General features: G+C 72.3%; 55 protein-coding genes, 1 tRNA gene and 2 pseudogenes (1 of these 58 running past the window's edge). 24 read left to right on the forward strand and 34 right to left on the reverse strand.

Going from position 1 to position 54,812, the window contains the following annotated elements; translation table 11 throughout:
• Positions 1-121 precede the first annotated feature (121 nt).
• Positions 122-775 (reverse strand): ANTAR domain-containing response regulator, encoded by a 654-nt coding sequence (locus ABT095_RS28355; protein ID WP_350532377.1) that lies wholly within the window; start codon positions 773-775, stop codon positions 122-124.
• Positions 776-873: 98 nt separating this feature from the next.
• Here ABT095_RS28355 and ABT095_RS28360 point away from each other — a divergent pair.
• From ABT095_RS28360 to ABT095_RS28375, 4 genes are all read left to right on the forward strand, one after another.
• Positions 874-946 (forward strand) — tRNA-Leu (locus ABT095_RS28360).
• Positions 947-1,057: 111 nt separating this feature from the next.
• Entirely contained in the window at positions 1,058-1,840 is a 783-nt protein-coding gene (locus ABT095_RS28365; protein ID WP_350532378.1) for a helix-turn-helix domain-containing protein, read from the forward strand.
• Between the two features lie 394 nt (positions 1,841-2,234).
• Positions 2,235-2,453 (forward strand): hypothetical protein, encoded by a 219-nt coding sequence (locus ABT095_RS28370; protein WP_350532379.1) that lies wholly within the window; start codon positions 2,235-2,237, stop codon positions 2,451-2,453.
• Positions 2,450-2,848, forward strand: coding sequence for a hypothetical protein (locus ABT095_RS28375; protein ID WP_350532380.1), 399 nt, complete (start codon positions 2,450-2,452; stop codon positions 2,846-2,848). The genes ABT095_RS28370 and ABT095_RS28375 overlap by 4 nt, the downstream gene beginning before the upstream one ends.
• A gap of 49 nt (positions 2,849-2,897) precedes the next feature.
• On the opposite strand, the gene ABT095_RS28380 is transcribed toward ABT095_RS28375, so the two are convergent.
• Positions 2,898-3,491 (reverse strand): hypothetical protein, encoded by a 594-nt coding sequence (locus tag ABT095_RS28380; RefSeq protein ID WP_350532381.1) that lies wholly within the window; start codon positions 3,489-3,491, stop codon positions 2,898-2,900.
• A 134-nt stretch (positions 3,492-3,625) separates the two neighbouring features.
• On the opposite strand from ABT095_RS28380, the gene ABT095_RS28385 reads away from it, so the two are divergent.
• A complete protein-coding gene (locus tag ABT095_RS28385; protein ID WP_350532382.1) occupies positions 3,626-4,531 on the forward strand; it encodes a GDSL-type esterase/lipase family protein in 906 nt (301 codons plus the stop codon).
• Positions 4,532-4,572: 41 nt separating this feature from the next.
• On the opposite strand, the gene pyk is transcribed toward ABT095_RS28385, so the two are convergent.
• Positions 4,573-6,003: a pyruvate kinase gene (gene pyk / locus ABT095_RS28390; RefSeq protein WP_350532383.1), complete on the reverse strand. Its 1,431-nt coding sequence runs from the start codon at positions 6,001-6,003 to the stop codon at positions 4,573-4,575.
• Between the two features lie 285 nt (positions 6,004-6,288).
• Between pyk and ABT095_RS28395 the strand changes: the two genes are divergently transcribed.
• Genes ABT095_RS28395 through ABT095_RS28405 form a run of 3 tightly spaced genes read left to right on the forward strand, consistent with a single transcriptional unit; the run spans position 6,289 to position 9,435 of the window.
• Positions 6,289-7,371 (forward strand): hypothetical protein, encoded by a 1,083-nt coding sequence (locus ABT095_RS28395; RefSeq protein WP_350532384.1) that lies wholly within the window; start codon positions 6,289-6,291, stop codon positions 7,369-7,371.
• Positions 7,368-8,993 carry a substrate-binding domain-containing protein gene (locus tag ABT095_RS28400; protein ID WP_502885033.1) on the forward strand — a complete coding sequence of 542 codons (1,626 nt, stop codon included), beginning with the start codon at positions 7,368-7,370 and terminating at the stop codon, positions 8,991-8,993. Before ABT095_RS28395 ends, ABT095_RS28400 begins: the two co-directional genes overlap by 4 nt.
• Entirely contained in the window at positions 8,980-9,435 is a 456-nt protein-coding gene (locus tag ABT095_RS28405) for a hypothetical protein (RefSeq protein ID WP_350532386.1), read from the forward strand. Before ABT095_RS28400 ends, ABT095_RS28405 begins: the two co-directional genes overlap by 14 nt.
• Here ABT095_RS28405 and ABT095_RS28410 read toward each other — a convergent pair.
• Positions 9,398-12,265 carry a helix-turn-helix transcriptional regulator gene (locus tag ABT095_RS28410; protein WP_350532387.1) on the reverse strand — a complete coding sequence of 956 codons (2,868 nt, stop codon included), beginning with the start codon at positions 12,263-12,265 and terminating at the stop codon, positions 9,398-9,400. The two genes, ABT095_RS28405 and ABT095_RS28410, sit on opposite strands and share 38 nt — an antisense overlap.
• A 348-nt stretch (positions 12,266-12,613) precedes the next feature.
• On the opposite strand from ABT095_RS28410, the gene ABT095_RS28415 reads away from it, so the two are divergent.
• From ABT095_RS28415 to ABT095_RS28435, 5 genes are all read left to right on the forward strand, one after another.
• On the forward strand, positions 12,614-13,297 hold the full coding sequence (locus tag ABT095_RS28415) for a helix-turn-helix transcriptional regulator (RefSeq protein WP_502885034.1): 684 nt from the start codon (positions 12,614-12,616) through the stop codon (positions 13,295-13,297).
• 240 nt (positions 13,298-13,537) lie between these two features.
• Positions 13,538-15,373: a bifunctional metallophosphatase/5'-nucleotidase gene (locus ABT095_RS28420; RefSeq protein ID WP_350532388.1), complete on the forward strand. Its 1,836-nt coding sequence runs from the start codon at positions 13,538-13,540 to the stop codon at positions 15,371-15,373.
• A gap of 92 nt (positions 15,374-15,465) precedes the next feature.
• The gene (locus ABT095_RS28425) at positions 15,466-16,365 is read left to right on the forward strand and encodes a hypothetical protein (protein WP_350532389.1); all 900 of its coding nucleotides are present in this window, start codon (positions 15,466-15,468) and stop codon (positions 16,363-16,365) included.
• A 35-nt stretch (positions 16,366-16,400) separates the two neighbouring features.
• Complete coding sequence (locus tag ABT095_RS28430; protein ID WP_350532390.1) at positions 16,401-17,303, forward strand: hypothetical protein; 903 nt, start codon at positions 16,401-16,403, stop codon at positions 17,301-17,303.
• A gap of 37 nt (positions 17,304-17,340) precedes the next feature.
• Positions 17,341-17,628: a DUF1905 domain-containing protein gene (locus tag ABT095_RS28435; RefSeq protein WP_350532391.1), complete on the forward strand. Its 288-nt coding sequence runs from the start codon at positions 17,341-17,343 to the stop codon at positions 17,626-17,628.
• Between the two features lie 2 nt (positions 17,629-17,630).
• On the opposite strand, the gene ABT095_RS28440 is transcribed toward ABT095_RS28435, so the two are convergent.
• Positions 17,631-18,746 (reverse strand): DUF6183 family protein, encoded by a 1,116-nt coding sequence (locus ABT095_RS28440; RefSeq protein WP_350532392.1) that lies wholly within the window; start codon positions 18,744-18,746, stop codon positions 17,631-17,633.
• A pseudogene (locus ABT095_RS28445) lies at positions 18,743-19,402 on the reverse strand (GlxA family transcriptional regulator); the annotation flags it as partial. The gene ABT095_RS28440 and the pseudogene ABT095_RS28445, both read right to left, overlap by 4 nt.
• Here ABT095_RS28445 and ABT095_RS28450 point away from each other — a divergent pair.
• Positions 19,386-19,472, forward strand: a pseudogene (locus tag ABT095_RS28450) (cupin domain-containing protein); the annotation flags it as partial. The pseudogenes ABT095_RS28445 and ABT095_RS28450 overlap by 17 nt on opposite strands.
• A gap of 63 nt (positions 19,473-19,535) precedes the next feature.
• The gene (locus ABT095_RS28455; RefSeq protein WP_350532393.1) at positions 19,536-20,060 is read left to right on the forward strand and encodes a GNAT family N-acetyltransferase; all 525 of its coding nucleotides are present in this window, start codon (positions 19,536-19,538) and stop codon (positions 20,058-20,060) included.
• Here ABT095_RS28455 and ABT095_RS28460 read toward each other — a convergent pair.
• Complete coding sequence (locus ABT095_RS28460) at positions 20,026-21,252, reverse strand: MFS transporter (protein ID WP_350532394.1); 1,227 nt, start codon at positions 21,250-21,252, stop codon at positions 20,026-20,028. The two genes, ABT095_RS28455 and ABT095_RS28460, sit on opposite strands and share 35 nt — an antisense overlap.
• A gap of 91 nt (positions 21,253-21,343) precedes the next feature.
• Between ABT095_RS28460 and ABT095_RS28465 the strand changes: the two genes are divergently transcribed.
• Positions 21,344-22,348 (forward strand): ArsR/SmtB family transcription factor, encoded by a 1,005-nt coding sequence (locus ABT095_RS28465; protein ID WP_350532395.1) that lies wholly within the window; start codon positions 21,344-21,346, stop codon positions 22,346-22,348.
• Here ABT095_RS28465 and ABT095_RS28470 read toward each other — a convergent pair.
• Positions 22,320-23,294 carry a LuxR C-terminal-related transcriptional regulator gene (locus tag ABT095_RS28470; RefSeq protein ID WP_350532396.1) on the reverse strand — a complete coding sequence of 325 codons (975 nt, stop codon included), beginning with the start codon at positions 23,292-23,294 and terminating at the stop codon, positions 22,320-22,322. The genes ABT095_RS28465 and ABT095_RS28470 overlap by 29 nt on opposite strands.
• A gap of 236 nt (positions 23,295-23,530) precedes the next feature.
• Between ABT095_RS28470 and ABT095_RS28475 the strand changes: the two genes are divergently transcribed.
• The 4 genes from ABT095_RS28475 (at position 23,531) to ABT095_RS28490 (ending at position 27,071) form a co-directional block, all read left to right on the forward strand.
• The gene (locus tag ABT095_RS28475) at positions 23,531-23,671 is read left to right on the forward strand and encodes a hypothetical protein (protein WP_350532397.1); all 141 of its coding nucleotides are present in this window, start codon (positions 23,531-23,533) and stop codon (positions 23,669-23,671) included.
• Positions 23,672-23,678: 7 nt separating this feature from the next.
• Positions 23,679-23,987: a hypothetical protein gene (locus ABT095_RS28480; protein WP_350532398.1), complete on the forward strand. Its 309-nt coding sequence runs from the start codon at positions 23,679-23,681 to the stop codon at positions 23,985-23,987.
• Between the two features lie 118 nt (positions 23,988-24,105).
• Positions 24,106-25,749 (forward strand): DUF8189 domain-containing protein, encoded by a 1,644-nt coding sequence (locus tag ABT095_RS28485; RefSeq protein WP_350532399.1) that lies wholly within the window; start codon positions 24,106-24,108, stop codon positions 25,747-25,749.
• A 107-nt stretch (positions 25,750-25,856) separates the two neighbouring features.
• The gene (locus tag ABT095_RS28490) at positions 25,857-27,071 is read left to right on the forward strand and encodes an alpha/beta hydrolase family protein (RefSeq protein ID WP_350532400.1); all 1,215 of its coding nucleotides are present in this window, start codon (positions 25,857-25,859) and stop codon (positions 27,069-27,071) included.
• Here the strand turns inward: ABT095_RS28490 and ABT095_RS28495 are convergent.
• Positions 27,068-28,525 (reverse strand): aldehyde dehydrogenase family protein, encoded by a 1,458-nt coding sequence (locus tag ABT095_RS28495; RefSeq protein ID WP_350532401.1) that lies wholly within the window; start codon positions 28,523-28,525, stop codon positions 27,068-27,070. The two genes, ABT095_RS28490 and ABT095_RS28495, sit on opposite strands and share 4 nt — an antisense overlap.
• A gap of 58 nt (positions 28,526-28,583) precedes the next feature.
• Entirely contained in the window at positions 28,584-29,462 is an 879-nt protein-coding gene (locus tag ABT095_RS28500) for a helix-turn-helix domain-containing protein (protein WP_350532402.1), read from the reverse strand.
• 149 nt (positions 29,463-29,611) lie between these two features.
• On the opposite strand from ABT095_RS28500, the gene ABT095_RS28505 reads away from it, so the two are divergent.
• Entirely contained in the window at positions 29,612-30,970 is a 1,359-nt protein-coding gene (locus ABT095_RS28505; protein WP_350532403.1) for an RNA-guided endonuclease InsQ/TnpB family protein, read from the forward strand.
• Between the two features lie 206 nt (positions 30,971-31,176).
• Here ABT095_RS28505 and ABT095_RS28510 read toward each other — a convergent pair whose 3' ends face one another.
• The 16 genes from ABT095_RS28510 to hisI form a co-directional block, all read right to left on the reverse strand.
• A complete protein-coding gene (locus ABT095_RS28510; RefSeq protein ID WP_350532404.1) occupies positions 31,177-32,637 on the reverse strand; it encodes a glutamate synthase subunit beta in 1,461 nt (486 codons plus the stop codon).
• The gene (gene gltB / locus ABT095_RS28515; protein ID WP_350532445.1) at positions 32,630-37,213 is read right to left on the reverse strand and encodes a glutamate synthase large subunit; all 4,584 of its coding nucleotides are present in this window, start codon (positions 37,211-37,213) and stop codon (positions 32,630-32,632) included. Before gltB ends, ABT095_RS28510 begins: the two co-directional genes overlap by 8 nt.
• A gap of 439 nt (positions 37,214-37,652) precedes the next feature.
• Entirely contained in the window at positions 37,653-38,396 is a 744-nt protein-coding gene (locus ABT095_RS28520; RefSeq protein WP_350532405.1) for a VIT1/CCC1 transporter family protein, read from the reverse strand.
• Positions 38,397-38,602: 206 nt separating this feature from the next.
• A complete protein-coding gene (lgt, locus tag ABT095_RS28525) occupies positions 38,603-39,541 on the reverse strand; it encodes a prolipoprotein diacylglyceryl transferase (protein ID WP_350532406.1) in 939 nt (312 codons plus the stop codon).
• Positions 39,542-39,604: 63 nt separating this feature from the next.
• Complete coding sequence (locus ABT095_RS28530; protein WP_350532407.1) at positions 39,605-40,462, reverse strand: DsbA family protein; 858 nt, start codon at positions 40,460-40,462, stop codon at positions 39,605-39,607.
• A gap of 48 nt (positions 40,463-40,510) precedes the next feature.
• Entirely contained in the window at positions 40,511-41,005 is a 495-nt protein-coding gene (locus ABT095_RS28535) for a MauE/DoxX family redox-associated membrane protein (protein WP_350532408.1), read from the reverse strand.
• A 136-nt stretch (positions 41,006-41,141) separates the two neighbouring features.
• Positions 41,142-41,399, reverse strand: coding sequence for a hypothetical protein (locus tag ABT095_RS28540; RefSeq protein WP_350532409.1), 258 nt, complete (start codon positions 41,397-41,399; stop codon positions 41,142-41,144).
• 275 nt (positions 41,400-41,674) lie between these two features.
• Positions 41,675-42,484 (reverse strand): tryptophan synthase subunit alpha, encoded by an 810-nt coding sequence (gene trpA, locus ABT095_RS28545; RefSeq protein WP_350532410.1) that lies wholly within the window; start codon positions 42,482-42,484, stop codon positions 41,675-41,677.
• Positions 42,485-42,486: 2 nt separating this feature from the next.
• Positions 42,487-43,731: a tryptophan synthase subunit beta gene (gene trpB, locus ABT095_RS28550; protein WP_350532411.1), complete on the reverse strand. Its 1,245-nt coding sequence runs from the start codon at positions 43,729-43,731 to the stop codon at positions 42,487-42,489.
• Positions 43,732-43,781: 50 nt separating this feature from the next.
• On the reverse strand, positions 43,782-43,931 hold the full coding sequence (gene trpM / locus ABT095_RS38900; protein ID WP_502885037.1) for a tryptophan biosynthesis modulator TrpM: 150 nt from the start codon (positions 43,929-43,931) through the stop codon (positions 43,782-43,784).
• 8 nt (positions 43,932-43,939) lie between these two features.
• Positions 43,940-44,752 carry an indole-3-glycerol phosphate synthase TrpC gene (gene trpC, locus ABT095_RS28555; RefSeq protein WP_350532412.1) on the reverse strand — a complete coding sequence of 271 codons (813 nt, stop codon included), beginning with the start codon at positions 44,750-44,752 and terminating at the stop codon, positions 43,940-43,942.
• Between the two features lie 184 nt (positions 44,753-44,936).
• On the reverse strand, positions 44,937-45,377 hold the full coding sequence (locus ABT095_RS28560; RefSeq protein ID WP_350532413.1) for a DUF2752 domain-containing protein: 441 nt from the start codon (positions 45,375-45,377) through the stop codon (positions 44,937-44,939).
• A 244-nt stretch (positions 45,378-45,621) separates the two neighbouring features.
• Positions 45,622-45,873 carry an HGxxPAAW family protein gene (locus ABT095_RS28565; protein WP_350532414.1) on the reverse strand — a complete coding sequence of 84 codons (252 nt, stop codon included), beginning with the start codon at positions 45,871-45,873 and terminating at the stop codon, positions 45,622-45,624.
• Between the two features lie 115 nt (positions 45,874-45,988).
• On the reverse strand, positions 45,989-46,582 hold the full coding sequence (locus ABT095_RS28570) for a TIGR02234 family membrane protein (RefSeq protein ID WP_350532415.1): 594 nt from the start codon (positions 46,580-46,582) through the stop codon (positions 45,989-45,991).
• 30 nt (positions 46,583-46,612) lie between these two features.
• Positions 46,613-48,121 (reverse strand): anthranilate synthase component I, encoded by a 1,509-nt coding sequence (locus ABT095_RS28575; protein ID WP_350532446.1) that lies wholly within the window; start codon positions 48,119-48,121, stop codon positions 46,613-46,615.
• A gap of 45 nt (positions 48,122-48,166) precedes the next feature.
• Positions 48,167-48,544, reverse strand: a complete 378-nt coding sequence (hisI, locus tag ABT095_RS28580; RefSeq protein WP_350532416.1) for a phosphoribosyl-AMP cyclohydrolase — start codon at positions 48,542-48,544, stop codon at positions 48,167-48,169.
• Positions 48,545-48,562: 18 nt separating this feature from the next.
• On the opposite strand from hisI, the gene ABT095_RS28585 reads away from it, so the two are divergent.
• Positions 48,563-49,408 carry a hypothetical protein gene (locus ABT095_RS28585; protein WP_350532417.1) on the forward strand — a complete coding sequence of 282 codons (846 nt, stop codon included), beginning with the start codon at positions 48,563-48,565 and terminating at the stop codon, positions 49,406-49,408.
• A 12-nt stretch (positions 49,409-49,420) separates the two neighbouring features.
• Here the strand turns inward: ABT095_RS28585 and ABT095_RS28590 are convergent, their stop codons facing one another.
• Positions 49,421-49,861 (reverse strand): hypothetical protein, encoded by a 441-nt coding sequence (locus tag ABT095_RS28590; protein ID WP_350532418.1) that lies wholly within the window; start codon positions 49,859-49,861, stop codon positions 49,421-49,423.
• Positions 49,862-50,006: 145 nt separating this feature from the next.
• Here ABT095_RS28590 and ABT095_RS28595 point away from each other — a divergent pair, with 145 nt between their 5' ends.
• Both ABT095_RS28595 and ABT095_RS28600 read left to right on the forward strand, forming a co-directional pair.
• A complete protein-coding gene (locus ABT095_RS28595) occupies positions 50,007-50,543 on the forward strand; it encodes a hypothetical protein (protein WP_350532419.1) in 537 nt (178 codons plus the stop codon).
• A 29-nt stretch (positions 50,544-50,572) separates the two neighbouring features.
• On the forward strand, positions 50,573-51,205 hold the full coding sequence (locus tag ABT095_RS28600) for a TIGR03085 family metal-binding protein (RefSeq protein WP_350532420.1): 633 nt from the start codon (positions 50,573-50,575) through the stop codon (positions 51,203-51,205).
• Between the two features lie 124 nt (positions 51,206-51,329).
• Here the strand turns inward: ABT095_RS28600 and hisF are convergent, their stop codons facing one another.
• The 7 genes in view from hisF to ABT095_RS28635 are tightly spaced (at most 19 nt apart) and all read right to left on the reverse strand, a layout consistent with a single transcriptional unit that may run on beyond the window.
• Positions 51,330-52,100, reverse strand: coding sequence for an imidazole glycerol phosphate synthase subunit HisF (gene hisF, locus ABT095_RS28605; RefSeq protein ID WP_350532421.1), 771 nt, complete (start codon positions 52,098-52,100; stop codon positions 51,330-51,332).
• Positions 52,097-52,528, reverse strand: coding sequence for a RidA family protein (locus tag ABT095_RS28610; RefSeq protein ID WP_350532422.1), 432 nt, complete (start codon positions 52,526-52,528; stop codon positions 52,097-52,099). The genes hisF and ABT095_RS28610 overlap by 4 nt, the downstream gene beginning before the upstream one ends.
• On the reverse strand, positions 52,525-53,247 hold the full coding sequence (priA, locus tag ABT095_RS28615) for a bifunctional 1-(5-phosphoribosyl)-5-((5-phosphoribosylamino)methylideneamino)imidazole-4-carboxamide isomerase/phosphoribosylanthranilate isomerase PriA (protein ID WP_350532423.1): 723 nt from the start codon (positions 53,245-53,247) through the stop codon (positions 52,525-52,527). The genes ABT095_RS28610 and priA overlap by 4 nt, the downstream gene beginning before the upstream one ends.
• Positions 53,248-53,266: 19 nt before the next feature.
• Positions 53,267-53,902 (reverse strand): imidazole glycerol phosphate synthase subunit HisH, encoded by a 636-nt coding sequence (gene hisH, locus ABT095_RS28620; protein WP_350532424.1) that lies wholly within the window; start codon positions 53,900-53,902, stop codon positions 53,267-53,269.
• A gap of 14 nt (positions 53,903-53,916) precedes the next feature.
• The gene (locus tag ABT095_RS28625) at positions 53,917-54,069 is read right to left on the reverse strand and encodes a CG2302 family histidine operon protein (RefSeq protein ID WP_350532425.1); all 153 of its coding nucleotides are present in this window, start codon (positions 54,067-54,069) and stop codon (positions 53,917-53,919) included.
• Positions 54,066-54,659, reverse strand: a complete 594-nt coding sequence (gene hisB / locus ABT095_RS28630) for an imidazoleglycerol-phosphate dehydratase HisB (protein WP_189915019.1) — start codon at positions 54,657-54,659, stop codon at positions 54,066-54,068. The genes ABT095_RS28625 and hisB overlap by 4 nt, the downstream gene beginning before the upstream one ends.
• Positions 54,660-54,664: 5 nt before the next feature.
• A protein-coding gene (locus ABT095_RS28635) for a histidinol-phosphate transaminase (RefSeq protein ID WP_350532426.1) crosses the window boundary here: on the reverse strand, positions 54,665-54,812 show its final stretch. 953 nt of this gene lie beyond the right edge of the window; only the last 148 of its 1,101 coding nucleotides appear in the window; its start codon lies beyond the right edge, outside the window; the stop codon is at positions 54,665-54,667.

Here is a 54,812-nt window from a genome sequence, read left to right on the forward strand (position 1 = left end):
AACGCTCGGCTGGGAAACCCCAGCCGAGCGTCTGGCTAAACTCCTCGCGGCCTAGACAACCGACCACGTGTTGCAACGACCCCTAGAAACCGCCGTTGCGACCGGGCCCTTCCTGCTGCTCCTAGGCCTCGGTGGACTCGGCCTTCTTGCGGTCCTGCGCCTCGCCCTCCTCGATGACGGCCTCCGCCACGGCGGCCATCGTCATCCGGCGGTCCATCGAGGTCTTCTGGATCCAGCGGAAGGCAGCCGGCTCGTTCAGACCGAACTTGGTCTGCAGCACGCTCTTCGCCCGGTCCACCAGCTTGCGGGTCTCCAGCCGCTGGGAGAGATCCGCGATCTCACCCTCCAGCGCACGCATCTCCGCGTACCGCGAGACCGCCATCTCGATCGCAGGCACCAGATCGCTCTTGCTGAACGGCTTCACGATGTACGCCATCGCGCCGGCGTCCCGCGCCCGCTCCACCAGCTCGCGCTGCGAGAAGGCCGTCAGCATCAGCACCGGCGCCAGGTGCGCCGCGTGGATCTGCTCCGCCGCCGACAGCCCGTCAAGCACCGGCATCTTCACATCGAAGATCGCCAGATCCGGCTTCAGCTCCTCGACCAGCTTGACGGCCGTGGCGCCGTCCCCGGCCTCCCCGACAACGGTGTACCCCTCTTCCTCGAGCATCTCCTTCAGGTCGAGACGGATCAGCGTCTCGTCCTCGGCGATGACAATTCGGGTGATCTGGGGCGAGTCGGTCTCAAGCGGCTGGGGCTGCTCGTCGGCGGTGCTCACGGGGCTCCTCAATCCGGCGGGTAGTGCATGCACGAGCCTACCTAGACACGGTATGTTTGATACACGACGACTCGGGGGCAACCTTCGATTCGACGGATGCCCCGGTAGCCCAGCGGTAGAGGCCATGGTCTCAAACACCATCCAGCGTGGGTTCGAATCCCACCCGGGGTACAGCGCCTTCAATTTGAAGGTCATGCAAGTTGGCGGAGATCTTCATCACTACGGGTGAAGATCTCCGCTTTCTTGGCATCTGAGACGGATCTGCTCCGCAAGATCGCACGCATGCACGACATTGCAGTACGACAGCGAGCCGTCGCGCTCTGCCGACAGGGCCGGTCCAACGCGGAAATCAGCCGCCAGCTGAGCGTCCCCCGAGGCACGGTGGGCTGGTGGAAGCACCGGGACCTCGCGAAGCACGGCACGCTGCCGGGCCGGAAGCGGTCTACCTGCCTCCGCTGCTACGGCGACCCGATCAACCAGCCCGCGTACACCTATCTCCTTGGCCTCTACCTCGGTGACGGCCACATCCTTCACTCCAAGCAGTCCCGTGTGCCGCACATGACCATCACCTGCGACGACCACTGGCCTGGCGTCATGGACGAGGTCGAGCAGGCCATCCGCCAGGTACTGCCGACCAACTCTCCCTGCCGGGTCCGCCGGGCCGGCTGCCACGACGTCAAGGTGTACTCGATGCACCTCGCCTGTCACTTTCCCCAGCACGGTCCCGGCGTGAAGCACAGGCGCCTCATAGCCCTCGAACCCTGGCAGCAGGACTTGGTCGACGCCCACCCCTGGCAGCTCATCCGGGGCCTCATCCACTCCGACGGATGCCGCATCACCAACTGGACGGTCCGTACCGTGGACGGCCGGCCAAAACGCTACGAGTACCCGCGATACATCTTCAGCAACACCTCCACCGACATCATCCGCATCTTCACCAACACCCTCGACTCCGTCGGTATCCAGTGGACGTCCGCCGCCCGAAGCTTCAGCCGTACCAACATCTCCATCGCCCGCAAGGCCTCCGTCGCATTGTTGGACGAACACGTCGGCCCCAAGTACTGAGGCTCCGCCGACATGGCCACCAGGCGCCGAGCCCTCACCCTCCTCGGGTCCGGCCTGACCCTCAGTCAAGTGAGCCGCGCCACCGGCGTCTCCCGGTCCGCCCTGCGGGAGTGGACGGTCCGGATCACGCCGAGCCCGCGAATGACGGCCGAGTGCCCGGTCGCGGGCGGCGACCTCGACCCCGCCCGGCCGCGCGCCGACTACGCGTACCTGCTCGGCCTCTACCTCGGCGACGGCTGCGTCAGCGAAGGCCGCCGCCAGGTGCACGCCCTCCGCATCGCCTGCGGTGACGCGTGGCCCGGCCTCATCGAGGAGTGCGTCAGCGCCGTCCGGGCGGTGATGCCGCTCGCACCGGGGCGACACCCTGCTGGCCGCGATCAACCTCAGCAGCGAGGTGGCCCTGGTCGCCGAGGACGGCAGCAGGACCACGGTGCTGGCCGCGGCGGACGGGCTCTCCAACCCGACGGCCATCGCCGTCCGCGGCGAGCGGGTCTACGTCACCGACTCCGCGTTCGTCACCGGTGTGGACCCGAACCTGCTGACGGCCCGCTTCGACCGCCGTTCCCAGGGCGGCAGCAACCTCGGGGCACCGGGCTCGTTGGACGGGGCATGACCATGCTTCCGTTGGCCCGTGCCGTCCTGTCGGCGGCGCTCGCCACGCTCCTGAGTGCCGGCACGCCTGCCGTGGCGAGCCCGGTCGCCCTCACCAATGGCGACCACGGGCGGGCCGTCGTGGTGCACCCTGGCGACCGGATCACGGTCCGGCTGGTCTCCGTACGGGAGGGCGGCGTGCGGTACGACTGGGACACTCCCACCGCCGCCGCCCCGGAGGTGCTGCACCGCTCGGAGGGCGCCACGGACCCGCGCGGCAGCAGCCGGGCCGTGTTCACGGCGGCTCAGGACGGGTCGAGTGCGGTCACCGCGCACCGGCGGTGCACGGTGGTCGAGCCCGGCGCCCTCTGCTCGCACGCCGTCGTCCTGTGGCAGGTCACCATCACCGCGGAGTAGACCGGAGCAGACCGGAGCGGAGCAGCGAAGCGCAGGAGCAGACCGGGGTTCAGGCGCCGAAGTCGGCCTCGACGTGGAGGCGGACGCCGGGGGCGTGGGCGGCGAGGGCCTTGCGCAGGCTGGGCTGGTCGAGGTGCCAGAGGTTGACGGGGCGGCTGGCGGCGATCAGGGCGGCGGACTTTCCGGTGACGCCGGTGCCGGCGCGGGCGGAGAGGCCGGGGCGGGGGGTGGCGGTCTCGGTCCGGTGGATGCCGATGTACGGGGTCCTGATGGTGCGTCCGTTGACCCGCATGCGCTGGACCCAGAGCTCCACCGCGGTGATCTCCGACCAGGGCACCGTGAGGGTGGTGGCGGCGTAGCGCAGCGGGTTGCCGCCGAGGACGATGCCGGTGGCGTCGACGCGCAGGGCGCGCCTGCGGGTGAGCGGCCCGGTCAGGGTGAGGAGCAGTCCGGTGACGCCCAGCAGTACGGAGAGGACGTCGATCAGCCAGATCGGGACGGGCAGGCCGTCGACCCGGGCCCAGGTGTGGCCGCTCAGGATGAGCGGGCCGGTGCAGAACACCAGGCTCCCGGAGGCCAGGACGGCCGCTTTCAGGGTCCAGCCGTAGCGGACTTCGTACGAGGCATCAGCAGAATCGAACACGCGGGGAGTCTGGCAGGCTTGCAGCCGCTTGACCAGGGATGACCAGCGGTCGGCCGGCCGCCCGGGGCGGATAGGGTGGCTTGATCGTTTCCGAGTGATCCGAATGATCCGAGTGAAAGGCTCCGAGGCCCCCGGTGACCGAGTCCCGCCCGCACACCCTGTTCTCCTTCGGCACGCTGCTGGACCCGGCGGTCCAGACCGCACTCTTCGGCCGCACCGTCCCCACGGCCGCCGCGTCCCTGCCCGGCCACTCGACCAGGCCGCTACGGATCAGCGATGCGCGGGTGATCGCCACCAGCGGCCAGGACGTGCATCCGACCCTGGCGCGCAGGTACGGCGCCACGGTGGAGGGTGGCGTGCTGCGGCTGAGCGACCGGGAGTTGGCGGCGGCCGACGCGTACGAGGTGGCGGACTACGCCCGGCGGCGGGTGCTGCTGTCCTCGGGTGAGGCGGCCTGGGCGTACCTGGACGCGGAGCCGTTGCGCGCGGCGGCGCGGATCGTGATCGTCGGGGACAGCATCGCGTACGGGCGGTGCGACCCGCAGGGTGGCTGGGCGGGGCAGTTGGCCGCCTCGCACATCGCCGTGAACGAGGCCGAGCACCGGGTGTTCAACCTGGCCGTCCCCGGGAGCACGCTGGCGGAGGTCAGCGTGCAGACGCCGGGGCTGCTGGGGCCCCGGCTGCCTGACACGCTGATCGTGGCGGCGGGGATCAACGACTCGGCCGGTACCGACGGGCTGTCCGGCCTGACCGGCCACCTGGACACGCTGGCCGAGACGGCTCTGCGGCACGGCGCCCGCCTGGTGGTGCTCGGCCCGCTGTGGCTGGACGAGAGCCGCACCGCCGACCTCCACGGCCTGTGCTTCACCGAGGCCCGGGCGCTCGCGCTGCGCACCGCGCTGACCACCTGGTGCGCGCAGCGGCAGGTCGACTTCCTCGACCTGTGGGAGCCGCTGCGCGAGCGGCCCGAGTGGCTGGTGGACGGTCTGCACCCGGGCCCGGAGGGGCACAAGGAGCTCTTCCGGTACCTGACCGCCTGAACGGTGCGGCCCCTCCCGGGCGGGGAGGGGCCGCACCCGGCTCAGTTGTCGAGTTCGCCGATGTGGTGGACGCGGACGAAGTTGGTGGAGCCCGCGAGCCCCGGCGGGGAGCCGGCGGTGATGACGACGATGTCGCCCTTCTGGCAGCGGCCCAGCGAGAGGAGCTGGGAGTCGACCTGGGCGACCATCTCGTCGGTGGTCGGGGCGAAGGGGCCGAGGAAGGTCTCGACGCCCCAGGTGACGGCGAGTTGGCTGCGCACGGCCGGCTCGTAGGTGAAGGCCAGCACCGGGATCGGTGAGCGGTAGCGGGTCAGGCGGCGGGCGGTGTCGCCGCTCTGGGTGAAGGCGATGAGGTACTTGGCGCCGAGGAAGTCGCCGATCTCGGCGGCGGCCCGGGCGACGGCGCCGCCCTGGGTGCGGGGCTTGTTGCGTTCGGTGAGCGGGGGCAGGCCGGCGGCGAGGATGTCGTCCTCGGCGGCTTCGATGATGCGGCCCATGGTCTTGACCGTCTCGACGGGGTACTTGCCGACGGAGGTCTCGCCGGAGAGCATCACCGCGTCCGTGCCGTCGAGGACGGCGTTGGCGACGTCGGAGGCCTCGGCGCGGGTGGGCCGGGAGGCGTTGATCATCGAATCGAGCATCTGGGTGGCGACGATGACGGGCTTGGCGTTGCGCTTGGCGAGCTTGATGGCCCGCTTCTGCACCAACGGCACCTGCTCGAGCGGCATTTCGACGCCGAGGTCGCCGCGGGCGACCATGATGCCGTCGAAGGCGTCGACGATGGCCTCGAGGTTGTCGACGGCCTGGGGCTTCTCGACCTTGGCGATGACGGGGAGGTACCGGTTCTCCTCCGCCATGATCCGGTGGACGTCCTCGATGTCGCGTCCGGTGCGGACGAAGGAGAGGGCGATGAGGTCGGCGCCGGTCCGCAGGGCCCAGCGCAGGTCGGCGACGTCCTTGTCGCTGAGCGCGGGCACGGAGACGGCGACTCCGGGCAGGTTGAGGCCCTTGTGGTCGGAGACCAGGCCGCCTTCGATGACGATGCAGTGGACCCGGGGGCCGTCGACGTGGGTGACTTCGAGGCAGACCCGGCCGTCGTCCACCAGGATGCGCTCGCCGCGCGAGACGTCGGCGGCGAGGCCCTTGTAGGTGGTGCCGCACACTTCGCGGTCGCCGATCACGCCGTCCTCGACGGAGATGGTGAACTCGTCGCCGCGTTCGAGCAGGACGGGTCCGTCGGCGAAGGTGTCGAGCCGGATCTTTGGGCCCTGCAGGTCGACGAGGACGCCGACGCTGCGGCCCACTTCGTCGGAGGCCTTGCGGACCCGGCGGTAGCGTTCCTCGTGCTCCGACTGCGAGCCGTGGCTGAGGTTGAATCGGGCGATGTCCATGCCGGCCTCGACCAGGGCCTTGATCTGGTCGTAGGAGTCGGCGGCGGGCCCGAGGGTACAGACGATTTTTGCTCGGCGCATAGGCACGAGCGTAAGGATTACCCGTGCGTAACAACGACGTTCCGCCGGTCGGTCCGGTGGCAGTTGGTGAACGATTCGGTGAACAGTCTGACGCCGAGTGATCTCGCCTGCCGGGCAGCCCAGTTGACCGACCCGATCACCCGCCCGGTCAGCCTTCCGATGCAATTCCGTGAAGGGGTGTTCACCTCCGGTTCACCGCAGCTTGGGGAGCTGCTCCCGCCGGAGCGCGAGTCTGGATCATCAGCGCGGGAACGGTGAACGACCGACACGGGGGCGGAGTTGGCAATGAGACGGGTCGCGGGGCTGGTCGCCGCGGTGGTGCTGCTGGTGGCGGTGACGGTGGTCGCACTGCACGACTGGTCGGGCGGGAAGGCGACCGCTTCGGTACGCATCATGATCGGTTCGGAGAAGTTCGACTTCTTCAACGACCAGGACGTGAAGGGCGAACTGGCCGCCCAGGGCCTGAAGACCGACCTCACAACCACCGGTTCGTGGTCGATGGCCAGTGCGGACCTGTCCGGTTTCGACCTGGCGTTCCCCGCCAGCCAGCCGCCGGCCGAGGACATCCGGCGGGGGCACCACATCACCACCGACACCGTACGGCCGTTCTACTCGCCGCTGGTGGTGATCGCGCACCTCGCCACGGCCAACGTGCTGTACGCCAACCACATTGCGGCAAAGGCCGATTCGGGCGTCTGGAAACTGCGGATGCACGAGTACCTGGAGGCCGTCCGGCAGGGCACCACCTGGCAGCAGCTGGACACCGACCACAGCCACGCCGAGCTGACCGGCGCGCTGTACATCAGCACCACCGACCCGGCGACCTCATCCTCCGGCGCGCTCCACCTGGCCCAGCTCTCCTATCTGGCCAACGGCGGCGCGGTGGTCAAGGACGGTCAGGGGGTGGCCCGGGTGAGCGGGCTGGTGAAGCAGCTCACCGGCGTCCAGGGGGACCAGAAGACCAGCAGCGACGGCCCGTTCAAGGACTTCCTCTCCGGGGTCGGCAACCCGCTGGTACTGGTGTACGAGTCCCAGGTCGCCGCGCTGCTCGCCCAGCACAAGCCGGTGGACGACCTGGTGGTGCTCTATCCCGACACCACCGTCTCCAGCGACCACACCGCCGTCGGCCTCACCCCGAACGGCGACAAGCTGGCGCAGCTGCTCCGGGACGACCCGAAGCTCCGCGCCCTGGAGGCCCGGTACGGCTTCCGCCCGCAGGCGGACGCCGCCGCCTTCGCGGCCGCCGTCGGGGAGCGCGACAAGAACCCGGTCCTGGCACCGGACCTCGCCGCCGCCGGGGTGGCCCAGGCCCAGGTGCCGACCCTCGACGTCCTGACCGAGCTCGTCCAGACCGCGAAGGGCCGGTGAGCCCGGTGCGGGCACAGTTCCTCCGACGCAGCGCCGCCCTGCTGGCCGGCCTGGCCCTGACCCTGACGGCCTGCTCGAGCGACCCTTCGCCCGGCCCGGTCTCCCCGACGGCCAAGCCCGGCGTGCTGCGGGTGCTGGCCAGCAGCGAGCTGCAGGACATGACCGGCATCCTGGAGCAGGCCCGCAAGGCCACCGGCATCACCGTCCAGGTCAGCTACACCGGCTCGCTGGACGGTGCGGACGCGGTCTCCTCGGGCCAGGCCGACGGCAAGTACGACGCGGTCTGGTTCTCCTCCGACCACTACCTCGGGCTGGACCCGGCCGGGCGGGCCAAGCTGGTGTCCGAGACGCCGGTGATGGTCTCGCCGGTGGCGGTCGGGGTCCGGGCGGGCCTGCTGTCCGAACTCGGCTGGGGCGACGGCAGCAAGGTGACCTGGAGCCAGATCGGCCAGGCCGCGGCGAGCGGCAGGCTCTCGTACGGGATGGCCGACCCGTCACGGTCCAACTCGGGTTTCGCCACCCTGGTGGCGGTGGCCTCCGCCTTCTCGGGCGCCTCGGCGGCGCTCACCGACGCGGACGTGGCCAAGGCCACCCCGCAGCTCAAGCAGTTCTTCACCGGGCAGAAGCTGACCGCGGGCTCCTCGGGCTGGCTGGCGCAGGCGTACCAGAAGCCGGGGCAGGGCGAGAAGATCGGCGCACTGGTCAACTACGAGTCGGTGCTGCTGTCACTGGACCGCACCCTCACCGGCCCCGACCACCTGACGGTGATCCGGCCGGTGGACGGGGTGGTCTCCGCGGACTACCCGATGGCGCTGCTGAGTTCGGCCGGGCAGCCGGCCCGGGAGTCCTTCCGGAAGCTGACCGGCTACCTGCTCGGCGCCGACGCCCAGAAGGCCGTCACCGAGCAGACCCTGCGCCGGCCGGTCACCCCCGGGGTGGCGCCCGCCCCCGGGCTGCCCACGGACCGGCGGCGGGAGCTGCCGTTCCCGGGCACCAGGGCGGTGGCGGACGGGCTGCTCTCCTCCTACCAGAACGAACTGCGCCGACCGTCGCGGACGGTGTACGTGCTCGACACCTCGGGGTCGATGGCGGGCACCCGGCTGAAGCAGCTCAAGGCGGCGATGAGCCGGCTGACGGGCAGTGACGACTCCCGAGGGCAGCGGCGGTTCCGCAACCGCGAGGAGGTCACGCTGATCCCGTTCGCCTCGCAGGTGAAGGCGGAGAAGACCCATACCGTGCCGGAGAAGTCGCCGCAGGCCGAGCTGGCCGCGATCGACGCGGACGTGCAGGCGCTGTCGGCGGACGGCGGCACCGCCCTCTACACCAGCCTGGAGGACGCCTACCAGGTGATCGCCAGGCAGCAGGCGGCCGAGCACGACGACCGGTTCACCTCGATCGTGGTGATGACGGACGGGGAGAGCAACGAAGGGGCGACGGACGGGCAGTTCCGCACCTTCCTGCAGGGGCTGCCCGCCGGGCAGTCGGTGCCGGTGTTCCCGATCCTGTTCGGTGACGCGGCGAAGGGCCAGCTGCAGGGGATCGCGGACCTCACCGGAGGCAAGCTCTTCGACGGGACGGGCTCCCTGGAGGGCGCGTTCGAGGAGATCCGTGGCTACCAGTAGAGCGCTGCGCTACCTGGAGTCGACGAAGAACCTGGTGGGGTGCGGCCTCGGCGCCGGCGGCCTGGTGCTGCACCTCGCCGGGCTCGGCGGCCCGTGGTGGCCCGCCCTGGTGGCGGGCCTGTACGCGGCCGGCGCCCTGCTGGCGCCCGGCCGCACCCCGCCGGACGACCCCTGGCGGCGCGAGCTGGACGCCTTCGCGGCCCGCGCGGCCGAGGCGGGAGTACCGGCCTCGGTGGGCCTGCGGGCCTTCCTCGACACGATCGCCCCCGGCCCCGCCGGTGAGCACCTGCTGCACCGTCAGCTGCCACTCGCCCTGGCCGGCTTCGTCCGGGCCCGCACCTGGGAGTCCCTGGACCCCCAGGGAACCGACCCGGCGGAGGAGTTCAAGGAGCAGCTGGAGCGGCTCAGCCCAGTGCGGCGCCCAGTTCTCCCCTCCCCCTGACGCCGAGCTTGCGGAAGCTGTTGGTCAGGTGGGTCTCGACCGTGCGGACGGCGAGGTGCAGGAGGGTGGCGATGTCGGCGTTGGAGTGGCCTTCGGCGGCCAGGCGGCAGATCCGGCGTTCGCTGTCGGTGAGGGCGCTCTCGCCGGTGTGGCAGTCCTTGGTGAGGCGGGCGCCGGATTCGCGCAGCAGGGCGACGGCGAGGTCGCGCAGGCGTAGCGCGCCGATGAGCTCGGCGCGTTCGGCGGCCTCCCGCAGGCTCTGGCGGGCGGCGGCGCGGCGGCCGCCGTCGCCGAGCATCCGGCCGTGGGTGAGCAGGGCGGGTACGAGTTCGACCTCGGCCTCGGGGGTGCGCAGCAGCTCGACGGCTTCGGCGGCCAGGGCAAGGCCGCGGCGGCCGCCGGTGGCGGCGCCGAGTGCCCGGGTGGCGCGGCCGATGGTGCGGGGGGTGCCCCAGGCGCGGGCGAGTTCGAGTTCGGTGGTGGCGAGGGCGGCGGCGGGGCCGGGGTTGCCGAGCAGCAGGTGGCAGTCGGCGGCGGCGGAGCGCCAGGGGGTGACGATGGGGCTCTCGACGTGGCGTTCGCTCTGGCGGCGGCCGCATTCGAGCAGGTCCTCGAGGGCGGCGGCGGGCTCGCCGGAGGCGAGGTGGAGCAGGCCGCGGGCGTAGAGGTACTCGTTCCACTCCCAGGAGTCGGAGGTACGGGTGACCTGCTGGGCGAGCTGGTGGGCGGCGGCGAGGCGGCCGGTCTCGGTGAGGGCGATGACGCCCTGGGCGAGCAGGTGGGAGTTGCCGATCACGGGCAGGACGGGCCCGCCGATCTCGTCCTCGGCCAGTTCGGTGCCGTCGAGGCCGAGTTCGGCGAGCAGCCGGCGGTACTGGCCGCGCATGACCAGGCTCTCGGCGCGGACGCTGAGCAGGCTCTGGCGGGCGGGGTGCAGCAGCGGGCCCTGGTGCTCGGCGAGGCCCTGGGCGACGAGCTGGTCGGCCTCGGTGAAGCGTTCGGCCCACTGGGCGAGGGTGGCGGTGGAGGCGAGGACGTAGGCGCGGGAGAAGGGTTCGTGGCCCGCGGCGGTCAGTTCCTTGACCCGGCCCGCGACTTCGGTGGCGCTCAGGCGGCCGTTGGTGGCCTCGTACTCGGTGAGCAGGGACCAGGCGGCGGGGGCGAGGCGGTGCGGGCTGCGGGCGGAGATGCGGCGCAGGCCCTGCACGACGTGCAGCCAGCTGTCGCCGTCGTGGGAGGCGATCAGGGCGGCGGCGGCCTGGACGGCGGCGGCGAGTTCGGGGCGGTCGCCGAAGCGTTCGGCGAGCTGTTCGAGGATGTCGAGGGCGGAGGGGGTGTCGCCCTGGCCGGCCAGGGCGGCGCCGAGCGCGTTGGCGACTTCGAAGACCCGCTCGTCGGACTGGTGCAGCCGGACGGCCTCGGTGAGGTGGCGCACCCCGGCGGCGTGCTCGGCGGGGCCGAGGGAGATCTCGAGGCAGCCGAGTTCGGTGAGGGCGCTGCTGCGGGCGGTGTCGGCGAGGCGTTCGGCGAGCACGCGGCGCAGATAGCCGACGGCGGCCTCGGGGTGTTCGGCGCGCTGGGCGGTGCGGGCGGCCCGCAGCAGGGTGTCGGCGGCCCAGGGGGCGGTGGGGCCGGGGGTGCGCAGGAGGTGCTCGGCGATGAGTTCGTCCGGCTCGCCGCGGCCGTGCAGGGCGGTGGCGGCGGCGTGGTGCACCCGGGCGGGGTGGGCGGGGCCCCAGCCGTCGAGGACGGCTTCGCGCAGCAGCGGGTGGGCGAAGCGCGGCCAGCGGCCGTGTTCGGCGGTGAGCAGCAGGCCTTGGCGGTGCAGCCCGGCGAGCAGGTCGGCGAGCCGGGCGGGGTTGGCCTCGCCGTAGGCGTCGATGGCCCGGGCGCACTCGGGGTCCAGGTCGGCGCGGGCGGCGCCGGCGGCGAGTTCGGCGAGGGCGGCGGGCGGGTCGGGCAGCCGGTCGGGGTGGCCGAGGCGGTGGCCCTGGAGGGTGGCGAGGGCGCGGACTGCGGCGGCGTGGCCGCGGCCGGCGCTGTGCAGCCAGCGTTCGACGGCTTCGACGTAGGCGCCGACGGGGAGCACGGCGCAGTGGGCGGGCAGGCCGGTGGCGGGGCCCGGGGCCTCGGCGAGGTCGGTGAGCAGGGCCTGGAGCAGCAGTGGGTTGCCGCCGGTGGCGCGGGCGCAGTCCTCGGCGAGGCCGGGCGGCGTGCCGGGGCCGAGGCGGCGGTGGACGACTTCGCGCACGGCGGACGCACTGAGTGCTCCGATCCGGCAGTGCTGGGCGAGGTGAGTCGGTAGGGTGTGCCCGAAGCGTGGTGCGCGGGTGGGGAGTTCGCGCTGGCGGCGTTCGGTGACGGCGAGCAGGACGGGCAGCCGGTCGGTGCGGCGGGCCAGTCGCAGCAGCCAGCGCCGCGAGGGGGCGTCGGCGAGCTGGATGTCGTCGACGGCGAGCAGCAGGGGGTGGTGGGCGGTGTGCAGGTGCAGCAGCTCCCACAGGTCCGCCTCGGTGGTGTGCGCGTGGGCCTCGGTGGCGAACAGCTGCCGGGCGACGGCGTACTCCTCCTCGGTCTCGTCCTCGGAGCAGCGGGCCCAGCGGGTGTGGGTGCCGTGCGGTTCCTCGGCGCGGACCAGGGCGGTGAGCAGGGCGCTGCGGCCGGTGCCGGCCGGGCCGGTGAGCAGCAGGACGCCGCCGTGGCCGCGGCGGGCGCGTTCGGCCATCTCGGCGGCCAGGGTGAGGGGCTCGCGTCGCTCGGCCAGGTGCGCGGGGCCGGCGGCCGGGTGGCCGTCGACGGCGCGGGCCGACGGGCCGGTGGCGATGGTCACAGCACTCCCCTCCGCGACGGCGCCGGGGGGATTCCGGCGGCCGGTTCGCTTGACCTCTTAACTCACCTGACGCATGCCGACGCGTCCTGGGTCGCATGCCGGTCGCAGGAGATGGTGTGACCTTGGTCGCACTCCCCCCGATCGCACTCCGGGGGTGGACCTCTGATCTCGTGGTCCGCCCACGATTGTCGTGGTGCTCGGTCCACGGAGAGTATGACGGCCGCAGCTCCGTCAGCCACTCGGGGCTACCGCCATCACCTGTCGTGTCCGATATGACCCGCCGTGCCCGAATCCTCCGGGCGGGGCCGGGCGGCACGCGAACTCGTGAGCACCTGGAGGAGGGGACCCTTGACCATTCTGGACACGCGTCAGCCGATTGCACCGACCATCACGCCCGGCCTGCGACCAGGGGTGCGGGTGCCGGTCGTGGTGCACGCGCCGGATCCGATCTCGCGGGCCGGGGCCGAGACCCAGCTGCGGCGCTGCGCCGGGGTCGAGGTGGTGGCCGAGGCGGCCGCCCGGCCGGGCGCGGTGGCGCTGCTGCTGGCCGACGTGGTGGACCCCACGGTGACCGGGGTGCTGCGGCGGCTGGTGCGCGGCGGCGAGACCAAGGTCGTGCTGGTGGTCGACCACATGCGCGAGGGTGAGCTGCTCGACGCCATCGAGTGCGGAGTGGGCGCCATCCTGTGGCGCAAGGAGGCGACGGCCGAGCGGCTGGGCCGGGCGGTACTGGCCGCCGCGCGCGGCGAGGGCGACCTGCCGGCGGACCTGCTGGGCCGGCTGATCGAGCAGATGGGGCGGCTGCAGCGCAGCGTCCAGGGCCTGCCGGGCTACGCCCCGCCGGGGATCTCCGAGCGTGAGGCGGACGTGCTGCGCCTGGTGGCCGAGGGCTTCGACACGGCGGAGATCGCGGCCAAGCTCTCCTACTCGGAGCGGACGGTCAAGAACGTGCTGCACGGCCTGACGACACGTCTGAACCTGCGCAACCGCGCCCACGCGGTGGCCCACGCCCTGCGGGAGGGCTACATCTAAACCGGTCCTGGGCGACGTCCGGGCCGCCACCCGGCGACGTCCGCCCCCGTCCGGCCCGGCCTGGTCCGGCCCGGCCGCTCGTGATCTTGGACGCATCTCGCGCGCATCGCCGCAGCTCACCTGCTCTTCACCTGTTGGAAACCGACAGGGGGCTACCGGCGGCGGGCGCGGCAGGGCAGACTTCTACGCGCGTCGCGCATGCTGACGGTCTGTCTTCTCCGCCCCACTTTGGAGTCGTCCATGTCCTTGAACCGCCGTGACTTCGTCACCCGCTCGGCCGCGACCGCGGCCGGTGCCGCCATCGCCGGCGGTCTTCCGCTGGCCGCGGCCACCGACGCCGCTGCCGCCGAGCAGGTCGACTCCGCGGCCCGGGGGCCCAAGCCCCCGTGGAAGGCGAAGTTCACCGTGATGGGCACCACCGACCTGCACGGTCACGGCCTGAACTGGGACTACTTCACCGACGCGGTCTACACCGACAAGGCGCACAACGCCGTCGGCCTCTCCAAGATCTCGACCCTGGTCAACCAGATCCGCGAGCAGCTCGGCCACAAGAACACCCTGCTGATCGACGCGGGTGACATCATCCAGGGCACCCAGCTCTCGTACTACTTCGCCCGGGTCGAGCCGATCACGGCCAAGCACAACCCGCCCAAGCACCCGATGGCCGTGGCGATGAACGCCATCGGCTACGACGCGGCGGCCCTGGGCAACCACGAGTTCAACTACGGCATCCCCACCGTCAAGGCCTTCGAGCACCAGCTGAACTTCCCGCTGCTGGGCGCCAACGCGCTGCACGCCAAGGACGAGAAGCCGGCCTTCAAGCCGTACGTCATCAAGGACATGCACCTCGGCGGCGGCGGCCGCCCGCTGAAGGTCGGCATCCTGGGCCTGACCAACCCCGGCATCGCGATCTGGGACAAGGCCAACGTCTCCGGCCAGATGATCTTCCCGGGCATCGTCGAGATGGCCGCGAAGTACGTGCCCAAGATGAAGGCCGCCGGCGCCGACGTGATCATCGTCTCCGCCCACTCCGGCATCGACGAGCCGACCAGCTACGGCGACCAGCTGCCCTACCCCGAGGACGCCTCCGGCGAGATGGCCGCGGAGGTGCCCGGCATCGACGCGGTGCTGGTGGGCCACACCCACAAGGAGGTGGCGCAGCGCATCATCGTCAACAAGGCGACCGGCAAGAACGTGGTGCTCTCCGAGCCGCTCTGCTGGGGCCAGCGCCTGAGCTGCTTCGACTTCGAGGTCGAGCACGACAAGGCCACCGGCTGGAAGGTCACCGGCGTCACCTCCCGGGTGCTCAACTCGAACACCGTGGACGAGGACCCGAAGATCACCAAGCTGCTCGCCGACCAGCACGCGAAGGTCGTCACCTACGTCAACCAGGTCATCGGCACCTGCAAGACGGACCTGTCGATCGCCGAGGCGCCCTTCAAGGACGTGCCGATCATCGACCTGATCGGCCGTGTCCAGGCCGACGCCGTCAAGGCCGCGCTCGCCTCCACCCAGTACAGCAAGCTGCCGGTGCTGGCCCAGGCCGCGCCGTTCAACCGCACCGCCGACATCCCGGCCGGTGCGGTCAAGCTGCGCGACGCCGCCGGCCTGTACATCTACGAGAACACCCTGGAGGCCCGCCTGATGACGGGTGCCCAGATCAAGGACTACCTCGAGTTCTCGGCCAAGTACTACGCCCAGGTCGCCCCCGGCGCCCCGATCGACAAGGCCACCCTGACCAACCAGGCCAACACGCCGGACTACAACTACGACTCCGTCTACGGCGTCTCGTACGACATCGACATCTCGCAGCCGGTCGGCTCGCGCATCGTCAACTTCAAGTACGCCGGCCAGCCGGTCGACCCGGCCGCCCAGTTCGTGCTGGCCGTCAACAACTACCGTGCCAACGGCGGCGGCAACTTCCCGCACGTCGCCCAGGCCACCAAGGTCTGGTCCAACTCGGACGAGATCCGCAACACGATGATCGCCTGGGTCAAGGCCAAGGGCGTCATCGACCCGGCCGACTTCGCCTCGGTCGACTGGCGTCTGGTCCGCGCGGGCGTCCCGGTCTTCTAACCCGCCCGCGGCACCCCTGGCAGTCGGAACCGATCGGCGGCACTGTACGTCACAGTGCCGCCGATTCGGCTTTCTCGCACGGGGGTTGGACCATGAGACACCGCTTGCCGCTGACCGGCGCGTTGCTCGCGCTCGCCCTGACCGCCTGCAGCCCGGGCGGCGCACCACTGATCGGGAAGACTCCGCCGCCCGACCCCGCCCGGGCCCGGGCCGCCGAGGTGGCCCGGGCCTGGGCGGGCTCGGCCGCGCAGGAGGCCTGGCTGCACGGCTACTACCCGCTCGACCGGCAGGAGTGGCAGCAGCCCGACGGCCTGCACCCCGGGCTCGGCGCCCTCGCGCTGCCCGTCGGCCGGTTCGAGGTGCGGGCGGCCCTGCCGCCGTACGGTCCGGCACCCACGGCCACCGTGGTGTGGGCCGACGGTTCGGCCCTCGCCCTTCCGGTGGTCGAATCCGGCGAGCTCTTCCGCTCACTCGAGGGCGTGACCTGCCGGAGCGACTGCCGCCCGCTCGTGGTCACCGCCGTCCGCCCCGGCACCCGGCAGGTCGCCACCAGCCGGGGCCAGGCCACCGTTCCCGTCTGGGAGTTCACCGTCACGGGGTACACCGGCGAGTTCGCCTACCCGGCCGTGGCGGCCCAGGAGGCCGCCCGCCCGCCCGCGTCGGAGCCCCCGCCCCTGCCCGGAGTCACCCGCGCGGACTGGACCGGCACCTCGCCGGACGGGCTCACCGTGCACGGGCGCGTCCAACTCGGCTGCGGCACGCTGGAGTCGGCGCAGACCTACGAGACCGACTCCGCCGTGGTGCTCGTCCCGCACCTGCACTCCGACCTGAAGCCCGGCCAGGTGTGCCACCCCGCCGCCTACCTGTCCCCGGTCGACTTCCGCCTCTCCCGGCCGCTCGGCCCCCGCACCGTCCTCGACCTGCTCACCGGCCGCCCCGAGGCGCCGCTCGGCCCGGCCGGCTGGCCGGGAGCTCCCCAGCCACCCGCCTGACCAGCACATCCCTTCCACCCGTACGGGGGTTGACCATGACGAGACGTCGCTCGCCACTCCTTGCCACACTCTGCCTGCTCGCACTCGCCCTGACCGCCTGCGCGTCCGCGCCGGCGATGCAGCCGCCTCACGAAGAACTGCCGCGGCCCACCGTCGCCGCGACCGCCCGCGCCGCCACCGTGGCCCGGCTCTGGGACGGTTCGGCCGAGCAACGGGCCTGGCTGCACGGGTACTACCCGCTCGATCCCCAGCGGGAGTGGCTGCCGCCGGACGCCTTCCACAGCGGGGCGGACAAGCACGCCTTCCAGGGCGGCCGGCTGGAGCTGCGCACCGCCCTGCCCACCACCGGCCCGGCACCGACCACCCTGAGCTGGGCCGACGGCTCCACCGTCACGCTGCCCACGCTCGGCGCCGCCGAGGTGTACCGCTCGATGACCACGGACAAGCCGGGGTGCCCAGACGGTTGCAGCCCGCTCCTGGTCACCGCAGTCCGCCCGGGCACCCGTGAGGTGGCCACCAGCCGGGGGCAGGTCACCGTCCCGGTCTGGGAGTTCACCCTCGCCGGGTACCAGCAGCCGGTCGCCTATCCCGCCGTCGCCCCGCAGCAGGACCGGAGCACGGCACCGCCGCCGCAGATCGCGGACGGCACCGCAGCGGGCTGGACCAGCGCCTCCCCCGACGGCCTCACCCTCCACGGCACCGTCCCCCTCGGCGGCTGCCAGGTGATGGACTCGACCGAGGCCTACGAGAGCGACACCGCCGTGGTCCTCATCGCCCGAACCCACTCCGCCGTCGGCCCCGGCCAGGGGTGCGCGGCCTCCGTCGCGGCCCGCCCGGCCGGCTTCCACCTGCACCGGCCACTCGGCACCCGTACCGTCCTCGACCTCGGCACCGGTCTGCCGCAACTACCCCCCACACCACGGCGCCACCTAAGCTGACCCGGAACCAGCCGCTCCGGGAGAACGGACCGTCACCGTGGACCTCGCCTTCACCGGTCACGTCATCGAGTGGCGGGGCCCCGCCCCGTACTACTTCGTGCCCCTCCCGCCCGAGCAGTGCGGCGACATCGCCGCCGTCGCGACGGCGGCCAGCTACGGCTGGGGCGTGATCCCCGTCGAGGCCCGCCTCGGCGGGGCCGCCTTCACCACCTCGCTCTTCCCCAAGGACGGCGGCTACCTGCTGCCCCTCAAGAACGCCGTACGCCGACCGCAGGGCATCACGGCGGGCGACCAGGTGGCGGTGGAGCTGACCGTCCGGATCTGAGCTCAGTCGGTGTCGGTGGCCGCCAGCACCGCCAGGCGGCGGCCGTCCGGCGAGAGTGCCAGTACGCCGAGGTCCCAGGCGATCCGGTTGAACCAGCCGGGGCCGGTGGAGAACCCGAACCACCGGTGCGCCTCGACCAGCTCCGCCACGACGGCCGCCGACGCCCCCTCCCCCGCACCCACCATCCCGGCGAGCGAACGCCAGGCCGCGAGGCGGCCGTAGGCGCCGTACTCGCTGGAGCTGTACGCCCCGCCGTGGGAGGCGGCGTTGAACAGCGCCTCCCAGACCGCCGCGGGCGAGCTCTCGGTGACCGCGGCCCGGCCGTGCCCCTCGGTACAGTCGAGTCCGACCGCCGGCAGCGCGGCGGGCAGGGCCGCCAGGGCCAACGGCTCGGCGAACTCGAAGGCCCGGGCCTCGACGTCCCCGTTCGAATCCTCCGTCCAGTTCCGCACGGCGGCGCCGATCGCGGCGCCCGAGGCTGCCGTGGTGCTCTCCGTCCAGGCCGGGACGGACGCGACGGCGCTGCCCGGCAGCGACGCCCGGGAGGCATCGCCTGGCAGGCTGTGGCCGCTCCAACCCAGGACGTGCCTCGGCAGCGGCGGGTCGAGCTCGAACCGGAAGCGGGTGAGCGGCAGCCAGGCCAGCGGGTGGCGGGCCCGGTACGGCGCGCTCACCCACTCGGCCGCCGACGGCAGCGCGGCGAGGTCCACGCCCCGGACCACCAACTCCTGTACCAGGCAGGCAGGCAGCTCCTCCGAACCGCCCGCGCCGCTCCGGAAGAGCGTCGCCAGGTCGGCCGGCCGCCGGCTCGAGGCCAGCAAGGAGGCGGCCAGGCGCGGGAGTTCACCGCCGTCGTCGGCCGCCACCAGCCGGGCCGCCCGGTCGGCGTACCCGGCCCCCGGCGTGCGGGCGAGCATGCGCAGCAGCTGGTGCTGCACACTGGGGTACTGCCAACCCCCCTTCGCCCGGCCCCCGTAGGCCTGGCCGAGCGCGACGCCCAGCTCGGTCACCCGGTCGGCCTCCCCGGCCGCCATCCACCGCTCGGCCAGCTCCCGGACCGCGGTCACGCTCTTCAGCTCCGGCAGGCCGCGCACGATCCCTGCGATCTCCTCTGTCACGCTCCGCACCCTACGCGCGGCGGCCGTCCCGGAGCCGCCGGTTTCAAGGCCGCCGGGCCGAAGCGGGCGCGGTACGCCGAGGGGGTGAGCCCGGTCTCCCGCCGCATCAGGGTGCGCAGGTGGGCGGCCGTGCCCAGGCCGCTGCGGGCGGCGACCAGTTCGAGCCGGGCTTCGCCGAGCTCGATGAGGCGGCAGGCGAGGGCGACCCGCTCGCGGGTGAGCCAGGCCAGCGGGGTGGTGCCCAGCTGGGCCTGGAAGCGCCGGTGCAGGGTGGCGGGGCTGACGGCGGCGCGCGCGGCCAGGCCGGTGACGGTGAGCGGCTGGTCCAGCCGTTCCTGGGCCCAGGCCAGCAGCGGGGCGAGTGATTCGTCCGGGAGGTCGGGCACCGGGCGCCGGATGAACTGGCGCTGACCGCCGTCGCGGTGGGCCGCGAAGACCAGCCGCCGGCTGACCGCGTTCGCGATCTCGGCGCCGTGGTCCCGGCGGACGATGTGCAGCCCGAGATCGAGGGCGGCCGCGCTGCCGGAGGCGGTCAGAATGTCCCCGTCGTCGACGAACAGCACGTCCTCCTCCAGCCGGACGGCCGGGAACCGCTCCCGGAAGGCCGCCGCCCACTGCCAGTGCGCGGTGGCGCGCCGCCCGTCGAGCACCCCGACCGTCGGCGACCGGCACGACCCCGTCCCCGGCCACGTCGACGCCACGACCGGACACCCGCTGGATTCCTGACGCACCCGGCCCCCGCCTCCTGACAGGATCGGCGGCGACAGCGTCGTCGACGGGGAGGTCCCCATGGTGTTCGAGACCGAGCGGCTGATCGTACGGCAGTGGGCGCAGAGCGATCTGGACCGCCTGCTCGACCTCTACTCCCGTTGGGAGGTGGTCCGCTGGCTCGGCGCCGTGCCGCAGCAACTGGCCACGGCGGCGGACGCCGAGGCGCGGCTGGAGCGGATCCGGCAGCGCTCGGCCGATCCCCGGTACGGGGTGTGGGCACTGGAGGTCAAGGAGACCGGGGTGGTGGCCGGCTCGGTCCTGCTGGTGCCCTTCCCGGACCAGGAGGGCCCGGAGCAGGAGATCGAGGTCGGCTGGCACCTGCACCCCGACTCCTGGGGCCGCGGCTACGCCACCGAGGCCGCCCGCGGCGCCGTGGCCAAGGGCTTCGCGGACGGCCTGGCGGTCATCCACGCCGTCACCCGGCCGGACAACCACCCCTCCCAGGCCGTCTGCGCCCGCCTGGGCATGCGGCCCCTCGGCCTCACCACCCGCTGGTACGGGAGCGAGCTCACCGGGTTCCTGCTGCCGCGCCCGACGGATTGAGCCCCAGCACGAGCGGCACCGCGAGGAGGCTGAGCGCCAGCAGGAAGAGCCACGGCCAGGCGGCCCCGAGCCCGAGCAGGAAGGTCAGCAGCCCGGGCCCGACCGTCTGGCCGAAGGTCCAGGAGAGCTGGTACACCGCCAGGTAGCGGCCGCGCCGGGCCGGGTCGGCGAGGGCGACGCTCAGCTCCTCCCGGTGCGGGGTGGCCACCGTCTCGGCGGCGTTGTAGAGCAGCATCGCCGCGTACAGGCCCGCCATGACGGCCCGGCCGGGGGCGGCGGCGAGCAGTGCGAACAGCCCGAAGGCCAGCGCGTTGAGCAGCGAACCGGCGGCCACCACCCGGGTCGGGCGGTAGCGGCTCACCCAGCGGGTCACGGCGGTCTGGGTGAGCACCACCTGCGCGGTGTTGAGCACCAGCAGCGAGCCGGCCACCCAGGCCTGCCGGTGCAGCCCCTCGACCAGGTAGGCGGCGAGCAGCAGGCTGAGCACCAGCGAGGCGAAGACGAAGCACAGGTTGACGGCGATCAGCCGCAGGTAGCGGCGGTCCCGCAGCACCGCGCCGTAGCCGCCGCCCCTGGCGGTGGCCGCGGCCACCGGCTTCGCCGCCGCCGGGCGCCAGCACAGCAGCAGCGCGGCGGCCACGGCGTAGCTGAGCGCGTTCCCGGCCACCGTGACCCGCAGGCCCGTCGCCCCGCCCCAGCCGAGCAGCAGCGCGCCGAGCGCCCCGCCCAGCGCCAGTCCGGCGTTGCGCAGCGTGCCCGCCAGCGCGAACAGCCTCGGCCGCTCGGGGGCTTCGGCGGCGAGCACCACCAGGCCGGTGCTGGCGGTCCAGTAGGAGGCGGCACCCACCTGCGCGAGGAAGACCACGGCGGCCACCTGCCAGAACCGCCCGGCGGCCAGGAAGGCCAGGTAGGCACCGGCCGAGAGCAGGTTGGCGCAGACGGCCACCCGGCGGGCGTCGTAGCGGTCGATCAGCGGGCCGACGCACAGCGCGGTGGGCGCGGCGCACAGCCGCCCGAGGCTGATCGCGGCGCCCACCTCGGCGATGGTCAGCGAAGTGGTGCGGACGAAGTAGACGACGGTGAAGGCGAGGAAGAGCCCGCTGCCGAGGCTGTCGATCACGTACGAGCCGAGCAGCCGGCCGCGCGGAGCGGGCCGGACCGGGGTCGTCGGGGCGGGAGCTGTGGTGGTCATGCGCCGATCCTCGGCCGGGCCCCGCCGCGGGGCTCAGGATTTCGTCCTGATGGAATGATCACCCCGCAAGCCGCCGACCTGGGACAGGCCCGTGTTCACCCTGGAGTTCTCCGCACACGACCTCGCCGTGACGCGCTTCGCCTGCTCCCCGCTCTCCGAGGTCACCCACAGCGTGCAGGTGCTCAAGGAGCCCGGCTCCCACGCCGTCCACCTGCCGTGGGTGCGACAGGCCGAACAGGCCCTCGACGCCGTCGGCTTCGCGCTGCTCGACGCACTCGTCCCGGTGCCGACCGTCTACACCGCCGACTTCCTCACCCCGGTGCCGGAGTCCTTCTCCCCCACCCTCGACCAGGAGCTGGACCGCCTCGCCGCCACCGAACCGGACCGCATCGCCCTTGAGTTGGACCGCTACGGCACCGAACTCCCGTCTCTTCTAAGAGATTTCAAGAAGGACCCGGCCGCCGGCCTGGCCCGGCTCACCGCCGAGATCCGCGCCTACTGGACGGCGGCGATCGCCCCGCACTGGCCGCGCATGCAGCAGCTGCTCGAGGGCGAAGTGCTGCGCCGCGCACGGCAGATGTCGGCCGGCGGGCCGGCCGCGCTCTTCGCCGACCTGCACCCCCGGGTGAGCTGGGAGCGCGGCACCCTGCACATCGCCCACCGCTGGTACCACGGCGAGCAGCGCCTGGACGGCGAACGCGGTCTCGTGCTCGTCCCGGCCGTGTTCGCCTGGCCCGGCCTCTACACCCAGACCAGGCCGCCGCACCAGCCGAGCCTGACCTACCCGCCGCGCGGTGTGGCCACCCTCTGGGAGCGTCCCGCCCCGGCCCCCGGCGGCCTGTCCGCCCTGCTCGGCCCCTCCCGTGCCTTGCTGCTCGCCGAGCTCGGCGCCCCCGCCACCACCACCGAACTGGCCCACCGCACCGGCCTGTCCGCCCCGAACGTCTCCCACCACCTCGCCACCCTCACCGGCGCCGGCCTGCTCACCCGCCACCGCACCGGCCGCACCGTCCGCTACACCCGCACCCCGGCCGCCGACACCCTCCTGGCGGCGGCCCTGGGCCAGGTCAGAGCCACCCGCGGTGAGCAGCCTTGATGCCGGCCTCGAAGCGGCTGCCGGCGCCCAGGCGCTCCATGATCGAGGCCATCAGCCGGTTGACGGTCCGGGAGGAGACGCCCAGGCGCTGGCCGGCGGTGTCGTCGGTGAGTCCGGAGCCCAGCAGGCGCAGCAGTTCGCGTTCGGTGCCGCTCAGCCCGGTCGCGGCGTCCTCGGCGCGGGCCGCGCCGAGCGGGACAGCGGTCTCCCAGGCCTGGTCGAACAGCTCGCACAGGGCTCCCACCAGGCCCGGCTCGGTGACGTGCAGAGCGCCTCTGCGGGTGTCGGCGGGGTCGATCGGGACGAGGGCCTGGGCTCGGTCGACGATGACCAGGCGCTGGGGGATGACCGGGGCGGTGCGGATCTCGCCGCCGTGGTCGAGCATCCAGTCGGCGTGGGCGGCGGTGTGCGGGGCGTTGCGGACGGCGTCCTGGTAGAGGCCCTTGATCGCGATGCCGCGGGCCAGCGCCCCGGCGTTGGCGGCCCGGGCGGCCGCCAATTCCTCCGGGCGGTGGCCGGTGCCGGGGTGGACGCCGAGGCACTCGGCCTGCGCCCGGCGGCCGAGCTCCTCCAGCCGGTCCTGGACGGCGTCCATGCCCAGCAGGCGTTCGCCGTGCGCGGCACGGCTCTCGGCACGGTCGGCGACCAGCCTGGTCACGGCGGCGCGGGAGGCGGCGAGCTGGGCCTGGCGGGCGGCCAGTTCGGCCTCCTGGCGGGCCAGCATGTCCGCGAGGCCGACTTCGGGACTGACCGCGCGCATCCGGCCCGGGTGTTCGCCGGAGGCGCGCACCAGCAGCAGGCCGGCGAGTTCGTCCAGGCAGGCGTGCACCTGGCCGGCGGTCAGGTCCGCGGCGGCGGCCAGTGCGGCGACCCCGTCGCCCGGCCGGTCGAGCATGGCCCGGTAGACGGCCGCGGCGGCGCCGGACAGCCCCAAGGATTCGAGCATGGTGGTGTGCCCCCCGTGAACACGCGTCGCGCTTCGGAACCGGGCTCATGATGGCAGTCTCCCCCGCTGTCTGCATGCGCTGTTTGGTTAGGCACCACGGCAGTTGACGGGCCGGGCGCGAGCCCCTGTCGGGATCCCGCCTGGCGCCTTGGCGACAGCCCGAAGCCCTGGCGGCCCGGCCGCCCGGCGGCGAAGCTTGAGCCATCGCCGCTCCTCCTCCCGCAAGGACAACGACCATGACCCGCCTGCCACTTGCCGTCGCCACCGCGGTCGCCGCCCTCGCCGTGGTCCTGCCGCCCACGGCGGTCACCACGACTCCCGCCGCCCCGGCCGGCTCCTCGGCAGCGGTGAACCCCACCGAGTTCCAGTGGGGCTGACCCGGCAGTGGACATCGTCTACCTCAGCCTGGAGCACCGCCCCGGCGCCACCCGGGCCGTCGGCACCGAGGCCGCCCAGGTCCTCGACACCCTGTGGGCCCACGCCACCGCCGAGGACGGCCTGGAGCACGCCAGCGCCCGCACCGAGCCCGGCCGCCTCGACCTGCTCCTCTTCCTCCTCCCGTCCGAGGCCCCTGACACCCCGGACGCCACCCACCGCGCCGCCGCCCTGCTCACCCGCTGCCACCGCAACTCCCGCGCTCTGAAGCTGCGTTACCTCCCGCCGGCCCCCGCGCTGAGCACCCCCGGCCGCTGACACCCCGCGCCCGGCCCCGCCGACCGCTGTTCCTGCAGGACAGCCGTCCGCCCCCGTCATCCGCACGCGCCGGCGTCCGCCGTGCGCCGGAACACCTTCCACTGACAGGAGTACCGCCATGCCTCGCAAGCCCATCGCCCGGACCCTCGCCATGACCGCCGCCCTCGCTGTCGCCGGCTCCGGCCTCATCTCCGTCGCCGCCGCCCCGGCGAACGCGGCCGCCAGCCGCAGCCAGATCGTCTCCGCCGCCGTCGGCCAGCTCGGCCACGGCTGCTCGTCCGCCTACGACGGCATGGACTGCAGCCTCAACTGGTGCGCCGCCTTCGCCACCTGGGCCTGGGGCCAGGGCGGCGTCGACGTCTCCAGACTCGGCTGGACGGTCACCACCTTCGTCAACTACGGCGACAACAACGGCACCTGGCACGATCCGGGCACCTACACCCCGCAGCCGGGTGACGCCATGATCTTCGGCGGCAGCGGATTCCCGACCAAGGCCAGCGGCGGCGCCCACGTCGGCATCGTGGAGAAGGTCAACAGCAACGGCACCATCACCGAGATCGGCGGCAACCAGGGCAACTCGGTCACCGAAGTCACCGGCACCGCCGACTCCATCGAGCACAACCTCGAAGGCTCCTCCTACAACTTCCTCGGCTACGTCAGCCCCGCCGGCCTGGCGACGACCACGCCGCCGCCCGCCTCCACCTCGGCCGTCGCGGCCGGCACCAAGGGCTCGGTGGTGTACCCGAACGGTCTCGCCGCCACCTTCAAGATCCAGGGCGGCAGCCTCTACGACGCCTGGCAGACCCTTCCGACCCGGACCTTCACGTCGGCGAACCTCGGCGACGGCGGAGCCGGCGGTCTGGTCGGCACCCCGAACGTCATTCTCGACACCAGCGGCCGCACGAGCGTCTTCGCCCGCACCAGCGGCGGCGCGATCGCCACCGTCTGGCAGCCCGCCGCAGGCGCCGCCATGGACCAGTGGGCCACCAACCTCGCCGCCGGCTCGCCGACCTTCGCGAGCGATCCCACCACCGTGCGCTACAACAACGGCGCATTCGGCGTGTTCGCGATCGACACCAGCGGGAGCCTGTGGACCAGCTGGCAGCCCGGCGCCGGCTCCGGCTGGGTCGGCTGGGTCAACCTCGGCAACGGCGGCACCGGCGGCCTCACCGGCAACCCCACCGCCATCATGAACACCAACGGCCTGCCCAGTGTCTTCGCCCGCACCACCAGCGGCGCGATCGCCACCGTCTGGCAGCCCGCCGCAGGCGCCGCCATGGACCAGTGGGCCACCAACCTCGCCGCCGGCTCCCCGACCTTCGCGAGCGATCCCACCACCGTGCGCTACAACAACGGCGCATTCGGCGTGTTCGCGATCGACACCAGCGGGAGCCTGTGGACCAGCTGGCAGCCCGGCGCCGGCTCCGGCTGGGTCGGCTGGGTCAACCTCGGCAACGGCGGCACCGGCGGCCTCACCGGCAACCCCACCGCCGTCACGAACGCCAACGGCCTGCCCAGTGTCTTCGCCCGCACCACCAGCGGCGCGATCGCAACCGTCTGGCAGCCCGCCGCAGGCGCCGCCATGGACCAGTGGGCCACCAACCTCGCCGCCGGGGCCCCGGCCTTCACCCGCGACCCCAGCGCGGTGCTCTACCCCAACGGAGCGTTCGCGGCCTTCGCCGTCGACGGCACCGGTGCCGAGTGGGCCAGCTGGCAGAACAGCGCGGGTGCGGGATTCACCAACTGGGCCCAGGTCCAGTAGCCGACCGCCGCCCGGCCCGGCCCTGAGCTGATCAGGGACCAGCTCAGGGCCGGGTCAGGGGCGTTCCCGGATGCCCCGGCCCGGCCGCCGCGCCCAGGATGGACGCCATGCGAACCGAAGCCACCACCCGCCGCCTGGCGGCCGTCGCCGCCTTGACCGTGGTCGCGGCGGCCACCGCCGCCCCCGCCGCGCTGGCAGCCGACCACGGCCGCGAGCGCGGCGGCATCGTCTCCGTCCAGCAGATCGACCGCCTCAGCCGGGACGAGGCGCAGCAGCAGATCACCGGGCGCGGCTACGACGGGCCGGCGGCCCGGTACGGCGTGGCGGACTACCGGGTGCTCTACCGCACCGTCGACCCGCTGGGCCGGCCCATCACCGCGAGCGGACTGGTCAGCCTGCCGGAGACGGCGCAGCGCGAACTGAACACCGTGGTCTACGAGCACGGCACCACCGCCGCCAAGGCGGACGCCCCCTCGGCCGACGGCACCGACCGCGCCGACGCGGTGCTGTTCGCCGCCGCCGGGTACGCCACCGTCGCCCCCGACTACCTGGGCCTGGGCAGCGGGCCCGGGCTGCACCCGTACGCCGACACGGCCTCGGAGGCCACCGCCTCGCTCGACCTGCTGCGGGCCGCCCGCCGGCTGGTCCAGGAGCACGGGCACCGGCTGGGGCACGGGGTGCAGATCACCGGCTTCTCCCAGGGCGGTCCGGCCGCGATGGCGCTCGGCCGGGCCCTGCAGCAGGGCGCGGACCCGCACTTCCGGCTGGTGTCGCTGGCCCCGGTCAGCGGCCCGTACGACGCCCAGCACGCCGAGGCCCCGGCCGGGCTGGCGGACGGCACGCTGGACGGGCGGACCACCAACTACCTGTTCGGGTACTGGCTCACCGCGATGAACCGCGAGTACCACCTGTACGACAACCCCGCCGAGCTGTTCCAGGCGCCGTACGACCGGCAGGTGGAGGCCCTCTACGACGGCACCCACACGGACGGCGAGATCTTCGCCGCCATCCCTGCCGACCCGCACGCCTTCCTGACCCCGCACGCGATCGCCTGGGCGCTGCACCCCACCGGCGCGCTGCTGCGGGCCTTCCGGGCCAACGACGACACCTGCGACTGGGCCCCCGACGTCCCCGTCCAGCTCTTCGCGGCGGACGGGGACCACGCGGTGGCCTACCTCAACTCGCAGTACTGTGCCCGGGCCCTCACCGCGAACGGCGCCCAGGTCACCCTGACCGACGTCGGAGCGGTCGACCACTCACCGTCCCGCCGCGCGGCGCTGCCGCAGGTCGCCGCCCTGTTCGAGCAGCGGCTGCCCGCCTAGAACGGGAAGCGAGAACGCTCGTGCTGGATCGAGATCCACTTGAGCGTGGTGAAGGCCTCCACCGTGGCGTCGCCGTTGAGGCGGCCCACCCCGGAGGCCTTCTCGCCGCCGAAGGGGACGATCGGCTCGTCCGCGATGGTGCCGTCGTTGATGTGGATCATGCCGGTCTCGATCCGCTGGGCCAGCCGGACCCCGCGCTCGATGTCGCCGGTGTGCACGGCGCCGCTCAGCCCGAACGGGGTGTCGTTGGCGATCCGCACCGCCTCCTCCTCCCCGTCGAAGGGGACGATCAGCACGACCGGGCCGAACACCTCCCGCCGCAGGATCGCCGCGTCATCGGGCACGCCGCCGAGCACCACCGGGTCCATCAGGGCGCCGACGGTCTGCCCGCGCAGCAGCACCTGGGCGCCCTCCTCGACGGCCTTGTCCACCTGCGCGCCGACGGCGTCGGCCTGGGCGGTGTTGATCAGCGGGCCGATCTGGGTGGCCGGGTCGTGCGGGTCGCCGACCTTCAGCGAGGCGACCTTGGCGACGAACTTCTCGGTGAACTCGGGCAGCAGCGAGCGGTCCACCAGCACCCGGTTGGCGGCCATGCATACCTGCCCCTGGTGCGCGAAGCGGCTGAACACCGCCGCGTCCACCGCGTAGTCCACGTCCGCGTCGTCCAGCACGATCAGCGCGCTGTTGCCGCCGAGCTCGAGGACGCTCCGCTTGAAGTGCCCGGCGGCCACCTGGGCCACGTGCCGGCCGACGGTGTCGGAGCCGGTGAAGGCGATCACCTTGGGCACCGGGTGCTCGAGGAAGGCGTCGCCGATCTCGGCGATGTCGGTGAGCACCACGTTGAGCAGGCCCGGGGGCAGCCCGGCGTCCTCGAAGAGCTTGGCGATCAGCGTGCCGCCGGTGATCGGGGCGTCCTGGTGCGGCTTGAGCACGACGCCGTTGCCGAGCGCGAGCGCGGGGGCCACGGCCTTGAGCGACAGGAAGAACGGGAAGTTGAACGGGCTGATCACGCCGACCACGCCGACCGGCAGCCGGTAGAGCCGGTTCTCCTTGCCGTCCACCGGGGAGGGCAGGATCCGGCCCTCGGCCCGCAGCGAGAGCTGCATCGCCTCGCGCAGCATGTCCTTGCAGAGCGAGATCTCGAACCCGGCCTTGAGGTAGGTGCCGCCGAGCTCGGTGATGATCGTCTCGGTGATCTCCTGCTCGCGCTCCTCGATCAGCCGCAGCACCCGCTCGAAGACCAGCCGCCGCGCGTACGGGTTCTTCCGCGCCCAGGCCTTCTGCACCCGCTCGGCGGCCCGGTACGCCTGGTCCAGCTCGCCCACGGTGGCGACGGTGATCGAGGCCAGCTTCTCGCCGTTGTACGGGTTCAGGTCGACGATGTCCCAGGAGCCGCTGCCGGTGGTCCACTCACCGTCGATGTACTGCCGCGACAGTTGCGAGAAGTAGGACATCGGATCCCTTTCGACAGGCCAGGCCGCATCGCTGACGGATCATCATCGTACTGATGCGCTACAGGTCCCGGAGGGCAGACTCCAGAAGTCCCAGCGTGCCCTCGGGGGTGAGGCTCCCGGCCCGCAGGCGCTCGAGCACCACCCGGTACTCCGCCACCTCGGCCGGGCGGTCGAGGTAGATCGCGGTGGTGAACTGCTCCAGGTAGACCTGGTCGGGCAGGTCGCCGGCGCCGCCGAAGCCGAGCACGGTGAAGGCGCCGCTCTCGGCGGCCAGGCCGCCGACGCCCAGCGGCATCACCAGCAGGGTGAGCCGGGGCAGCGCGGACAGCTCGATCAGGTGGCGCAGCTGCTCGCGCATCACCTCGGGGCCGCCGCACGGGCGGCGCAGCGCGGCTTCGTCCATCACCGCGAGCAGCTGCGGGCCGCTCTCGCCGTGCAGGAGGTGCTGGCGGCGCAGCCGGACGGCGACCCGCCGTTCGATCTCCTCGGCGGGGGCGGTGGGGTTGCCGAGCAGGCAGACGGCGCGGGCGTAGGCCTCGGTCTGCAGCAGGCCGTGGATGAACTGCACCTCGTAGCTGCTGATCTCCCGGGCGGCCTCCTCGAGGCCCAGGTAGGTCTGGAACCACCCGGGCACCACCTCGCCGTAGGCGTGCCACCAGGCGGGGGTGTTGGTCTCCCCCACGAGTGCCAGCAGGGCGGAGCGTTCGGCCTCCTGGGTCACCCCGTAGAGGGTCAGCAGGTCGGCCACGTCGCGCTGCTTGAAGCCGACCCGGCCGAGCTCCATCCGGCTGATCTTGGATTCGGAGGCGCGGATCTCGTACCCGGCGTCCTCCCGGGTCACCCCGCTGGCCTCGCGGAGTCTGCGGAGCTGGCTCCCGAGCTGCAGCCGCCGGGCAACGGCACCGGCACCCTGCTGTCCGCTCTGCACGCCGCTCATCGTATGCCTCCAAGGAAAACCCGGCGTTCAGGCCGGGGAGGAATGGGATGCCCTGCGAAGCAAGGCATCGGGCTGCGTTTCGCCGTCGAGGCGGACTGCGGTGCAGGTACCCGCCGGTGGTTGTCAGTTCCTGCCGATAGGTTGATCTCGTGCACCTTCGCTACTCCTATCGCATCTACCCGACGGTGGGCCAGCGACAGGCACTGGCACGCACGTTCGGTTGCGCGCGGGTGGTGTACAACGATGCACTGGTCCTGCGGAAGGCCGCGTACAGGGTTGACGGTTCGATGATTCCGACCGGTGCTCTGGCCAAGGCGGTGATCACCGATGCGAAGAAGACGGCAGGCCGGTCGTGGCTGGCATCCGTCTCGGTCGACGCGTTGCAGTCGTCCCTCCGTGACCTGGACACCGCCTACCGGAACTTCTTCGACTCGGTGTCGGGTAAGCGTGCCGGCCGGAGGGCCGGGCTGCCTCGCTTCAAGTCCCGCAAGGACACTCGGCAGTCGCTGCGGTTCTCCCGCAACGGGTTCCGTATCCGGTCGAACGGAAAGCCGAACCTCGCGAAGATCGGCGATGTGCGGGTCAAGTGGTCCCGTGCGTTGCCCGCCGAGCCGTCGTCCGTGACGGTGATGCTGGACCCCTCGGGCCGGTATCACGTCTCCTTCGTCGTGGACGTGGCACCTGAACACCTGCCGGAGGTGGACACCGAGGTCGGCATCGACCTGGGACTGACCACCTATGCCGTGCTGTCCGACGGCACACTGATCGACAATCCACGCTTCCTGCGCAAGGCGGAGAAGAGGCTCAGGGCCGCGCAACGGGAGCTGTCCCGAAAGGCCAAGGGGTCGAAGAACCGAGCGAAAGCCCGGCGCAAGGTCGCCAAGGCGCACGCCAAGGTGGCCGACACTCGCATGGACTGGCTGCACAAGCAGACCACCAGGTTGATCGGCGAGAATCAAGCCGTCTACCTGGAGGACCTGAACGTGCGCGGCCTCGCCCGCACCCGCCTGGCCAAGTCCGTCGCGGATGCCGGATGGTCCACCTTCCGGCGACTGCTCGAAGAGAAGGCGGTCCGGTACGGACGGCACGTCGGTGTGATCGGCCGATTCGAGCCCACCACCCAGGTCTGCTCGCACTGCGGTGTCAACGACGGACCCAAGCTGCTGAACGTCCGTACGTGGACGTGCGGTGCATGCGGTGCCTTCCACGATCGTGACCTCAATGCCGCTCGGAACATCCTGGCCGCCGGACGGGCGGACAGGCTAAACGCCTGCGGAGGGCCGGTAAGACCTGGCGCGGCAATCCCGCGCCGGGCACAGTCCGTTGAAACAGGAACCCGCCGGAACGCTGGCCGCACCGGGCGCAAGCCCCGTGCCGAAGGCGCGGCCGGAGTCCCCGTGCCTCAGCACGGGGAGGATGTCAACAGAATCAGCCTCCGCCCTGGCGCCTGTCTGGACCCGCGGGCGCAGTCTGCCACCACTCGCCTGCGTACGGCTAGCAGGAAGTGAGATGTACCTGACCATCCGTCATCTTAATGCGCGTCCGGGCATGCGGAACGGCACCTGCCCCCAACTTGGTCGGGGAGAGGGCAGGCGCCGGATGACCGCATAGGCCCGGCAGCGCTGGCGGGTCGCGGGTGAAGCAACCGGACGGGGAATGTCCGGCGGTACACGTTGAGGGTTTTTTCACATCGCCCGGAGGCCGTCGGAAGGGATCAGACGGTCAGCGGGCGGTCGGTGGGACGAATGGGGGCGGGCAGGGCGGTCTTGCCGCCGAGGTACCGGTCCACCGCGGCGGCGGCCGAACGGCCCTCCGCGATGGCCCAGACGATCAGCGACTGGCCCCGGCCGGCATCACCGCAGACGTACACACCGTCCACGTTGGTGGCGAAGGAGCCGTCCCGGGCGACGTTGCCGCGGGCGTCGAGCTCGACACCCAGCTGCTCGATCAGGCCGTTCCTGACGTCCGTCCCGGTGAAGCCCATGGCCAGGGTGACCAGCTGCGCCGGGATGGAACGCTCGGTGCCTCGCACGGGCTCGAAACGGCCATCCTTGAACTCGACCTCGACGAGGTGGAGCTCGGCGACATTGCCGTCCTCGTCCCCGGTGAAGTGGGTGGTGTTCACAGCGTACACGCGCTCACCACCCTCCTCGTGCGCGGAGGTCACCTTGTACGTCATGGGCATGGTCGGCCACGGCTGGTGACCGGGGCGCTCGTCGCTCGGGCGCGGCATGATCTCCAGCTGGGTGACCGAGGCCGCCCCCTGGCGCAGCGCGGTGCCGAGGCAGTCGGCGCCGGTGTCACCGCCGCCGATCACGATCACGTGCTTGCCCTTGGCGCTGATCGGCGCCTCGACGAAGTCGCCCTCCTGCACCTTGTTGGCCAGCGGCAGGTACTCCATGGCCTGGTGGATGCCCTTGAGCTCCCGGCCGGGCACCGGCAGGTCGCGCGCGGTGGTGGCACCGGCCGCGACCACGACCGCGTCGAAGCGGCTGCGCAGGTCCTGGCCGGTGATGTCCTCGCCGACGTGGACGCCGGTGCGGAAGCGGGTGCCCTCCGCGCGCATCTGCTCGATGCGGCGGTTGATGTGCCGCTTCTCCATCTTGAACTCGGGGATGCCGTACCGGAGCAGGCCGCCCACGCGGTCGGCGCGCTCGTACACCACCACGGTGTGCCCGGCCCGGGTGAGCTGCTGGGCGACGGCCAGGCCCGCCGGGCCGGAGCCGACCACGGCGACGGTCTTGCCGGACAGGCGCTCGGGGATCTGCGGGGTGACCCCGCCGCGGTCCCAGGCCTTGTCGATGATGGTGACCTCGACGTTCTTGATGGTCACCGCGTCCTGGTTGATGCCCAGGACACACGCCGACTCGCACGGCGCCGGGCACAGCCGCCCGGTGAACTCCGGGAAGTTGTTGGTCGCGTGCAGGCGCTCGATCGCACCGGCGAAGTCGTCCCGGTAGGCCAGGTCGTTCCACTCGGGGATGAGGTTCCCGAGCGGGCAGCCGTTGTGGCAGAACGGGATGCCGCAGTCCATGCAGCGGCCGGCCTGCTTGGTGATGATCGGCAGGAGGCTGCGCTCGACGTAGACCTCGTTCCAGTCACGCAGACGGACGTCCACGGGACGGCGCTCGGCCAGCTGCTTGGGCGTGGTCAGGAAGCCCTTGGGGTCAGCCATGTGCCGCCTCCATCATCTTCGCGGTGATCGCGGTCTCGTCGAGACCGGCGCGCTCAGCGGCATCCTTGGCGGCGAGCACGGCCTTGTAGTCGGTCGGCATGATCGTGGAGAAGCGGGAGACCCCGCTGCCCCAGTCGGCCAGGAGCTCGGCGGCGACGGTGGAGCCGGTCTCCTCGTAGTGCTGCTGCACGGTCTCGCGCAGCCAGTCGCGCTCCTCGGCGCTGGGGGCCTCGATGCCCACCAGACCGTGGTTGACGCTCGCCGGTCGCAGGTCGAGCACGTAGGCGACACCGCCCGACATGCCGGCCGCGAGGTTGCGGCCCGTCTCGCCCAGGATGACGACCCGGCCGCCGGTCATGTACTCCAGGCCGTGGTCGCCCACGCCCTCGACCACCAGGGTGGCCCCGGAGTTGCGGACGGCGAAGCGCTCACCGGCCTTGCCGCGCAGGTGGATCCGGCCCGAGGTGGCGCCGTAGCCGATGGTGTTGCCCGCGATCACGTGCTGCTGCGCCTCGGCGCCGATCGCGGCCGCCTCGCGCGCCGGGCGCACGATCACGACACCGCCGGAGAGGCCCTTGCCGACGTAGTCGTTGGCGTCGCCCTCCAGGCGCAGCGTGATGCCGCTGGGCAGGAAGGCTCCGAAGGACTGCCCGGCGGAGCCGGTGAAGGTGACGTCGATCGTCCCCTCCGGCAGGCCCTCGCCGCGGTAGCGCTTGGTCACCTCGTGGCCGAGCATGGTGCCGACCGTGCGGTTGACGTTGCGGATCGGCAGCTGGATGCGGACGGTCTCGCCGCGCTCCAGCGCGTCCTCGGCCAGCTCGATGAGCTGGTTGTCCAGGGCCTTGTCGAGCGCGTGGTCCTGGGTGGTCGTGTTGTGCCGGGCGGCGCCCTCCGGAAGCGACGGCACGTGGAAGAGCGGGGCCAGGTCGAGCCCGGCGGCCTTCCAGTGCGTGATCGCCTCGGCGGCGTCGATGTGCTCGGCGTGGCCGACGGCCTCCTCGATCGAGCGGAAGCCGAGCTCGGCGAGGATCTCGCGGACCTCCTCGGCGATGAACTCGAAGAAGTTGACCACGAATTCGGGCTTGCCGGAGAAGCGCTCGCGCAGCACCGGGTTCTGGGTGGCGACGCCGACCGGGCAGGTGTCCAGGTGGCAGACGCGCATCATGATGCAGCCGGAGACCACCAGCGGCGCGGTCGCGAAGCCGAACTCCTCGGCGCCCAGCAGGGCGGCGATGACGACGTCACGGCCGGTCTTGAGCTGACCGTCCGTCTGGACCACGATGCGGTCGCGCAGGCCGTTGAGCAGCAGGGTCTGCTGGGTCTCGGCCAGGCCGAGCTCCCAGGGGCCGCCCGCGTGCTTGAGCGAGGTCAGCGGCGAGGCGCCGGTACCGCCGTCGTGGCCGGAGACCAGCACCACGTCCGCGTGCGCCTTGGAGACACCGGCCGCGACCGTGCCGACCCCGACCTCGGAGACCAGCTTCACGTGGATGCGGGCCGCCGGGTTGGCGTTCTTGAGGTCGTGGATCAGCTGAGCCAGGTCCTCGATGGAGTAGATGTCGTGGTGCGGCGGCGGGGAGATCAGGCCGACACCCGGGGTGGAGTGCCGGGTCTTGGCGACCCACGGGTAGACCTTGTGGCCGGGCAGCTGGCCGCCCTCGCCGGGCTTGGCGCCCTGGGCCATCTTGATCTGGATGTCATCCGCGTTGACCAGGTACTCGGAGGTGACGCCGAACCGGCCGGAGGCGACCTGCTTGATCGCCGAGCGGCGCTCGGGGTCGTACAGGCGCTCCGGGTCCTCGCCGCCCTCACCGGTGTTGGACTTGCCGCCGAGGCGGTTCATCGCGATGGCCAGCGTCTCGTGCGCCTCCATCGAGATGGAGCCGTAGGACATGGCGCCGGTGGAGAAGCGCTTGACGATCTCGGAGACCGGCTCGACCTCGTCGATCGAGATCGACTCGCGGCCCAGCGCGTCGAGCTTGAACAGGCCGCGCAGCGTCATCAGGCGCTCGGACTGGGAGTTCACCCGGTCCGTGTACTGCTTGAAGATGTCGTACCGGCGCGAGCGGGTGGAGTGCTGCAGTCGGAAGACGGTGTCCGGGTCGAACAGGTGCGGCTCGCCCTCGCGACGCCACTGGTACTCGCCGCCGATCTCCAGCGCGCGGTGCGCGGCCGGGATGCCGGAGGCCGGGTACGCCTTGGCGTGCCGGGCGGCGACCTCCTTGGCGAGCTCTTCCAGGCCGATGCCGCCGAGCTTGGTGGTGGTGCCCGCGAAGTAGGTGTCCACGGTGGCCTGGTCGAGGCCGATGACCTCGAAGACCTGGGCGCCGCGGTAGGAGGCGACGGTGGAGATGCCCATCTTGGACATCACCTTCAGCACGCCCTTGCCCAGCGCCTTGATCAGGTTGCGGATGGCCTGCTCGGGCTCCAGACCGGAGAGGAAGGTGCCCTGGGCGAGCAGGTCCTCGACCGACTCCATCGCCAGGTACGGGTTGACCGCGCCGGCGCCGTAGCCGATCAGGAGCGCGACGTGGTGCACCTCGCGGACGTCACCGGCCTCGACCAGCAGCGAGACCTGGGTGCGCTGCTTGGTGCGGATCAGGTGGTGGTGCACGGCGGAGGTGAGCAGCAGCGAGGGGATCGGCGCGTGCTCGGCGTCGGAGTGCCGGTCGGAGAGGACCAGGATCCGGGCGCCGTCGGCGATCGCCGCGTCCGCCTCGGCCGCGATGGCCGCGAGCCGGGCCGCGAGCGCCTCGCCGCCGCCGGAGACCTTGTACAGGCCCGAGAGCGTGACGGCCTTGAGGCCCGACTGGTCGCCGTCGGCGTTGATGTGGATGAGCTTGGCCAGCTCGTCGTTGTCGATCACCGGGAAGGTGATGCCGACCGAGCGGCAGTGCGCCGACTCGGCGGAGAGCAGGTTGCCCTCCGGGCCGAGGTTGCTCAGCAGCGAGGTGACGAGCTCCTCGCGGATGGCGTCCAGCGGCGGGTTGGTGACCTGCGCGAAGAGCTGGATGAAGTAGTCGAAGAGCAGCCGGGGCTTCTCGCTCAGCGCGGCGATCGGCGAGTCCGTGCCCATCGAGCCGAGCGCCTCACCACCGCTCTTCGCCATCGGCGCCAGGATGACGCGCAGCTCCTCCTCGGTGTAGCCGAAGGTCTGCTGACGGCGCGTCACCGAGGCGTGGGTGTGGTGGATGTGCTCGCGATCGGGCAGCTTGGACAGCTGGATCTGCCCGGCGGCCACCCACTCCTCGTACGGGTGCTCGGCGGCGAGCGCGGCCTTGATCTCGCGGTCCTCGACGATCCGCCCCTGGGCGGTGTCGATCAGGAACATCTTGCCGGGCTGCAGGCGGCCCTTCTTGACGACCTGCTCCGGAGCGATGTCGAGCACGCCGACCTCGGAGGAGAGCACGACCAGGCCGTCCTCGGTGACCCAGTACCGGGCCGGGCGCAGGCCGTTGCGGTCGAGCACGGCGCCGATCTGGGTGCCGTCGGTGAAGGTGACGCAGGCCGGGCCGTCCCAGGGCTCCATCAGGTTGGAGTGGTACTGGTAGAACGCGCGGCGGGCCGGGCTCATGGTGGCGTGGTTCTCCCACGCCTCCGGGATCATCATCAGCACCGCGTGCGGCAGCGAACGGCCGCCCAGGTGGAGCAGCTCCAGGACCTCGTCGAAGGAGGCCGAGTCGGAGTGGTCCGGGGTGCAGATCGGGAAGATCCGCGACAGGTCGCCCGGGATCAGGTCGGTGGCGAGCTGGGACTCGCGGGCCGTCATCCAGTTCCGGTTGCCCTTGACCGTGTTGATCTCGCCGTTGTGCGCGACGAAGCGGTACGGGTGGGCCAGCGGCCAGGACGGGAAGGTGTTGGTGGAGAACCGGGAGTGCACCAGACCGATCGCGGAGGCGTAGAGCCGGTCCGACAGGTCGGGGAAGAAGGGCTCCAGCTGGCCGGTGGTCAGCATGCCCTTGTAGACGATGGTGCGCGCCGACAGCGAGGGGAAGTACACCCCGGCCTCGCGCTCGGCCCGCTTGCGGACGACGAAGGCGACCCGGTCCAGCTCGAGGCCGGTCTTGGACTCGTGCCCGAGGAACAGCTGGGTGAAGCGCGGCATCACGCTGCGCGCGGTGGCCCCGAGCAGGTCGGGGGCGACCGGCACCTCGCGCCAGCCGAGGACGCTCACGCCCTCCTCGGCCGCGACGGCCTCGATCTGCGCCTGGGCGGCGGCCGCGGCCTCCTCCTCGGTGGGCAGGAAGGCGATGCCGACGGCGTAGCTGCCCTGGGCGGGGAGCTCGAAGGAGACCTTGGCCCGCAGGAACGCGTCGGGGATCTGGGTCAGGATGCCGGCACCGTCGCCGGAGTCCGCCTCGGCGCCGGTGGCGCCCCGGTGCTCCAGGTTGCGCAGTACGGTGAGGGCCTGCTCCACAATCCGGTGGTCGGCCACGCCGTCCAGCGTGGCCACGAAGCCCACGCCACAGGCGTCGTGCTCGTTGCGCGGGTCGTACAGACCCTGGGCGGCAGGTCGGGCATCCGGCACGAGCGAGTACGGCGCGCGGGCGCCGCCCTGGGGCTCGTTGGCGGAGTGCATGGATGCGGACAGCATCGGCTCTCCCGTCGTCGTCTTCAGCAAAAGTGGCAATAGGGACGACGTTGGCCCTCTGCGAGTGTGTGCGAGCTACATGATGCCGAAAATCCCGGTAAGTGGAATATCGCGTCCACATCGCGGACCGGGTTCGGGGCCTGAGCAGCTTTGCGCTGGCCCGCACACTGCCACCAGTGTGCCCCCCGCCGCCAGCACTGAAACGGGCACGTAACCGGGTGTCCACATGCCGAGAACACCTCACCTGTGATTCCTCCGCCGTGGCGGCGGCCGCACGCAGGATTCTGCGGTCCGCCCGCCTCACCAGCGCAGTCACTGCTGGTCACCCGTCCGGAGCATGTGTGCAACGTCACGCGGCATCCCGCATAAACATACGAGTCGGGGCACCTCCGAAGAGGTGCCCCGACTCCGTCAGCTCCGGCCGGCGTCAGCCGACGTGCCCGCCGATCAGCAGACCGAGCAGGTAGGTGACCCCGGCCGCGGCGCCACCGAGCACCAGCTGGCGCAGGCCGCTGAACCACCAGCTTCGCGCCGTCACCCGGGCCACCACCGCACCGCAGGTGAACAGGCCCACCAGCGAGAGCAGCAGCGCGGGCAGCAGCGAGTGCGCGCCCAGCAGGTAGGGCAGCAGCGGCAGCAGGGCGCCGAGCGCGAAGCAGAGGAAGGAGGAGGCGGCCGCCACCGTCGGTGAGGGCAGGTCGTCCGGGTCGATGCCCAGCTCCTCGCGGGCGTGGATGGCCAGGGTCTGCTCCGGGTCCGCGGAGAGCTGGCGGGCCACCTCGTGGGCGAGCTCCGGGTCGACCCCGCGCGAGACGTACAGCTCGGCCAGCTCGGCCAGCTCGCCGTGCGGGTTGCGGCTCAGCTCAAGCCGCTCGGCCTCGATCTCGGCCTGCACCAGCTCCCGCTGCGAGGCCACCGAGGTGTACTCCCCCGCCGCCATCGAGCAGGCACCGGCCGCCAGTCCGGCCAGGCCGGTCAGCACCACCGCGCTGTTGCCGACGTTGCCGCCGACCACACCGGTCATCAGGGCGAAGTTGGACACCAGACCGTCCATCGCGCCGAACACGGCCGGCCGCAGCCAGCCACCGTTGACGTCCCGGTGGTGACCGTCCGCCGGAATGCGGGGCTTGGGCTGCTCTTCCGTGGCGCGCTCGGCGATGGTGATGCTCATGGTCTCTCGGCCTCCGTCCAGACGTCCCCCTGCCCGCGGCCGGGCACGGCGAAGAGCCGTGAGCCGGGCCGCCCCGCAGGGCTCTCACGTCATCGAAAATAGCCGGATGATCTGACACATTCCAGCAAAGTAAGGCTGTCCGAACATGCCACCGGCCGCCCTCCGGGGAATCCGGAAAAGGCGGCCGGTGCGGGCATCTGCCCTGGTCAGGACGGGTTCTTCGGATCCCCGTCGGAATTCTCCGAGGCCTGGTCGGCCGGGGTCACCGCGGCATTCTCCTTACCGAGGTCCTGCTCGGACTGAATCAGTTCCTCGCGCGCGGCAGGGTCGATCGAGTCCGGCGCCTCACGGCCGGGGCGCAGGCGGCTGGAGAGGACGAAGTAGACCACCGCGCCGACGAAGACGACGATCGCCGTCCAGTCGTTCAGACGCAGCCCCAGGATGTGGTGCGCCTCGTCGATCCGCAGGTACTCGATCCAGGCCCGGCCGACCGTGTAGGCGGCGACGTAGAGCGCGAAGACCCGGCCGTGGCCCAGGGTGAAGCGGCGGTCGGCCCAGAGCACCAGCAGCGCGACGCCGACGCACCAGAGCGACTCGTACAGGAAGGTCGGCTGGAAGACGCCGTCCACCACGCTGCCGTCCGGCTCGACCTTGTGGATCTCCAGGCCCCAGGGCAGCGTGGTGGCCTTGCCGTACAACTCCTGGTTGAACCAGTTGCCCCAGCGGCCGCAGGCCTGGGCCAGCGCGATGCCGGGGGCGATGGCGTCCGCGTAGGCGGGCAGCGGCACCCCCCGGCGGCGCGCGCCGATCCAGGCGCCGACCGCGCCCAGCGCGATCGCGCCCCAGATGCCGAGGCCGCCCTCCCAGATCTTGAAGGCGTTCCAGGGGTTCTTGCCGTCCCCGAAGTACAGCTGGTGATCGGTGATCACGTGGTAGAGCCGGCCGCCGACCAGGCCGAACGGCACCGCCCAGACGGCGATGTCCCCCACGGTGTGCTTGGCGCCGCCGCGAGCGACCCAACGCTTGCTGCCGAGCCAGACGGCCACGACGACACCGATGATGATGCAGAAGGCGTACGCGCGCAGCGGGATCGGTCCCAGATAGAGGACGCCCCGCGACGGGCTCGGAATGTAAGCGATATCCATGGCGGGGTCGACGCTACCTTGTGCGCCCCCGTCGACCACAACAGGGGCGCGGGCACCGTTTCGTCACGGTGAGGGCGGGGTGTTGGACTCGGAGGCGGTGCTGGTCGGCGCCGGGCTGGCCGAACCGGGGCCGGTGGTGCCCAGTGGCTTGCCCGCGTTGGCCTCGTTGATCCACTTCACCAGGTTGTCCGGGGTGATCTCCTCGTCCCCCTTCTTCGGGTAGATCGGGGTGCCGTTGAGCAGGATGGTCGGGGTCGACTTGTAGCTCGACTTGTCGAAGTCCTGCTGCACGGCCGAGACCCAGCCGGAGTACTTGTTGTCGTTGACGCAGGCCTCGAACTTCGGCGTGTCCAGGCCGGGCACCTGCTTGGCCAGGCTGATCAGGGTGGCCTTGTTGCCGAAGGAGTCCGAGGTCTCGTCGGGCTGGTTCTTGTAGAGCACGTCGTGGTAGTCGCGGAACTTGCCCGCGTCCTGCGCGCAGGCCAGCGCGTTGGCGCCGTACTTGGAGCCCTTGCCGCCGAGCGAGCGGTCGATGAAGGAGACCAGGTGGTAGTTGTTGTAGACCTTGCCCTGGTCCTGCAGCTGGTCGACGGTCGGCGCGAACTCCCGCTCGAAGGAGCCGCAGGCGGGGCAGCGCGGGTCCTCGTAGATCACCAGGGTGGACGGCGCGTTGGCCGGCCCGTCCGGGATCACCAGGTTCTTCGTACCGATCGCGCCCGCCGGCGCGGCGACCGGGGTGTCCGGCTTGGAGCGCTGGTTCTGGACCACCACACCGACGGTGACCCCGACGGCGATCACCGCGACGACGACGCCGATCACCGCCAGCTTCTTGTTCCGCTTGCGGCGGGCCTCCTCGGCCACCCGCTCCTCCTGCAGCCGCTCGCGGGCGGTGCGCTTGCCTTCTCGGTTCTTCTCGCTCATGTGCTCGGTTACGTCCAAGGTGGGGGCCGGTTCTGGTGGTGGGTCAGGTCAGGTGGCGAGCCAGGCGTCCGCGGAGAGCTTCGTCCGGGGCCGGTAGACCAGCCAGGCGGCGAGCAGCAGGAAGCCGGTGTCGCGGAGGATCTCCTGGAGGTACTCGGTCTGCGAGGCGTCGACGGCTCCGCCGCCGCCGAAGCAGCCGCAGTCGATCGAGATGCCGCGCGCCCAGGCGGAGGTGATCCCGGCGATGAAGGTGAGCAGCAGCAGACCGGAGAGCACGGCGACGATCCGGGTGCCGAGGCCGAAGAAGAGCAGCAGGGCCAGCGCGAGCTCGAGGAACGGCAGCCCGTACCCGACCGGCTTCACCAGCGACTCGGGCAGGATCTCGTACGCCCGCACGGCCTGGGCGGCCTCCGCCGGGTCCGACACCTTCGCCAGACCGGCCCAGGCCCAGACCACCGCCAGGCCCAGCCGCACGGCCAGACCGAACCACTGCCCCGCCGGCCCGTCGACCGCACGGCGCAGTCCGGTCGTGCTGGTCACCATCGGGCTCCCCCTCGTCACAGGCACACTCACGCGTCCTGATGAACCGTAGGGGATGAGGGATGGTTCCTCCACATTCGCGCGTTAAGCCGAATGAGTGAACTATGGTGCACTTATGTCTGATTTGCCCGACAGCGGGTCAGTGGTGCGAGCCGGAGCAGCGGTTGGCGGCCCGGATCGCCACCAGGGCCGGCCGCCCGTCCGCCTGCGAGCGGTCCGCCCGCACGGCCGAGGCCATCCTGGACGCCTCGCTGCACACGTACGCGTCCCGCACGGCCCGCTCGACACCCCGCCTGGCCAACGCATGCCCGACCGACGCCTCCGCACCGAAGGCGGCACCCAGCACCAGCACGGCGGCAGCGGCCCGCAGGACAACGGCTCGGTGGAGGCACGGCACACGCGGCTCCTTCGGTAGCGACGGGGAGACCACCTCCACTCGTCCCTCCACTCAACGCCGGTCAATCGCTACTGATGCGTCGTGCTCGTACTTTTCACTCGGACGGGGCAACCACAAGGGGCGCGGGGAACTGCGCGCTGCGGAAGATGACAGGTCGTCACCTTCCGAGCTCGCGCAGTTCCCCGCGCCCCTGGACAGTGCAACTGGCTACTTCGGAGGACGACTCAAGGCCGCTTCCTTCCGCAGCGCGCAGTTCCTCGCGCCCCTGACGGGGCTTACCGCTTCCGGACGCCCTCGGCGAGGTCCGAGGCCAGCTCGCGGACGGCCGTCAGGGCCGCCGCCTCGTCGCCGTCGGCGTCCAGGATGCGCTGGACGAAGGCGGAGCCGACGATGACCCCGTCCGCGAAGCCGGCGACCTCCGCGGCCTGGGCCGAGGTGGAGACACCGAGGCCGACGCAGACCGGCAGGTCGGTGGTGGCACGGGTACGGGCCACCAGGTCCTCGGCCATCGAGCCGACCGCCGCGCGGGTGCCCGTCACGCCCATGACGGCCGCCGCGTAGACGAAGCCGCTGCCGGCCGCCGTGACCTCGGCGAGGCGGGCGTCCTTGCTGCTGGGGGCGACCACGAAGACGGTGTCGAGACCGTGCTCGGCCGCCGCCGCGCGCCAGGGGCCGGACTCCTCGACCGGCAGGTCCGGCAGGATGCAGCCGACGCCGCCCGCGGCGGCCAGCTCGGCGGCGAACCGCTCGACGCCGTACCGCTCGACCGGGTTCCAGTAGGTCATCACCAGGACGGCGGCGGCCGGGTGCGCCGAGGCCGCCTCGGCGACCGTCCGGATCACGTCCTTGATCTTGACCCCGCCCCGCAGGGCGATGTCGTCCGCGGTCTGGATGGTCGGGCCGTCCAGGACCGGGTCGGAGTGCGGCAGGCCGATCTCGACCACGTCGCAGCCGCCCTCGATCAGGGCCTTGACCGCCGCGATGCCGCCGTCCACCGAGGGGAAGCCGGCCGGGAGGTAGCCGACCAGGGCCGCGCGGTCCTCCGCCTTGGCGGCGGCGAGGACGGTGCTGAGCTTCGAAGCCATGGTCACTTCCCTCCGTTGTCAGAAGCGTTGTCGTCGTACAGGCCGAAGTACTGCGCGGCCGTGTGCATGTCCTTGTCGCCGCGGCCGGAGAGCGAGACCAGGATGGTCGCCTCCGGTCCGAGCTCGCGGCCGAGCTCGAGGGCGCCGGCCAGCGCGTGGGCGCTCTCGATCGCCGGGATGATGCCCTCCGTGCGGGAGAGCAGCCGCAGCGCCTGCATCGCGGCGTCGTCCGTCACCGGGCGGTACTCGGCCCGGCCGGTGTCCTTGAGCCAGGCGTGCTCGGGGCCGACCCCGGGGTAGTCCAGACCGGCCGAGATCGAGTGCGACTCGATGGTCTGGCCGTCCTCGTCCTGCAGGACGTAGGTGCGGGAGCCGTGCAGCACGCCCGGGTCGCCCTTGGTGAGGGTGGCCGCGTGCTTCGGGGTGTCGGCGCCCTCGCCGGCCGCCTCGCAGCCGATCAGGCGCACACCCGCGTCCGGGATGAACTCGTGGAAGATGCCCATCGCGTTGGAGCCGCCGCCGACGCAGGCGACGACCGCGTCCGGGAGCCTGCCGGTGCGGTCCAGGACCTGCTGGCGGGCCTCGACGCCGATCACCCGGTGGAAGTCGCGGACCATCATCGGGAAGGGGTGCGGACCGGCCACCGTGCCGAACAGGTAGTGGGTGGAGTCCACGTTGGCGACCCAGTCGCGGAACGCCTCGTTGATGGCGTCCTTGAGGGTGCGGCTGCCGGACTTCACGGCGATGACCTCGGCGCCGAGCATCCGCATCCGGGCCACGTTGAGCGCCTGGCGCTCGGTGTCGACCTCGCCCATGTAGATGGTGCACTCGAAGCCGAACAGCGCGCAGGCGGTGGCGGTGGCCACGCCGTGCTGGCCGGCGCCGGTCTCGGCGATGATCCGGGTCTTGCCCATCCGGCGGGTGAGCAGGGCCTGGCCCAGCACGTTGTTGATCTTGTGCGAGCCGGTGTGGTTCAGGTCCTCGCGCTTGAGCAGGATGCGCGCGCCGCCCGCCTCGGCGGAGAAGCGGTGCACGTCGGTGAGCGGGCTGGGCCGCCCGGTGTAGTCCTTGAGCAGGGCGTCCAGCTCGGCGGCGAAGGCCGGGTCGGCCTTGGCCTTCTCGTACTCCTCGGCGACCTGCTCGACGGCGGCGACCAGCGCCTCCGGGATGAACCGGCCCCCGTACGCGCCGAAGTAGCCCCGGGCGTCGGGGACTTCGGTGCCTGGCTGGTAGTCGTTCTCGGACATGGCAGAAGTCCTTGGGTAGGTGAAGCAGAACGATGGCTCGGAACGGCTTCTCAGCCGTGAGTCCCGCGCCATCGACGGCCCTGCACCTGCCCGGGCTCACAGCCGATCACGTACCGCACCCGCCGCCCCAGCACCCGGCGTGCGGGCGCGCGGCAGCCGCGCGGGCGGCAGCCGGGGGCGAGGCGGGTGGTCAGTGACATCGCTGCGGTCAGCCCCGCCCGTTGTTGCGCAGCGCCGGGTGGGCACCGGCGGCCACCAGGTCGGCCACGGCCGCCTTCGGGTCCTTGCCGGTCACCAGCGACTCGCCGACCAGGACGGCGTCCGCGCCCAGGTTGGCGTACGCGATCAGGTCGTGCGGGCCACGCACTCCCGATTCGGCCACCTTCACGATGTGCGCCGGGATGGCGTCCACCACGTTGCCGAAGGTGTTGCGGTCGACCTCGAGGGTCTTGAGGTTCCGGGCGTTCACGCCGATGATCTTCGCCCCGGCGTCCACCGCCCGGGCGATCTCCTCCTCGTCGTGCACCTCCACCAGCGGGGTCAGCCCGATCGACTCGGCCCGCTCGATGAGCGAGACGAGTGCGGGCTGGTCCAGCGCGGCCACGATCAGCAGCGCCAGGTCGGCCCCGTGCGCGCGGGCCTCCCACAGCTGGTAGGCGGTGACGATGAAGTCCTTGCGCAGCAGCGGCGTGTCCACGGCGGCCCGGACGGCGTCCAGGTCGGCCAGGGATCCGCCGAAGCGGCGCTGCTCGGTCAGCACGCTGATCGCGGCGGCACCACCGGCCGCATAGTCCAGCGCCAGGGCGGCCGGGTCGGCGATCGCCGCCAGAGCCCCCTTCGAGGGGCTGGACCGCTTGACCTCGCAGATCACCCGGACGCCGTCGCCGCGCAGCGCGGCCACACCGTCCTTGGCGTCCGGGGCCTTGGCCGCCAGCTCCTTGAGCTCGTCCAGGGAGACCCGGGCCTGCCGCTCGGCGAGGTCCTCACGGACCCCGTCGATGATCTCGTCGAGCACACTCACGCGGGCGCCCCCATCATTCGATCCAGTCAATCCACGGAGTGCGGTGCGCACGGTATCTGGGGTGATCCCATGCCGCAACGCCCCCGTCGGCTCTTCGATGGTATCGGGCGCGGGGGGCGCGCAGCGCATCCGACCAGCGCGCGTCTCGCGGAGCGGACCTCGGACGCGCCGCTCGCGCCTGCCGTCAGGCGCCCGGCGGGGCGAATCCGGCGCCCGGCGGGAGGTTCCGGAAGACCGTGAAGGCCAGCAGGACCAGCAGCAGCGCGGCCCACTGCCGCCCGCTCGTCCGCAGCTTCGGCGGGGCGGTGTTGGTGAGCGCGGCCCAGAACCACATCACCCAGTACAGGCCGGCCAGCACGGCCAGGGCCAGCACCAGGACGTTGTCGTGCCCGGCCGTGGTGAGCTGCCCGTGGCTCATCGCGTGCACGGCCCGCAGTCCGCCGCAGCCCGGGCACCACCAGCCGGTCGCCTGCAGGAACGGGCAGGTCGGGTAGTGCCCCGGCTGGTTCGGGTCCACCCCGGCCACGTACAGGGTCGGCACCGCCACTGCCGCCAGCGCGGCCACCGGCCGCACCAGCCGCCTGCCGAGCGAGGGCGCCGGGGCCGGGCCTACGGATGCGTTCACCCGCCAGATTCTGCCCCGGCCGCGCCGCCGCACCCGGCCGCGCCACGCACGGCCACCGCGCGCGACACCCTCGCGAGAGCGCACGCACGACGGAGGGGCGCCCCCCCGCCCCGCGGGCCCCCACCCCGCCCCCGCGGGCAGGCGCAGAGCGAGGCCGGGGGCGTAGTGGGAGCGGGGGCGCCCCCCCCGGCGGGCGGGCCCCCCCCCCCCCGGCCCCCCCCCTCCGGGAAGCCTGGGAGCTGCCTCAGACGGTGACGGCGGTCTTCGTCTCGGCGGCGGCCGCGACCGCGTGAGTGTGGGTGGTGGCCTGCTTGCCCATGCCCGCCATGGACATCGCCTTGCCGACGACGCCACCGAGGACGACGACGACCATGCCGACCCAGAACAGCCAGACAGCGGGGATGATCATGGCCACACCGCTGACGCAGAAGCCGATGAACGTGATGGTCACGCCGGTCCACGCGGCGGGGTTGTGACCGTGCGATGCTGCCGCCATTTGACGTTGCTCCTTGGTTAAGCAGGGCCCGGCCGGGCTGCCAGAGGCGCACGCGGCGGGTTGACGTCTCCCATTGTGCCCGGCTCGACGGGTCGACCCCAAGCGGGGTCAGCCTTCACCCGGTGGGATCTTCGCCACGGTCGAGGGCCTGCCACAGCTCGGCGGGGCTGCTCGGCCGCGCGGTGGGCGCCTCGGCCTTGCGGGCCGGGGCGTCGTAGCGCGCGCCCATCGCGGGCCAGGCGGCGCCGCTGCGCAGCGTGACCAGGCCGGCGGCCGCGAGCAGCAGCCCGCCCAGCGCCGCCGCCCACGGCCAGGCGGAGTGGCTGATCTGCTCGGCCTGGGCGCCGGCCAGCGCCAGCTTGCGCCCGGCCTCGGCGTCCAGCGCCGAGCTGTCGAACGCCCCGGCCGCGGCAGCGGCCGCCGCCCCCAGCCCGGCCAGCAGTGTCAGAGCGCCGACGGCCGCCCGCCCGGCCCCGCGCACCGCGAACACCGCCACGGCCGCCGCCAACGCCACCAGCGCCAGCCCGCCCGGCACACCGGAGATCGCACTCCCGGTCACGCCCAGCTCCAGCTGCCCGGCCTTCCCCTCGGCCCACGTCCGCCCCACCGAACTGAGCACCAGCAGCACACCGACCGCGGTGAGCCCCAGCATCACCGCCAGACCTCGACGGGCAGCGGGCTTCCGGGGCTTCTCAGGCGTTTCGCTCACCCGTTCACTATGGCAGAGAGGCTGGAACGGTCAGGCCCTGCGCAGGGTGTTCGCGGTCGCCACCGCGCGCAGCACCGCCGTCGCCTTGTTCCGGCACTCCGTGTTCTCGCTCTCCGGGTCCGAGTCGGCGACGACCCCCGCGCCCGCCTGGACGTACGCCGTCCCCTCCCGCAGCACCGCCGTCCGGATCGCGATCGCCGTGTCCGAGTCACCCGCGAAGTCGAGGTACCCGACGCACCCGCCGTACAGGCCCCGCCGGGTCGGCTCCAGCTCCTCGATGATCTGCATCGCCCGCGGCTTCGGCGCCCCCGAGAGCGTCCCGGCCGGGAAGCAGGCGGTGAGCACGTCGAAGGCCGTCCGCCCCGGCGCCACCCGCCCCGTGACGGTCGAGACGATGTGCATCACGTGGCTGTACCGCTCGATGGACATGAAGTCGACCACCTCGACCGAGCCCGGCTCGCACACCCGGCCCAGGTCGTTGCGGCCCAGGTCGACCAGCATCAGGTGCTCGGCCCGCTCCTTGGGGTCGGCGAGCAGCTCGGCCGCGAGGTCCGCGTCCTCCTGCGGGGTGGCGCCCCGGTGCCGGGTGCCGGCGATCGGGTGGACCATCGCCTGACCGTCCGCCACCTTCACCAGCGCCTCGGGGCTGGAGCCGACCACGTCGAAGCCGCCCACCGCACCGCCGTCCGGGCCGGGGAAGCGGAACAGGTACATGTACGGGCTGGGGTTGGTGGTGCGCAGCACCCGGTAGACGTCCAGCGCGCTCGCCGGGCAGGGCGCCTCGAACCGCTGGGAGGGCACCACCTGGAAGGCCTCGCCGGCCCGGATCCGCTCCTTGATCTCCTCCACGGCCGCCCGGTACGGCGCCCCGCCGAACGGCGAGTGCGGCTCCACGGCGGTCGGGGTGAAGGTGGCCAGGCCGGGGTCGACCGGGCGGGCCAGGTCGGCCTCCATCGCGTCGAGCCGGGCCACCGCGTCCGCGTAGGCCTCGTCCACGCCGCTGGCCAGGTCGTTGTGGTTGACGGCGTTGGCGATCAGCACCACCGAGCCGTCGAGGTGGTCGAGCACCGCGAGGTCGGTGGCCAGCAGCATGGTCAGCTCGGGCAGCTTGAGGTCGTCCGGCGTGAGGTTCGGCAGCTTCTCCAGCCGCCGCACGATGTCGTACCCGAGGTACCCGACCAGCCCGCCGGTCAGCGGCGGCAGGCCGTCGTCGTCGTGGCGCGGGGTGTGCAGCGCGGCCAGCGCCGCCCGCAGCACCTCCAGCGGGTCGCCCTCGGTCGGGATGCCGACCGGCGGGGCGCCGTGCCAGCGGGCGTTGCCGTGCTCGTCCGCCGTCAGCGCGGCGGCGCTGCGCACGCCGACGAAGGAGTACCGCGACCAGGTGCCCTGCTCGGCGGACTCCAGCAGGAAGGTCCCGGGCCGCTCGCCGGCCAGGCTGCGGTAGAGCCCGATCGGCGTGAGGCCGTCCGCGAGCAGCCTGCGGGTGACCGGGATGACCCGGGTGTCTACGGCGAGCTTGCGGAAGGCCTCAAGGTCCATGGAGTCAGGCACCGTTCGTGAGCGTGGGCAGGTCTGCCCCGAAGCCTAGCGATCAGCGGCCAGGAGTACGTCCTCGTCGAAGCAGGTCCGCGCCCCGGTGTGGCAGGCCGCCCCGGTCTGGTCGACCTGCACCAGCAGCGTGTCCCCGTCGCAGTCCAGGGCCACCGACTTGACCACCTGCACGTGCCCGGAGGTGTCGCCCTTCACCCAGTACTCGTTGCGGCTGCGGCTCCAGTAGGTGCAGCGGCCGGTGGTGAGCGTGCGGTGCAGCGCCTCGTCGTCCATCCACCCGAGCATCAGCACCTCCCCTGTGTCGTACTGCTGCGCCACGGCGGGCAGCAGCCCGTCGGCCGTCCGCTTCAGGCGGGCGGCGAGGGCGGGGTCGAGCGCGGTGGTACCGGGAACGGCGGGAGTGGTCGACATGCCGCCTATTCTCGCAGGATGGGAGTGGCGTACAGCATCATCACCGTCGAGGCCCCGGACCGGGACAGCCTCAGGCTCGCCCTCGCGGAGCAGTTCGCCGTCCCGCCGGGCGAGGTCGAGCTGGCCGATGCCGGGGAGACGGACGGGCGGAACTGGGCGGCGCGGGTCAGCTGCGAGTTCGAGCGGCTGCACGGCGACGTCTCCCACGTCCTGGCCGTCCACGCGGCGGCGGACCGCCCGTCAGCTCCCGCGGAGCCGGTGCTGGCCGCCGGCCTCGCGGTGCGGCTGCGCCAGGTGCTCCTCGTCCACAACTCCGGTGTCCGCCCCAGCGCCTACTGGGCCGCCCTCCCGGACGGCAGCATGGTGCGGGCCCGGGTCTACGAGTCCGACGACGAGGACGCCGCCTACCGGGTCGACGCCGCCGAAGCCGCGATCCCGGGCCTGCCCCACGTGCCCGTCGAGCGGATCAGCGAGGTGATCCGGGACGTGCCGCTGCCCACCCCCGTGGTCGAGGCCGCCCTGCGCGAGGCCGGCCCGGACGGCGCCCGACCGGCGGGCGGTGACCCGCACTTCGTCAACCGGCTCCGCGCCTGGGAGATGCTCACGGTCAGGATGGCGCGGAGCTGGCCGCCTTCGGCCTGGTACCCGGCGGAGTTCTACCGCGAGGATCTCGAACTCCGGGACTCCCTCGAAGGGGCCGGGGGCCTTGCGGCGGCGCTCGACCGCATCGACGAGGACTTCCGGCAGCTCACGGCCGACGACGGCGGAGCGGCGTTGGGTGCCGAGATCGGTGTGCCCGGTGCCCAACTCGCCCTCCGGCCCTGGTGGTGGCGGCGGCGCCCGCTCGAAATCCCCTGGCAGTGACGACCGCCCGCACTACTGCCGGCGCTCGCAGCCGTCCGGCCAGACCACCTGGACGTACAGGCCGGCCTTGCGGGCCGCCTCGACCACGCGGGCGGGCTCGCTGCCCGGCTGCCCGTCCCAGACGGCGATCAGTTCGTCCACCATGCCGACCAGGGCCCGGCAGGTGTCGTCGCCCAGGCCGCCCGCCGAGGCGGCGGCGAGGCGGTGGACGGCGGTGGCTTCGGCGAGCAGCGGGCCCGTGGGGGTAGGTGCGCCGGCCGGGAGGATGACCTCGATCTTGCCGCCGTGCTCGAGCACCGCGCGGGCGAACCACCGCTCCGGGCCCGGGCGCAGACAGCCCACCCCGACCAGCTCGTAACTGCCGAACTCCGTGACCAGCGGCCACAGTGCGCCGCGCACCAGCATCTCGGTGATCTCCGAGAGCCCCTCGTGCCCGATGATTCCGACTCGCATCCGCGTGTACCTCTCGCAACCAGGACCGTCTCGCGGTCCGGGCCGTGCCACCGCCAGGCTACCGCCCGCCTGTCCCGGTCCTGTCATTCCCCTGCCGCGGACGGCCCGGCGGGGCCACAATGGCGGGTGAGGCGGAGGGGGTCGGATGGAGCGGGACGAGCCACGGCAGGGCGGCGGTTCGCGCGGGCGGTGGGTGACGGTCGCGGTGCTGGCCGTGCTGGCGGTCGGGGCCGGGGCCGCGATGCTGCTCTGGCCGGACCGGAAGAAGTCCCTGCCGCCACCACCTCGGCCGAGCGTGACCGCCACCCCCTCGCCGAGCCCCTCCAAGGTCCTGCCCTACCCGTGGTTCGCGGTCGGCACCTGCTACGACCACCCGCAGCTGAGCAAGGTCATCACCAGCCCCGAGGCCCGGCCCTGCGCGCCCGACCACGACGTGGAGTCGGTCGCCAACGTCCTGCTGCCGGACGGGCTGACCAGCGATTTCACCATCGGCAAGGCCCTGCGCGAGCTCTGCAAGGCCCCGGTCGCCGCAGCCGAGCAGCGGCAGGGCGGCGGCACCTTCTACGGCTACCCGATCGCCCCCGACCTGACCTTCTACCGGCAGGGCTACCGGGACGCGACCTGCGGCATCGCCGCCAGCGACCACCAGGGCGGCGCCAAGCTCCACGGCCCCCTGCACTGAGCCCGGCGGGCGGGCGTAGGGTGTGCGCCATGCCGCACTTCGCCCGCACCGAACGCCACCGCCTCGCCGACCTCTTGACGGCCGCCGGGCCGGACGCGCCGACGCTGTGCGGCGGCTGGACCACCCGGGACTTGGCCGCCCACCTGGTCCTGCGCGAACGGCGGCCGGACGCCGCCGCGGGCATCCAGCTGAAGCCGCTGGCCGGCTGGACGGATACGGTGCAACGCCGGTACGCGGCAGGCGACTTCGCCGAGCTGGTCCACCAGTTCCGGTCCGGCCCGCCCCGGTTCTCGCTGTTCGGCCTGCCCGGGGCCGACGAAGCCGCCAACACGGTCGAGTACTTCGTCCACGCGGAGGACGTCCGCCGGGCGGTGGCCTGGGAGCCCGAGGAGCTGACCCCGGGCCTGGACGAAGCCCTCTGGAAGCGGCTCCCGATGCTCACGCGGTTCGAGACCGCCCGCAAGAGCCCGGTCCGCCTGGTCCTCAAGCACCCCGACGGCCGGAGCGTCACCGTCGCCGACAAGCACCCCATGACGGTCGAACTCACCGGCACCCCGGGCGAGTTGATCCTCTTCGCCTTCGGCCGCGGCGCTCGGACCAAGCTGCAGGCCGACGGCACCCCCGAGGCCCTGGCGGCCCTGCGCAAGGCCTTGCCCTTCTAGAGTCAGCTGCAACACCCAGGGGCGCGAGGAACTGCGCGAAGTCGGAAGGCGACAGGTCCGCACCTTCCGCACTCGCGCAGTTCCTCGCGCCCCTGTAGTGCAACTCGCCCCTGGCGCGGAGCGCTCAGCGGACCGGCTGGCCGGCCTCCCGCAGGGCTCCCTTGACCTCGCCGATCGTCAGGTCCCCGAAGTGGAAGACGCTCGCGGCGAGGACGGCGTCCGCACCGGCCTCCACCGCCGGGGCGAAGTCGGCGAGCTTGCCGGCGCCGCCGGAGGCGATCACCGGGACGGAGACCGCCTTGCGGCAGGCGGCGATCATCGCGAGGTCGTAGCCGTCCTTGGTGCCGTCCGCGTCCATCGAGTTGAGCAGGATCTCCCCGGCGCCCAACTCGGCCGCCCGCACGGCCCATTCGATCGCGTCGAGCCCCGTGCCCTTGCGGCCGCCGTGCGTGGTGACCTCGAAACCGGAGAGCGTCTCGGTGCCGTCGGGGCAGCGGCGGGCGTCCACCGACAGCACCAGCACCTGCCGGCCGAACCGCTCCGCGATCTCGCGGATCAGCTCCGGCCGGGCGATCGCGGCGGTGTTGACCCCGACCTTGTCGGCCCCGGCCCGCAGCAGCTTGTCCACGTCCTCCACCGAGCGGACCCCGCCACCCACCGTCAGCGGGATGAAGACCTGCTCGGCGGTGCGCCGCACCACGTCGTAGGTGGTCTCGCGGTCCCCCGAGGAGGCCGTGATGTCCAGGAAGGTCAACTCGTCGGCGCCCTGGGCGTCGTAGAGCTTGGCCAGCTCCACCGGGTCACCCGCGTCCCGCAGGTTCTGGAAGTTGACCCCCTTGACGACGCGGCCGGCGTCCACGTCCAGGCACGGGATGACACGTACGGCGAGGGTCATGCGGTTCTGCCTTCCAAAGCATCAGCGAGCCCGGTGCGGTGGGCATCGATCTCGATCTCGACCAGCATCCGGGAGTCGATCAGGCCCTCGACCACGACCATCGTGGACACCGGGCGGGCGGCCTCGAACAGCTCCCGGTGCGCCCGGCCGACCTCCTCGGCGTCCCGGACATGGGTGAGGTACATCCGGGTGCGGACCACGTCGTCCACCGTCAGACCGTACGCGGCAAGGGCCTCGAGCCCGATCCGGAAGGCGGCCAGCGCCTGCCGGTACGGGTCGCCCTCGTGCTGGACCTGGCCGTCGGCCCAGGCGGTGGTGCCCGCCACGTGGACGTGGTCCCCGGCCGCCACCGCCCTGGCGTAGCCGAACTCGTCCTCCCAGGGGGAGCCCGTGATCAGCCTGCCGCGCACGATCTGACGCTCCGTCATGACACGGCCTCCAAAGCCTCTTCGAGGGAGAACTTCCGCTCGTAGAGGGCCTTGCCCACAATGGCGCCCTCGACACCTTCCGGCACCAGGGTGGCGATCGCCCGCAGGTCGTCCAGCGAGGAGACCCCGCCGGAGGCGACCACCGGCCGGTCGGTGGCGGCGCAGACGTTGCGCAGCAGCTGCAGGTTGGGGCCGGTCAGGGTGCCGTCGCGGTCCACGTCGGTGACGACGTACCGGGCGCAGCCCTCGGCGTCCAGGCGGGCCAGCACCTCGTAGAGGTCGCCACCCTCGCTGGTCCAGCCGCGGCCGCGCAGGGTGGTGCCGATCACGTCCAGGCCGACCGCGATCTTGTCGCCGTGCTCGGCGATCACCTTGGCGACCCACTCCGGCTGCTCGAGGGCGGCGGTGCCGAGGTTGACCCGGGTGCAGCCGGTGGCCAGCGCGGCGGCCAGCGAGGCGTCGTCGCGGATGCCGCCGGAGAGCTCGACCTTGATGTCGAGCGCGCCGGTGACCTCGCGGATGATGGCGCGGTTGTCGCCGGTGCCGAAGGCGGCGTCCAGGTCGACCAGGTGCAGCCACTCGGCACCGGCCTGCTGCCAGGCCAGCGCGGCGTCCAGCGGGGCGCCGAAGGAGGTCTCGGAGCCGGAGGCGCCCTTGGTCAGACGGACGGCCTGGCCGTCCCGGACGTCGACGGCAGGGAGCAGTTCAAGGCGGGACATGCGGGTGACTCTCCCGGTTTCAGAGGGTGTTGACCCAGTTGGTCAGCAGGGCGGCACCGGCGTCGCCGGACTTCTCGGGGTGGAACTGGGTGGCCCAGAGCGGCCCGTTCTCCACGGCCGCCACGAAGGGGTGGCCGTGCGTGGTCCAACTCACCAGCGGGGCGGCGATGTTGTCGTTGGTGATCTCCAGCTCCCAGTTCCGCACCCCGTAGGAGTGCACGAAGTAGAAGCGGGTCTCGGCGTCGAGACCGGCGAACATCCGGCTGCCCTCGGGCACGTCCACGGTGTTCCAGCCCATGTGCGGCACCACGGGTGCCTCCAGCGGCTCGACGGTGCCGGGCCACTCGTCGCAGCCGGCCGTCTCCACCCCGTGCTCGACCCCGCGCTCGAAGAGGATCTGCATGCCGACGCAGATGCCCATCACGGGCCGCCCGCCGGACAGGCGGCGCCCGATGATGACATCGCCGCGCACCCCCTTGAGCCCGCGCATGCAGGCCTCGAAGGCGCCGACACCGGGCACCAGGAGGCCGTCGGCCTCGAGGGCGGTCGTGAAGTCGGAGCTGACGGTGACGTTCGCGCCGGTGCGCTCGAGGGCGCGCTGGGCGGAGCGGAGGTTGCCGGAGCCGTAGTCCAAAACAACAACGTTCTTGGCCATGTGGTGCGTAGCTCCTAAAGCCGCATGATGCCGGAGGCGAGGCAGAGCGCGGCACCGATCGCCAGCACGGCGACCAGGCTCTTCGACTGCTTCTGCCGCCAGAACGAGTACACGCCGCCGGACAGGAAGAGCCCGGCGATGATCAGCAGGGTTGCGGCTTTGCTCACAGTGCGCCCTTGGTCGAGGGGAGGATGCCCGCCGCGCGCGGGTCGCGCTCGGCGGCGTAGCGCAGAGCACGCGCGAGCGCCTTGAACTGGCACTCGACGATGTGGTGCGCATTGCGACCGTACGGTACGTGAACGTGCAGAGCGATCTGCGCCTGGGCCACGAAGGACTCGAGTATGTGCCGGGTCATGGTGGTGTCGTACGCGCCGATCATCGGCGCCATGCCCTCGGGCTCGGTGTGCACCAGGTACGGGCGGCCGGAGAGGTCGACGGTGACCTGGGCGAGGGACTCGTCCAGCGGCACGGTGCAGTTGCCGAAGCGGTAGATGCCGACCTTGTCGCCGAGCGCCTGCTTGAAGGCGGCGCCCAGCGCGAGGGCGGTGTCCTCGATGGTGTGGTGGGTGTCGATGTGCAGGTCACCGTCGGTCTTCACGGTGAGGTCGAAGAGGCCGTGGCGGCCGAGCTGGTCGAGCATGTGGTCGTAGAACCCGACGCCCGTGGAGATGTCGGTCTTGCCGGTGCCGTCGAGGTCGATCTCGACCAGGACCGAGGTCTCCTTGGTGGTGCGCTCAACGCGTCCGATGCGGGACATACGGGTTACAGCTCCTTGATCACGGTGGCGACGGCTTCGAGGAAGGCGTCGTTCTCGGCGGGAGTCCCGGCGGTGACGCGCAGCCAGCCGGGGACGCCGTTGTCGCGGACGAGCACACCCTGGTCGAGGATGGCCTGCCAGACGGCGTGGGTG

Origin of the sequence: Kitasatospora sp. NPDC002227 (assembly GCF_040296285.1) — a bacterium.
GTDB lineage: Bacteria > Actinomycetota > Actinomycetes > Streptomycetales > Streptomycetaceae > Kitasatospora.

What these genes read in the sequence shown, in the direction of transcription:
- ABT095_RS28365 (WP_350532378.1), top strand. Translation starts at nt 1,058, where the DNA reads ATGCACGACATTGCAGTACGACAGCGAGCCGTCGCGCTCTGCCGACAG.
- ABT095_RS28375 (WP_350532380.1), top strand. Translation starts at nt 2,450, where the DNA reads ATGACCATGCTTCCGTTGGCCCGTGCCGTCCTGTCGGCGGCGCTCGCC.
- pyk (WP_350532383.1), bottom strand. Translation starts at nt 6,003, where the DNA reads ATGCGCCGAGCAAAAATCGTCTGTACCCTCGGGCCCGCCGCCGACTCC.
- ABT095_RS28395 (WP_350532384.1), top strand. Translation starts at nt 6,289, where the DNA reads ATGAGACGGGTCGCGGGGCTGGTCGCCGCGGTGGTGCTGCTGGTGGCG.
- ABT095_RS28420 (WP_350532388.1), top strand. Translation starts at nt 13,538, where the DNA reads ATGTCCTTGAACCGCCGTGACTTCGTCACCCGCTCGGCCGCGACCGCG.
- ABT095_RS28425 (WP_350532389.1), top strand. Translation starts at nt 15,466, where the DNA reads ATGAGACACCGCTTGCCGCTGACCGGCGCGTTGCTCGCGCTCGCCCTG.
- ABT095_RS28430 (WP_350532390.1), top strand. Translation starts at nt 16,401, where the DNA reads ATGACGAGACGTCGCTCGCCACTCCTTGCCACACTCTGCCTGCTCGCA.
- ABT095_RS28455 (WP_350532393.1), top strand. Translation starts at nt 19,536, where the DNA reads ATGGTGTTCGAGACCGAGCGGCTGATCGTACGGCAGTGGGCGCAGAGC.
- ABT095_RS28460 (WP_350532394.1), bottom strand. Translation starts at nt 21,252, where the DNA reads ATGACCACCACAGCTCCCGCCCCGACGACCCCGGTCCGGCCCGCTCCG.
- ABT095_RS28470 (WP_350532396.1), bottom strand. Translation starts at nt 23,294, where the DNA reads ATGCTCGAATCCTTGGGGCTGTCCGGCGCCGCCGCGGCCGTCTACCGG.
- ABT095_RS28475 (WP_350532397.1), top strand. Translation starts at nt 23,531, where the DNA reads ATGACCCGCCTGCCACTTGCCGTCGCCACCGCGGTCGCCGCCCTCGCC.
- ABT095_RS28485 (WP_350532399.1), top strand. Translation starts at nt 24,106, where the DNA reads ATGCCTCGCAAGCCCATCGCCCGGACCCTCGCCATGACCGCCGCCCTC.
- ABT095_RS28490 (WP_350532400.1), top strand. Translation starts at nt 25,857, where the DNA reads ATGCGAACCGAAGCCACCACCCGCCGCCTGGCGGCCGTCGCCGCCTTG.
- ABT095_RS28495 (WP_350532401.1), bottom strand. Translation starts at nt 28,525, where the DNA reads ATGTCCTACTTCTCGCAACTGTCGCGGCAGTACATCGACGGTGAGTGG.
- ABT095_RS28500 (WP_350532402.1), bottom strand. Translation starts at nt 29,462, where the DNA reads ATGAGCGGCGTGCAGAGCGGACAGCAGGGTGCCGGTGCCGTTGCCCGG.
- ABT095_RS28510 (WP_350532404.1), bottom strand. Translation starts at nt 32,637, where the DNA reads ATGGCTGACCCCAAGGGCTTCCTGACCACGCCCAAGCAGCTGGCCGAG.
- gltB (WP_350532445.1), bottom strand. Translation starts at nt 37,213, where the DNA reads ATGCACTCCGCCAACGAGCCCCAGGGCGGCGCCCGCGCGCCGTACTCG.
- ABT095_RS28520 (WP_350532405.1), bottom strand. Translation starts at nt 38,396, where the DNA reads ATGAGCATCACCATCGCCGAGCGCGCCACGGAAGAGCAGCCCAAGCCC.
- lgt (WP_350532406.1), bottom strand. Translation starts at nt 39,541, where the DNA reads ATGGATATCGCTTACATTCCGAGCCCGTCGCGGGGCGTCCTCTATCTG.
- ABT095_RS28530 (WP_350532407.1), bottom strand. Translation starts at nt 40,462, where the DNA reads ATGAGCGAGAAGAACCGAGAAGGCAAGCGCACCGCCCGCGAGCGGCTG.
- ABT095_RS28535 (WP_350532408.1), bottom strand. Translation starts at nt 41,005, where the DNA reads ATGGTGACCAGCACGACCGGACTGCGCCGTGCGGTCGACGGGCCGGCG.
- trpA (WP_350532410.1), bottom strand. Translation starts at nt 42,484, where the DNA reads ATGGCTTCGAAGCTCAGCACCGTCCTCGCCGCCGCCAAGGCGGAGGAC.
- trpB (WP_350532411.1), bottom strand. Translation starts at nt 43,731, where the DNA reads ATGTCCGAGAACGACTACCAGCCAGGCACCGAAGTCCCCGACGCCCGG.
- trpM (WP_502885037.1), bottom strand. Translation starts at nt 43,931, where the DNA reads ATGTCACTGACCACCCGCCTCGCCCCCGGCTGCCGCCCGCGCGGCTGC.
- ABT095_RS28565 (WP_350532414.1), bottom strand. Translation starts at nt 45,873, where the DNA reads ATGGCGGCAGCATCGCACGGTCACAACCCCGCCGCGTGGACCGGCGTG.
- ABT095_RS28575 (WP_350532446.1), bottom strand. Translation starts at nt 48,121, where the DNA reads ATGGACCTTGAGGCCTTCCGCAAGCTCGCCGTAGACACCCGGGTCATC.
- hisI (WP_350532416.1), bottom strand. Translation starts at nt 48,544, where the DNA reads ATGTCGACCACTCCCGCCGTTCCCGGTACCACCGCGCTCGACCCCGCC.
- ABT095_RS28585 (WP_350532417.1), top strand. Translation starts at nt 48,563, where the DNA reads ATGGGAGTGGCGTACAGCATCATCACCGTCGAGGCCCCGGACCGGGAC.
- ABT095_RS28590 (WP_350532418.1), bottom strand. Translation starts at nt 49,861, where the DNA reads ATGCGAGTCGGAATCATCGGGCACGAGGGGCTCTCGGAGATCACCGAG.
- ABT095_RS28595 (WP_350532419.1), top strand. Translation starts at nt 50,007, where the DNA reads ATGGAGCGGGACGAGCCACGGCAGGGCGGCGGTTCGCGCGGGCGGTGG.
- ABT095_RS28600 (WP_350532420.1), top strand. Translation starts at nt 50,573, where the DNA reads ATGCCGCACTTCGCCCGCACCGAACGCCACCGCCTCGCCGACCTCTTG.
- hisF (WP_350532421.1), bottom strand. Translation starts at nt 52,100, where the DNA reads ATGACCCTCGCCGTACGTGTCATCCCGTGCCTGGACGTGGACGCCGGC.
- ABT095_RS28610 (WP_350532422.1), bottom strand. Translation starts at nt 52,528, where the DNA reads ATGACGGAGCGTCAGATCGTGCGCGGCAGGCTGATCACGGGCTCCCCC.
- priA (WP_350532423.1), bottom strand. Translation starts at nt 53,247, where the DNA reads ATGTCCCGCCTTGAACTGCTCCCTGCCGTCGACGTCCGGGACGGCCAG.
- hisH (WP_350532424.1), bottom strand. Translation starts at nt 53,902, where the DNA reads ATGGCCAAGAACGTTGTTGTTTTGGACTACGGCTCCGGCAACCTCCGC.
- hisB (WP_189915019.1), bottom strand. Translation starts at nt 54,659, where the DNA reads ATGTCCCGCATCGGACGCGTTGAGCGCACCACCAAGGAGACCTCGGTC.